The organism is Actinomyces sp. 565, assembly GCF_010365615.1.
Taxonomy (GTDB): Bacteria; Actinomycetota; Actinomycetes; order Actinomycetales; family Actinomycetaceae; genus Actinomyces.
The window spans coordinates 64,337-118,990 of sequence record NZ_PIZD01000048.1 but is presented as its reverse complement, the minus strand read 5'-3'; the positions used below and the strand labels follow the sequence as shown (position 1 = coordinate 118,990).

Genomic DNA, 54,654 nt, shown 5'->3' with positions numbered 1-54,654 from the left:
GGCCCGGCGGCGTTGAAACGCCGCCGGGCCCCTCGGCAGTGGTCGCCTCATCTTCCACCCGTCCTCCGCGCACCACGGTCAGCACAGGTTGAGTCCCAGGTCCTCGGGCAGCTCCAGTCCCGAGACGAGCAATCGCGCCTGGAGGACATCGCATTCGGTCATCCGGCCGGATGGCCCGGCGCGTCTCACACTCCAGCAAGGCATGGACCTTAGGCCCTGTTTCATGCGGATCAAGGGCCTTTTCGACTACGTCGCCGTTAAGTCCCACACCGTTGTGAGCAAGAAAGCTGGCGCGTGACCTTGTAGAGACGGGTATGGTCCCGGTGCATGCATGCGTGCGGTCCCCGCCCCAATAGCGAACCAACGCAATGTACACTCTTTCAGCCGTTGCAGGTGCTTCTTGCAACGGCGGTCTCCGTAGTCTGACAAGGGAAGAAGAATGACGCAGAACCTGGTCCAGACCGTGCCCTCCCAGGTCAGGTCCGCCTCCGGTCGCCCCGCCGGCGCCTCCACGCAGATGGAGGTGTGGCAGGGACTTTCCGCCGCCGTCGTCGACGCCATCGCAGACGACTGGTACGCCACCGAGCAGAAGTACCGCGCTGGCCGGATGGAGCACTACTTCTCCGCCGAGTTCCTTGAGGGACGCGCCCTGCTGAACAACCTGACCAACCTCGGGCTGGTTGAGGAGGCCACCCAGGCCGTCAACGCCTTCGGCCAGAACCTGACCGACATCCTCGAGCAGGAACCCGACGCCGCTCTGGGCAACGGTGGGCTCGGCCGCCTGGCCGCGTGTTTCCTGGATTCCTGCGCCACCCTGGACCTGCCGGTGGCCGGCTACGGCATCCTGTACCGCTACGGGCTGTTCAAGCAGCTGTTCGAAGACGGCTTCCAGACCGAGCACCCCGATCCGTGGATGGAGGAGGGCTACCCCTTCGTGGTGCGCCGCGAGGAGGCGCAGCGAATCGTCCGCTACAACGACCTGACCGTGCGCGCTGTCCCCTACGACATGCCGATCACCGGCTACGGCACCAAGAACGTGGTCACGCTGCGGCTGTGGCGGGCTGAGCCCATGGAGGAGTTCGACTACGACGCCTTCAACTCCCAGCGCTTCACCGACGCCATCGTTGAGCGCGAGCGCACCGCCGACATCTCCCGCGTGCTCTACCCCAATGACACCACCTACGAGGGCAAGGTGCTGCGGGTGCGCCAGCAGTACTTCTTCTGCTCCGCCTCCCTGCAGGAGATCGTCGACAACTACGTCACCCACCATGGTGAGGACCTGAGCGGCTTCGCGGACTTCAACTCCGTCCAGCTCAACGACACCCACCCGGTGCTGGCTATTCCCGAGCTCATGCGCCTGCTCATGGACGAGCACCACTTGGGCTGGGACCAGGCCTGGAAGATCGTCACCAAGACCTTCGCCTACACCAACCACACGGTGCTGGCCGAGGCCCTGGAGACCTGGGAGATGTCCATCTTCGACCGCCTGTTCCCCCGCATCGCCGAGATTGTCCGCGAGATCGACCGCCGCTTCCGCCAGGACATGGCCGAGCGCGGTCTGGACCAGATGCGGATCGACTACATGGCTCCGCTGTCCGGCGACAAGGTGCGCATGGCGTGGATCGCCTGCTACGCCTCCTACTCCATCAACGGCGTGGCCGCGCTGCACACCGAGATCATCAAGCGCGACACTCTCAAGGAGTGGCACGACATCTGGCCCGAGCGCTTCAACAACAAGACTAACGGCGTGACCCCGCGCCGTTGGCTGCGCCAGTGCAACCCCCGGCTGTCCGCGCTGCTGGATGAGGCGACCGGTTCGGATGCCTGGGTCAAGGACCTGTCCCTGCTCGGTGCGCACACCGACGCCGTCGACGACGCGCTGCTGGACCGGCTCGCCGAGATCAAGCACGCCAACAAGGTGGACTTCGCCGCCTGGGTGGCCGAGCGCGAGGGGATCGAGATCGACCCGGACGCGATCTTTGACGTGCAGATCAAGCGCCTGCACGAGTACAAGCGCCAGCTCCTGAACGCCATCTACATCCTGGACCTGTACTTCCGTATGAAGGAGGACCCGTCGCTGCAGGTGCCGCCGCGCGTGTTCATCTTCGGCGCCAAGGCGGCTCCGGGATACATCCGCGCCAAGGCCATCATCAAGCTGATCAACGCGATCGCGGACCTGGTCAACAACGACCCGGTGGTCTCCCAGACCCTGAAGGTGGTCTTCATCCACAACTACAACGTCTCCCCCGCTGAGCACATCATCCCGGCCGCGGATGTCTCCGAGCAGATCTCCATGGCCGGCAAGGAGGCCTCCGGGACCTCCAACATGAAGTTCATGATGAACGGAGCCCTGACCCTGGGTACGCTCGACGGCGCCAACGTGGAGATCCTCGACGCCGTTGGGGATGACAACGCATACATCTTCGGAGCTACCGAGGACGAGCTGCCCGCCCTGCGCGCCTCCTACAACCCGCACGCTACCTACGAGTCCGTCCCCGGGCTCAAGCGGGTGCTGGACGCCTTCACCGACGGCACGCTGGATGACAACGGCTCCGGCTGGTTCGCGGACCTGCGCCGCAGCCTGCTGGAGGGTGCCGACGCGGACGTCTACTACGTGCTGGGCGACTTCGCCGCCTACCGCGAGGCCAAGGACGCCATGGCCGCCGACTACGCCGATCAGCGTGCCTGGCAGCGCAAGGCCTGGGTGAACATCACCCGCTCCGGCCGCTTCTCCTCCGACCGCACCATCAGCGACTACGCCGAGGTGTGGGGTATCGAGCCGCAGCCGATCGCCTGACGGCCACCGACTCGGACTCCGGACTAGCGTGACGGCGCCCGCCCCCTGCTATGGGGCGGGCGCCGTCGTCTGTCTGCGCGTTGCCTGCGTCACGATCCGCGCCCACGGCACCTGACCGATGCGGGCACCACTTACGCAGTCAGTCAGCCGCATAACATCATGAACATGCGGGTCGCGGCGACCTCAGTACAGGATGGTGGCGAGCTGGCGGCGGGCCCGGGCGACCTCGGGGGCGGTGGTCCCGATGACCTCGAACAGCTCCAGCAGGCGCACTCGGGCCTGCTCACGGTCCTCGCCGCTGTGACTGCGCACGGCTTCCAGCGCCCGCCCCAGGCAGGCGTTGACATCTCCCAGAGCGAGAGCGGCATCCGCGCCGGCGAGCTGGGCGTCCAGGCCCGCGCCGGGGGCATCTGCCGCCGCCAGCAGCTCGGCTGGGTCCTGGCCGTCCATACGGGCGAGCATGCGGACCTGGTTACGAGCCGCCTTCAGCTCGTCGTCGGCGGGCGCATTGGCGATTGCGTGATCGTAGACCGCCTCTGCCGCAGCCCAGTCGCCGCGCTCGATGGCCTCGCGGGCCTCTCGCTCCACCTCCGTCTCCTCCGGCTCGGTGGGAACGGCGGCCTGCGCCGAGGCATCGACGGCGACCTGGCCATCGACGCCGTTGCGTGCGGCCACCTCCAGCAGCTGGTCGAGTACGGCGCGCAACTGCTCCTCGGGGACACTGCCCTGGAACATTGGCACCGGCTGGCCGGCGATCAGCGCTATTACCGTGGGCACGGCCGTGGCCTGCAGCGCCTGCGCCACTTCAGGCGCGGCGTCCACGTCCACGCGGGCCAGCTGGAAACGGCCCGCATACTCTCCGGCCAGTCGCTCCAGCAGCGCCGCCAGGTCGGTTGAGGCCTGTGAACGGGGCGTGTGCAGCACTACGACTACCGGGACACGCGCTGAGCCCTCGACGATGTCACGCAGATTGGATGCGTCCACGTCCACGACCAGGTCTCCCGCGCCGCCTGAGTCGAGGACGGCACCGCCCTGTGCGCCACTGACCGGCGCCGTAGTCGGTGAGGCCCCTTGCTTGGGGGCCAGGGCGGACAGGTCGACGGCACCGAACATGCTCATGGTGTGCCTTTCTCGGGCAGGGCCCGCAGTCTGTCAGTACAGCTTGTTCCGTTACGCCTGGGAGCGTAGTCCCACCCGAAGTGCGGATCGGTGCTCGTTCGCCCCGGGCGTCAGTCGGTGGCTTCGGCGTCCTCTGCGGGCGCCTGGGAGTCGTCGCGCGAGACCGAGGCGAGTACCAGGTCCATTCCCAGGGCGGAGGCATTGGCCTCGGCATCGGCGGCGGGGATGAGGAAGGCGATCATGACGTCGTAATTCGCTGTGGCGGCACCAACGACCTCCCGGTCCTCGCCCATCAGCGCCCCCACGTTGCCGTCAAGCGCGAGGTTCGCCCCAGCGACGGTCTTCTTGTACTCCGTTGCGAAGCTCAGGGTAGTCATGGTGATGACGCCGCCATCGGCCGTGCGCAGGCTCTTGAACCCGTCGGTGCCCACCTTGGCGCTGACACTGACCTCGCCTACCTCTGAGAGGTCGGCACTGCGTTCCGCGGCGATGCGCTGGCGCAGGATGTCGTCGGCGAAGAGCTTGCCATTGTCGCCGTCAGGGTTGTTGAGAGCATCTACGTAGGCGTCCAGAACCTCCTGCGGGCTGGCCTTCAGGCCGGTGGAATCGTCTGCCGCAACCTGCTCGGTGCCTACGGCCGGGGCGTAGGTGGAGGGGATCTCGACGCCCGCAAAGAGCTGGGTCCAGCCCCACAGCTGATAGTTCTCCCTGGCTGAGTCCTGCGTGAGGGCAAGGAGGTAACCCTGCTCATCCTCGGCGAAATCGGTGATGGTCAGCACCGTGCGGGGGAAATCGGTGGCCAGCGCCACCGTCCCCGCCTGGCTGTCGGTGGTGAAGGTGTGTACCACTGAGTCGTCCGAGGCGGCCGCTGCGAGCTTGTACTCCTCGCCGCGGATGCGGGCCGCGGGACCGGTTAGGTATCCCTTCAGGGCCTCCGCATTCTTGTCCGCGTCCGCTGCGTCCATCCCTGTCTGAATGCGCTTGAGGATGGTGGTCAGCCGCTCGGAGTCGAGCACCGGCTGCGGCGTCGGACTGAAGGCGTCGGCAGCGTTCTTAGGCACGTCCTGCGAGCACGCGGCAAGTGCAACGGCTGTCACTGCGGTTGTCGCAGAGGTAATGAAGGCGCGGCGGCTGGTGATCATGCGTGGTGCTCCTCGTCGGACTGTTCATTGCGGGGATCGGCAGTACCGTCTTCACCGTCGTCGGCGCGGTCGTCTTCGGCGGGGTCCTCGCCGCCTGCCTCGGCACCGGAGGGGGCTTGCGCGGACTGGCTGTCCGCATCCGCCTGCTCAGCCTCCGCGGTGTTCTCGTACTCGGCCAGTGCGTCCGGCTCCAGCACGTCGAGCTCGGCCGTTTGGGCAGCGTCGGGGCCGTCTGCGGCGACGTCTCCGGCCGACTGCGCAGGGGCGTCCGCGTCGGTCGTCCCCTCCGCCGTAGCCAGTGCCAGCGGAACGTCGTCGGCGAGCTCACGGCCGGCTCTGTAAGCGGCGGTGGCCTCGGCATCGAGCCCCGGGACGACGGCGCTGCCACGGGCCGCACCGGAGGCCCCGACGGCGTCGATCCCCGCCGCGAGGTCCTCCGGCTCGGGGGCGGGTGCCTGAGGAACGGAAGGCGCTTCCACCCCGCCGAGGTACACGGCCCCGGTGCGCGGGTCTACCCACTCCTCACCGGCTTGCTCGGCACGTTCCTTGTCTCGCTGCTCGCGGCGGGTCAGTGGTCGGTCCGGATCACCGATCTGCGGGATGCCCACAGTAGCCACCGAATCCGCCTGCGCCATGCGTGCGGCTCGCTGTGCGGCACGGGCGCGTCGCTGCTCGTCCGCGTGCCGCATCTGGATGTCGATCAGGAACAGGAAGACGCCCACCAGCAGCAGCATGCCGCCCAGCACCAGGCCGGGGATGAGCCAGGGAGTGGACACGTGCCGCGGCCAGGACAGCGACAGCTGAGGGGCGTTGGAGGCGCCGTCGGTGGCTACCAGCACCACCAGGTCAGATCCGGAGGTGTCCAGCTCGAGCGTGGCCGAGCCGGTGCCCGTCTTGGAGGTGATCCACAGGTCCGAGTCAGCGGGATCGGCATCGCTGTTCTCCAGGTCGGTGCATCCCTCGGATCCCTCTGTCACCGCGGACTCCGCGGCGGTAGCCGCGGCGGTCGCGTCCTCGGAGGACGCGGAGGCCGCGGATGTGGGGACCGCCGCGTCTTCGGGACAGCGTGTAGTTACCGCCTCGGAGGCGAGCGTGTTCCAGTCCAGCAGGCCGGTCACGGAGATGAAGGGGTCCGCGGCAAGCCAGGCGTCGACATCCTGCGCATGCCCGACCGCGATGAAGACCTGCTGATCGGCTGATGCGGCGGTGGCGGTGACCTTCACGTCGGACTCGACGAGGCTCAGTACGCCCGGCTCGGTGACGACGTAGTGCTGGTCGGGGTTCTGGGCGAGGCTCGCCTGTGCAGTCGAGCTGGGGCGCCACACGGTGGCGGAGCAGACTGCCAGGGCAATGGCGACCAGGCCGAGAACGGCAATGATCACGCTCAGGATCCGTCGATTCACGACGCGCTTCTCCTCGGACTCGTGGACATGGACCCGCCTAGCCGACGGGCAGGCGTGCACGACTCGCATCGACGCCGCGGTAACGGCGAAGGACGCGGCCGTGCGCCAGAATCCCATGAGCGCCGCCGGCTCGCACCGCTACCGGCGAAGATCACAGGCTGCTGCGCCATAAGCTGAAGCCTAGGTCAAAGTCCGGCTCCGCGCTGATCACAGGGCCGGGACGCGCCGAGTCGTCGCGGTCATCGCGGCACCGCCGAGCCTACTGACAAGTCGAATCCGTGGATTTACGGCGGTGGCCGCGAGGCTCCCCGGACAACCGCAGTATTTACCGATTCCGCGCGGATTGTGCAGGGGCTACGCTGTGTTGGTGGGGCCGTCCCAACCCGGCCCAGGAGGAGAGTTGACGTGGCCGAGGACACCGAAGAGTTCGCCATCACCATGCGTGGATACGATCGTGCGCAGGTCGACCAGCGGCTGGAGGCACTCAATCGCCAGCTGCGGGATGCCCGCCGCGAGGTCGCCAGCCTCGACCAGCGGGCGATGACCCTGGCCGGTGAGCTCGCGGAGGCCCAGCGGCGCTTGCGTGAGTCCGACAAACCGACCTATGCGGGGCTGGGGTCACGTATCGAGCAATTGCTGCGCAGCGCCGAGGAGCAGAGTGCCTCCGTCCTGTCTAAGGCGAACGCGGAGGCGAATGCGCTGCTGACCCGCACGCGCGCCAATGCGGCGAACCTGTCCGAGCGCAGCTCTTCCGAAGCGGCCTCTCTCCTGTCCGACGCCCGTCGCGACGCCGCTGAGCTGCGCGCCCGCAGCAAGAGCGAGGCGGACACCACGCTGGCTAACGCCCAGGCCCGGGCGGACGAGCTTGTCGGCACGGCTGAGCGCCGGGCAGCCCAGATTTCCGCTGACGCCGAGTCCGCCGCCACCGAGCTCCGTGCCACTGCGGAGCGTGAGGCCCAGGTCGTACGTGCCCAGGCGCAGAAGGCTGCGGCGCAGCTGGCCGTGACCTCCGAGCGTGAGGCCACCGAGCGGCGTGATTCCGCGACGCAGGAGGCCGAGGAGCTGCGGCGCTCCACTTCCGAGCAGACGGAGTCGGCACTTAACGCAGCAAGGGAGGAGGCCCGGCTCACCGTTGAGAAGGCCCGCGCCGAGGCGGAGGAGCTGCTGAGCTCGGCACGCCGCGAGTCCGATGAGCTGCGCCGTTCGGCCCAGGCTGATGCAGAGGCCGCTCGCGCGCAGGCCGCAGAGCTGCGTCAGCAGGCCACTTTGGAAGTTGCGGCCGCGCACGAGGCCGCCGCCCAGGAGGATGCGGCCGCGCACGAGGCCACGCGCAGCCGTATCGCACAGATGCATGAGCAGGCACAGGCGCAGGCGGCCGATGCCGAGGCTCGACTGGAAGAAGCACTCAAGCGGGCCGAGGCCGTGCGCGCCGAGACCGATGAGTCCGCCCAGGCTCGCCTTGAGGAGTCGACCCGGCAGGCGGAGGAGATTGTGCAGCAGGCCCGCGAGCAGGCCAAGCAGCTGATCGAGGACGCCCGGGCCGACGCCGACGCCGAGAAGTCCGCGGCAGCGCGGGATGTGGAGGAGCTGGAGCGCCAGCGGGACTCCGTTGCCGGCTACCTGGAGGAGATGCGAGGCGTCCTCGGCAACGCGGTGCCTCCGGTTCCGGTCTTCTCGGATGTGATCACCGAGGCGCTGGGAGCCGAGGCCGACGGCGCTCCGGCGCAAGAATCCGATGCAGAGGCCGCAGCCGACGTCGAGGCGGACGAGGCTGAGGATACTGCGGATCTGCAGGCTGAGGGTGATCCGGGCGAGCACCCGCGGTCCACGGCCAGCACCCGGTGAATGCGCGGGGCGGCTCTGCAGCGTAAGCCACCGGGCCGGGCGGGCCGCCGGTCAGGGCCAGGCGCGGCGCACCTGTTCCAGCGCGTCCTCCAGCGGCACTCCCAAGGAGCGCATGGTGGTAACGAAGCGCATGACTTCGCGATCCCCGGCAGCCCCCGACGGGTCGCGCACGAAGGTACCGCGGCGCCCGCGGCCCTCTATATAGCCCTGCGCCTCGAGCTCACGGTATGCCTTCGCCACCGTGTTTATGGCGATGCTCAGCTGGGCCGCGAGAGCACGTGTAGGGGGCAGGCGACTGCCTGCAGGTAGTCGACCGTCCGCGATATCAGCCTTCACCGCCGCACATATCTGCGAGAACACCGGCTCGGTGGAGGTCGGATCAAGGTTGATGTGAAGCCGCGCGGTGCGCCCGTCCCGGGGCTGCGCTGCAAAAGACTCTGGAGGGCGCTGCTGAGGTGGGCTTGGTGACTGCATAGCTCTAGTGTGCGACAAGCGCGCCACAGACACCATGGCACATCGTCGTAGTCTGGTGCTATGGACAGCAAGGACGCCGATTCCTCCCCCGCTCGAGCCGACTCCGCCGACGCCCCGCAAGCACAGCGGTCACCTGCCACCCCGCGTGATTCCGAGCCCGGAGACTGGGCGCAACGCCGTCGGGAGGCCGCGGCCGAGCGCGCCCGGATGCTCGCGGCTAGGCAGAATGCCGAGCATCAGCGAGCCGCACGGATCGTCTCCCTGTTCCTCGCCGTCGCCAAGGCAGAGGGCCTGGCAGCGCAGCCGCTGCGGGTCAAGGGATACGGGGGCGGATCGGCGCGCACCTCGCTGACCGGCTGGTACCTGCGTCAGGATCAGTCGGTGGGTATCGATACCTCTGGGCGCTTCTACATCCTGACCCGGGCACTGGGACTGCGCGATCATCTGTTCGGCGTAGACCCAGCGGAGGAACCGGTCCCCATGACCATTGGTGAGGGCGGTCGCGACGGCGATATCGTGCCGTTGCGCACCGCTCTGGATCGGCTATTACCAGGCTGGGAGGAGCGCTCTCCGGAGCCGCTGGCCTAACCGGTTCGTGCGGCTGCTCCGGGATTGGAAAGCTCTTCTCACCACAGGCGCCGCTCCCAGCACGAGGTATGCCAGTGACGCCGCTCCTCCAAGCCGCGCTCCGGGCCAAACAACGATTCGTTGCTCCATGCCACTACATGCGGGGTGCCGGCTGGGATCGTCCGGTTGCAGCCGGGGCAGAGATAATCCTTGTTCCCGCCACGAACGCGCCGCACCGTGAACTCCGCTCCTCCGGGGCCGACCTGGGTACGCGGCACGGAGGCCAGGCGGTCCATGTCCAGGGGCCTGTGGCCCGCCGCGTAGGGACGCTTGGAGCTGCGGGAGCCTCGATGTGCCATGTGGATGACTGTAGCGCGCTCGCCAATTCGACCGACCTCGGCACGTAACGTCTACCGACCTCGGCGAGGGTGCGGGGTGGGGCGGGGCAAGCCGGGGTGGGGCTGAACGTGTCACCCCTTCACGGAGCCGGCCATCAGGCCGCCAACGAAGTACTTGCCCAGGAAGATGTACACCAGCAGCGTCGGGACGGAGGCGATCAGCGCGCCGGACATCGAGGCGCCGTAGTCGGCCATGATCGAACCGTGCGCCAGGTTGTTCAGTGCCAGCGTCACCGGGCCCGACTGCGCCCCGCCGCCGAAGAACAGGGCGAACAGGAAGTCGTTCCAGGCGCTGGTGAACTGCCAAATGATGACCACCACGAAGCTGGGGATGGATATGGGCAGCACCACCGAGAAGTAGGTGCGCAGCATCCCGGCGCCGTCGACCTCGGCGGCCTCGATCAGCTCGTCGGGAATCGACTCGTAGTAGTTGCGGAAGATCAGTGTGCAGATCGGAATGCCGTAGACCACGTGCATGAGGATCAGCGTCGGGATGCCGAATCCCAGCCCAACCCCGGTGACCATGCGCATCAGCGGAATCATTACTGCCTGGTAGGGGATGAACATGCCGAACAGGATCAGGGTGAACACCACGTTCGCCCCGGGGAAGCGCCACTTGGACAGCACGAAGCCGTTGGCGGATCCCAGCATCGCAGAGATGAGGGAGGAAGGGATCACCAGCATCAGGGAGCGGACCAGGCCGCCCTTGAGCTCGTTCCACGCATTGGTCCAGTTGGTGGTGTCCCAGCTGTCCGGCAGGTACCAGGTGGTAGCCGGAGAGGCCTCCGCCCCGTTCTTGAAGGAGGTGACGAACAGGACGTAGACGGGGATGAGCACAAAGACGAGCGAGGCCAGCAGCAGGACGTAACGAAGCACCTGTCCCCAGGCGATACCCCTGGTCCGGGTAACGGTCCGCTTGGCGGTCAGAGCGGCGGCGTCAACGGCCATGTCAGGACCTGCCCTTCGCGTCGTGGATGAGGTACGGGATGACGGCGATGGCGACGATGACGAGGAGGATCGTGCCGACTGCCGCGGCGTTGGAGTAGTCGTTGTCGGTCATGAAGTTGAACATGTCAATGGCGGGCACCTTCGTGGAGTAGGTGCGCTGGTCCGTGATGGACATGATCAGGTCGAATGACTTCAGCGACATGTGTCCGATGATGATGACGGCGCTCAGGGCGATAGGTGTCAGCTGGGGAAAGATGATCGACTTGTACAGCTGCCACTCGTTGGCGCCGTCCACGCGCGCCGCCTCGCGCAGATCCTCGTTGATTCCCCGGAAGCCTGCGAGGAACAGGGCCATCACATAACCGGCCAGCTGCCAGACCGCGGGGATGGCGATGGCGAGAATGCCGAAGGTAGTGTGCTGCGTCCAGCTGTTCTCCAAGAACCGCAGGCCCGTCATTTCGAACAGGCGGTTGAGGCCGGAGGCCTGTGCCCCCTGGGCGGAATTCAGCAGCCACCGCCACACCACGCCGGAGGCCACGAAGGACACGGCCATGGGGAACAGGAACACCGCCCGGAACAGCCCCTCACCCTTGATCGGCTTATCCAGCAGCCACGCCCACAGGAAGCCGAGGACCAGGGTTCCGGCCAGGAAGGCCACGGTGAACAGAATCAGGTTGAGGAAGGAGTGCTGGAAGTTCGGATTCTTGAACAGGTTGACGAAGTTCTCCAGGCCGACGACGTGCGAGGACCGCCTGCCCGACACCTGCGCCGCAGTGTGAGTGTCCAGCAGGGAGGTGTTGATGTTCACGCCGATCATGCCGTACACGAATATGCCAACGAGGACCAGGGACGGCGAGATCAGCAGCAGCCCCGGCCCCCACTTCCGCCAGTTCGCCTTCCTCCGCCGGGGACGCGACGTCGTTCTAGTGCTCACGATGCTCCTTGAAGTTTGTCGGCTGGCGTCGCCTCGGCCGGGGCGGCAGCACTCGTCTCCCCGCACCCGCGCTGCGTGGGGTGAGACAATATCCAGTGGCGTTCGCCACCGGCATTTGGCAGTGCATTTGCCAGTGCGATTGACAGTGGCGCTGCGCTCGGGGCGGGGCAAGTAGTCGCGCCGCCCCGAGCACGCGGGTCAGGCCACCGAGGCGTATGCCGCGGCAAGCTCGGACTGCAGGGTGGCGACGTCTGAGGCGCCCTGGGCGAACTTGGTCAGGGCGTCATTCATCGCGTCCGACGCCTTGGTCGGCAGGGCGGCGCCGTGGGCGATGGAGGAGACGATCGTGTCCTGGCTGAAGGAGTCCATCGCGGAGCGCTGGTACTCGGAGAACTGCGCCTTCTCTTCCTCGGTCAGGTCTGAGCGGGAGGGGATGGAGCCCTTAACGGTGTTAAAGGCGATCTGCCCCTCCTTGGTGGAGATGCACTGCAGCCAGTTCTTGCCGCCACCCGGGTGCGGGCCGCCATCGGTGAGGGCGAAGGCATCGGCGAGGAAGTCGAACACGCCGTCGGTGCCGGGCACCGGGAAGTAGGTGTAGTCGGTACCCGCGGTCAGGCCCGCGGTGTCGAAGCCGGCCACCGCCCAGTCGCCCATGACGTTGAAGGCGGCCTGGTTCTCGAAGATCGGCCGCATGGCCGGCTCCCAGTCCTCGGTGTACAGGGACTTATCGGTGAAGCCCACGATGGTCTCGTAGTGCTTGAGCGCGGCCGCCACCTCATCGCCCGCCCAGTCGGTACTCCCGTCGAACAGCCCTGAGTAGGAGTCGGCACCGAGGTCGGCGATGAGCACGGACTCCAGCAGTCCGAGCTGGGTCCAGGCCATGCCCATGGTGATGGGGGTGTAACCGGCCGCCTTAACCTTCTCCATGTCCGCGATCCAGCCTTCGATGTCCGTTGCCGGGCTGTCCGGGTCCAGTCCCGAGGCCTTCAGCACCTCGATGGAGGCCCACACCACGTTATTGCGGTGCACGTTTGAGGGGATGGAGTAGATGGCGCCCTCGGAGTCCCTCAGCCGGTCTATGAGGGTCTCGGGGAAGGCGTCGTTGAGACCGAACTCGTCGTACAGGGAGGAGATGTCCAGCAGGTAGCCGGCCTCGATGTCCGCCTGGATCTCGGCGCCGGCGTGGGCCTGGTAGGTGTCGGGCGGGTTGCCGGCGGCCAAGTCCGCGGCGAGCTTCTGCTTGGCCTGGGAACCACCACCGCCGGACACGGCCTTGTTCTCAAACTTGGTTTGCGGGAACTGTTCCTCGAACACCTTCACGAGGGCGGCCAGTCCCTCCTTCTCGGATCCTGCCGACCACCAGGTGACTACGTCGACCTGGCTGTCATCACCCTCACCGACGACCACCGAGTCGGAGCGGGATCCGGATCCGGCACCGGACTCCTCGGTGCCGGTGGTACCACAGGCGGCAAGCGTGGCCAGGACGGCGGTGGTGGACAGGCCCACCATAGCCTGCCGCCGGGACAGAACGGGATTACGCATGGTGTTCTCCTCGAAACGACGCTGTTTCTATGGGAGGGTCGGGGCGGAGTCACCGCCTGGCTGACCACGTCGTCAGCCCAGACCCGGGTGCATTAAGCATAAAGAGTATAAAACGAATAGCTCGCTCACGAAGCCTTTGGTTGCTTGCATCCCGGTAACCCGAACGGCATGGGCCCCGCCTCCAGTGTGGAGGCGGGGCCCATCACTACGGTTGGCAGATCTCAGATCAGGCCCATGCCGGCGACGGCGTTCTTCTCCTCGACGAGCTCCGCGGCGGAAGCGTCGATCTTGGCGCGGGAGAAGTCGTCGATCTCCAGGCCCTGGACGATCTTCCACTCCCCGTCCTCGGCGGTGCAGGGGAAGGAGGAGATGACGCCCTCGGGCACCCCGTAGGAGCCATCGGACATGACCGCGGCGGAGGTCCATGCGGAGGTGGTGCCCAGGCACCAGTCACGGACGTGGTCGATGGCGGCGGAGGCCGCTGAGGCGGCCGAGGAGGCACCGCGCGCCTCAATGATGGCGGCGCCGCGCTTGGCCACGGTGGGGATGAAGTCGTCCTCGACCCAGGCGCGGTCGGCCAGGATGTCGGTGACCGGCTCGCCCTTGATCGTGGCGTGGGTCAGGTCGGGGTACTGGGTGGTGGAGTGGTTGCCCCAGATGGTGACCTTGTCGATGTCGGAGACGTGGCAGCCGGCCTTGGCGGCCAGCTGGGCCAGGGCCCGGTTGTGGTCCAGGCGGGTCATGGCGGTGAAGCGGGAGGCCGGGATGTCGCCGGCGTGGGAGGCTGCGATGAGCGCATTGGTGTTGGCGGGGTTGCCAACCACGAGGACCTTGATGTCGTCGGCGGCGCCGGCGCCCAGCGCCTCCCCCTGGGGACCGAAGATGCCGCCGTTGGCGGACAGCAGGTCGGAGCGCTCCATGCCGGCCTTGCGGGGCATGGAGCCGACCAGGAAGGCAATGTTGGCGCCCTCGAAGGCCTGCTTGGGGTCGTCGAAGATATCAACGGAGCCGAGGGTGGAGAAGGCCGAGTCGAACAGCTCCATGGCAGTGCCCTCGGCGGCCTTGACGGCCTGCGGGATCTCAAGCAGACGCAGGTTGACGCGCTGGTCGGGGCCGAGCAGGGCACCGGAGGCGATACGGAAAAGCAGCGCGTAGCCGATGTTGCCGGCAGCGCCGGTGACAGTGATGTTGACGGGGGCGTTGGCCATGAAGGACTCCTTCGAGACAAGAGACAGTCAGTTGGGGCCCCTGAGGGCCGGTACACCAAGCCTATGCCGTGACCAGGTCGAGCGGCTGGGACGATAGCCGGAGCGGCCGCCGCGCATGGGGAGATCTGGGCTACACCACGGGATGAGCGCGGCGGCGAGAACCTCCGCGCATACACTCGAGTCATGGAGACGCTCACGGACATAGTCGCTCGTATCGCCCGCCGCGATCCTGTTCGCGCCGAGGCTACGCTGCAGGCGGATATCCGCTCCTTCATACTGTCCGCTGAGCTCAACCTGGACGATGAGCAGGTCTACGACGTCCCCATGGAGTCTCAGCTCGGAGACGGAACGCGAAGGCGCATTGACATTGAGACCGGCTCAACTGTCATTGAGGTCAAAAAAGACCTCACCAGACGCCCAGTGCTGCACGACGCAGTCGAGCAGCTCGGCAGGTACGTGCGTCACCGTTGTGATGAGACCGGGACGCGGTTCCTCGGGATTCTTACCGACGGTGCCCACTGGTATCTGTACGTACCTGACCCGAGGCATGGGGACAAGCCCGACGGCGACGACGCCAGACATGGCATCATCGAGGCGGATCACCTACTGATCTCCTCCGGGGAGGATGCGGAGGAACTGCGTTACTGGCTCGGTACCGTGCTCGCCACCAGGGAGAATCTTCCGCCCACGGGAGAGGCGATCATCCGCGAGCTGGGGTCCAACTCCCCCGCGCACGCTGCCGACCACACAACCCTGCGCGCGCTCTATGCGCAAAGCCGCCGGCAGCCCGAGGTCGCGCTGAAGCACGAATTGTGGGGCAAGATGCTCCGCACCGCATTCGGCTCCGGCTTCAAGGACGATGAGTCTCTCTTCATCGATCACACCCTCCTCGTGCTCACCGCAGAGATCATCGCTCACGCCGCCCTGGGCCTGGACATCGCCGCCATTGCGCGGCAGTCCCCCGCGAGCCTGGCCACCGGCACGGCTTTCGCTGAAGCTCGGATACGCGGCGTCGTGGAGTCCGACTTCTTTGACTGGCCTACCGAGGTTCCGGACGGTCTCAGCTTCATCCGCTCATTGACCACCCGCATCTCCCGCTTTGACTGGAGCCACCCCGATCACGACGTCCTCAAGCACCTCTACGAAGCCGTCATCTCCCCAGAGACCCGCCAGGCCCTGGGCGAGTATTACACCCCGGACTGGCTCGCCGAGGCGATGGTTGAGGACACAGTCACGGACCCACTCAGCCAGCGCGTCCTGGACCCGTCCTGCGGATCCGGAACCTTCCTCTTCCACGCGGTGCGCGCCTACCTCGCCGCGGCGCAGGCGGCCGGAATCCAGACCGGTGAAGCGCTCACCTCCCTGACCAGCCATGTCTATGGCATGGACCTGCACCCCGTGGCGGTCACGCTGGCACGAGTCACCTACCTGCTGGCGATCGGCACCGATCGGCTCCAGCAACGCAAGGGAGCACTGTCCGTCCCGGTCTTCCTGGGCGACTCGCTCCAGTGGGAGGAGCGCGCCGACCTGCTGACCGATGACGACGCCGTCACCATCAGCACCGCGGGCTCAGACCTGGCCCAGGGCCAGGAGGCCTTTGCGCTGGAGTCCCCGCTCTTCGACGACGACTTGGTCTTCCCGCGCTCGATCATTGCCAACGCCGAGCGCTTCGACGAACTGCTCAGCGAAATGGCCCGCCTTGCCCTGGACTCCTCCAAGAAGAAACCGGACAACAAACTGATCGACCCGGTCCTGGACCGGCTTCAAATCGCGGATGGCGCCGCGCGGGACACTGTGAGGCGGACTTTCTCCAAGATGCGTGACCTCCAGCGGCGCGGACGCGACCACATCTGGGGCTACTACGTCCGCAACCTTATCCGCCCGCTCTGGCTGGCATTGCCCGATAACCGGGTTGACGTGCTCGTCGGCAATCCGCCGTGGCTGCGCTACAACAAGATGAGCGGGGCGATGCAGGACCGCTACCGCCTGATGGCGCAGGCCAAGGGGCTGCTTTCCGGCCCCAAGGGGGCCTCAAGCAGGGATCTTTCCACGCTGTTCGTCGTGCGCGCGCTGGACCGGTACGGTACACCTGACGCTCGCTTCGCCTTTGTCATGCCTCACGGGACTATCACCCGCTACCCGCACGAGGGCTTCCGCTCCGGCCAGTGGGGACCCGCCCAGGAGGCCGTCTTCGCAACGTCCTGGGACCTGCAGCCTCTCAGCCGGGCGACGGGATTCCCGATGACATCCTGCGTCGTGCGGGGTTGGGCGTCTACGCGCGCCGGAGCGATGTCACCGGTGACGCGGGAGTGGACCGGCAAGCGGGTGTCGACGCGCACCCCGTGGTCGGAGGCGAGCACACGAATTACGCGGGCCAAGGGCAGAGTCCACGTGCAGCAGCGGGACGATGCCGAGGTCTCCCCGTATGACAAGAGATTCCGCCAGGGGGCGATCATTGTTCCACGCGTATTGTTCTTCATTGAAAAGCAGGACGCCGGCCCCCTCGGCCTGGGTGCCGGACGCGTCAAGGTCCTCTCCCGGCGTTCCTCCCTGGAGAAAGCACCGTGGAAACAGGTCGAGAGCCTGACGGGCACCGTCGAGGAGGACTTCCTCCACCCGGTTCACCTCGGGGAGACGCTTCTGCCTTACCGAATGGCGGAGCCGCTCACAGCAGTCATCCCGATCAGCCTGTCCGACCCCCGTTCGATCGCCGACGCGGAGGAGATCGAACGGTACGCGGACCTGGACGCGTGGTGGGAGCACGTGGAGTACGTGTGGAGGGAGCACCGCGTCGCCAGAGAGCGGAAGCCACTCCTGGAACGGATGGACTACGCGTCCCAGCTCTCGGCTCAGTTGCCACTCTCACACGTGCAACGAGTGGTTTACTCCAAGGCGGGGAATCAGCTAACAGCTTCCCGAGTTAGTAATCCGTCAGTTCTCATCGATCACAAGCTCTACTGGGCACCTGTGCGCTCGGAGGACGAGGGACGCTATCTCGTCGGCATTCTCAACTCCCGCGTACTCCTCGAGCGGATCCAGCCGATGCAGGCCGTAGGCCTGTTCGGACCACGCGACTTCGACAAGAACGTCTTCAAGGTCCCCTTCGGCGGCTACGACGCCGCGGACCCCCGCCACCAAACGCTAGTCAAACTCGTCGAGCGGGCCGAGGAGCTCGCCGCGTCCACGGACGTCACAGGCGCAAAAGACTTCAAGGCGGCGCGCAAGACGATCCGCGACGCTCTGGATGCCTCGGGCCTTTCCGAACAGATCGAGCCCGCCGTTGATGCCGTCCTCCCCCACGTGGACCTGTAACCGTATCAACCGCCTGGTCGCTCCTGGCCAGCAGCGGCGATGCGATTGTCAGCCTCCGGGCCGGATATCAGCTACCTTCGCGCGAGCGCGCAGCGCGTCAGCCGAACCAGACGCTCCGCACGCCCGCCTGGGCGGCACAGTGGCTCCAATGATGCCCTCGCGCCCGTGGTCGGAGTCGTTTACCCCGCCGGTTAGTGCTCTACTACGCCACTTCGACTTCTGTTGAAGGGCTCTGAGCCCTTCAACACACACCTAACAGGCGTAGTAGAGACCAAAGGGGAGTATCCAACGTAATCCCTCTGTCCAGCCACAATACCCGTGTGATTCCGCGGGTCCGGGCGCGCGTCAGCGGCTGACGGCGTTGGGGCCCGCGGCGGCGGCGGAGGCCTCCAGCTCCTCGGCGCTGACCACGCCCTCCACGCTGACCCGGTCCAGGTACTTCATGCCGTCGAAGGCCAGCTCGCGGGTGTTCTCCGGCTCCCCCTCGGGCCCTATGCGGCCGTGGGCAAGCCGGTCCACAACGATGGCGATAGCGCCGTCACCGGTGACATTGGTGGCGGTGCCGAAGGCGTCCAGGGCAATGTAGGTGGCGATCATGAGCGCCACCTGGGCGTCGTCGAAGCCGAGCATGCTGGACAGCAGGCCGGTAGCAGCCATGATGGCTCCGCCGGGAACTCCTGGAGCGGCGACCATCGTGATGCCGAGCATGAAGATGAAGCCGATCCACTGCGCGGCGGAAACCGTGATGCCCTGGGTCAGGGCAATAGCAAATGCGAAGGCAAAGATCTTTGAGGTGGAGCCGGCCAGGTGGATGGTGGCGCACAGCGGCACGGTGAAGGAGGCGACGGCGTCGGCCACGCCGTTCTTGCGGGCCTGCCGCAGGGTCACCGGGATGGTGGCCGCCGAGGAGGAGGTACCCAGGGCAGTGAGGTAGGCAGGCAGCATGGTCACCAGCGCCCTCACGGGGTTCTTGCGGCCGACGGCCCCCGCAACCAGGTACTGGACACCCAGGATGAGCACCTCCAGGACCAGCACGACCACGACGACCCGCAGCAGGGTGCGCATAATCGCCCAGGCCTCACCGGTGTAGGTGAGGTTCAGGAAGATGCCGAAGATATGCAGTGGCAGCAGCGGAATGATGATCCGCTCGATCAGGGAGGTGATGATGGCACGGAACTCGATGAATCCCTTGCGCATGACCCCGCGCGGCACCATCGACAGCCCGATGCCGAGCACGAAGCTGAGCAGTAGGGCCGTCATCACTCCCACCGGGGCGGGCATCTCCACGCTGAAGTAGGTGTCCAGGGCACTGCCGGGCTCCTCCACGTCCGCCAGAGTCGTACCGCCCAGGACGCGGGGAAGTGTGGCCGCGCACACCAGGTAGGTGACGAAGCCCGCGAACAGCGTCGAGCTGTAAGCGATGGCGGCGGTGATGGCGAGCCAGCGGCCTGCGCCACGTCCGAGGTCCGCGATGGCGGGCGTGACCAGGCCGATGATGATCAGCGGGATCGAGAAGGACAGGAACTGGCTGAACAGGTTGGAGAAGGTGGAGAAGATTCGACCAACCGGAACCGGTACCAGGTGACTGCCACCGATCTGGATGGAGCCGAGTAGCAGGGCCAGGATGATAGCGGCGAGTACCCACACGAGGATGCCGCCTCGGGCCAGGAACCTGCGCACTGGCCCCGGGGCAGGCTGCCCGGAGGTACCGTCGGGACGCGGGGATGGGTTGCTCATGTACTGCCTTCCGGCTGGATTCGGGCGGTCCGGGACCGCATACTGGGCGGCAGGATGCCACACTCACCGCCACCTGCGCCCCGTCGGACCGTACAGTGGGCCTCCATCTGGGCCTCCACCTGGCCATCCGCCTGGGACCCGGCGCAGCACCGACCAAGCCACCGGCCCCGGGCCTGCCACTGCGCTGTACGCGCGTGGGCAGCACGGTGAACGCGCGGGAGGGCAGCGCCGAACGGGCCAGTGCACCCACGGTCAGTGCACCCGCGGCAGGCCTGCGTAATAGGACAGGGCGAACAGGCCAACCGCGAGCAGCAGCCCGAACACGACGTCAAATCCCCGGCTGCGCGCCGCGATCCAGGTTCCGTCGGGTCGCTGCACCCGGATCACCGCCAGGGCCAGCACCTCCAGCGCCAACCAGATCACCGCCAGACGCCGGTAGCCGAGTAAGGAGAGCACCGGAACGGCCGCTAGCCAGGCCGCCACGGCGACCACCGCGAGCGTGCGGTAGGGCTGCTGCCGCTCGGGGCAGCTGTCCGCTTTGGATCCCCCGTCGTGGCCCACGCCCGAGGCACCCGCCCGTTCGCCTTCCGACGGCGATCCGCCGTCTGCACCGTTCTGGTCGGTCACGGCAGCTACCTTAGTCCCTCAACGGTCGCCCGCGCCGTAGGCGACCGGGGCATTGGGCCCCACCGGGTCAGTGCGCGAAGTGACGGGTGCCGGTGAAGTACATGGTAATGCCCGCGGCCCGGGCGGCGGCGATGACCTCCTCGTCGCGGATGGAGCCTCCCGGCTGAACCACGGCGCGCACGCCGGCGTCGATAAGCACCTGCAGGCCGTCGGCGAAGGGGAAGAAGGCATCCGATGCGGCCACCGACCCCCGAGCGCGCTCGGGGGCCGAGACCCCGGTGCCCGCAGCGTCCACGGCGTCGCCCGCCGCGTCCCCGGTCATGCGGGTACCAAGTGTGTTGGCCCGCTCAACCGCCAGCCTGCAGGAGTCCACCCGGTTGACCTGCCCCATACCAACGCCGACAGTCGCCCCGTCCTGGGCCAGCAGGATGGCGTTGGAGCGCACGGAGCGTATGGCACGCCAGGCGAATGCCAGATCCGCCAGGGTGGCGGCGTCGGCTGCCTCACCCGCCACGAGCTCCCAGCCTGCGAGGGCGTCGCCGGGAGCGTCGACGGCGTCGCGTTCCTGAATCACGGCGCCGCCGGAGATCTGCTTGACCTCCCAGCCACCGCGCTCCGGCGGGTTGACAACGAGGATGCGTAGGTTCTTCTTGGTCGACAGGATCTGCACGGCCTCGTCGTCGTAGGCGGGCGCGGCGATCACCTCGGTGAAGATCGGCTTGATCTGGCGGGCCATGGCGGCCGTGACGGTGGCATTGGTGGCGATGACGCCGCCGTAGGCGGACACGGGGTCGCAGGCGTGGGCCTTGCGGTGCGCCTCCGCCACGTCGCCGGTGGCGGACACGGCCACGCCACAGGGGTTGGCGTGCTTGATGATCGCCACGCAGGTGGCCTCGCCGTGGTCATAGGCAGCGCGGACGGCGGCGTCGGTGTCGGTGTAGTTGTTGTAGCTCATGGCCTTGCCTGACAGCTGCCGGGCGCCGGCCACGCCCGCCCCCGGCGCGGCGTCGGCGGCGGTGTACACGGCGGCCCGCTGGTGGGGGTTCTCACCGTAGCGCAGCGGGTTCAGGCGCGTGTAGGCGTCCCCCACGTAGGCGGGCATGGCGGGCGCGGCGTCGACCGCGTCAGCCTCGAGCCGGTGCGCGAACCAGGAGGCGACGGCGGCGTCATAGGCCGCGGTGTGGGCGTAGGCGGCCGCAGCCAGGGCACGGCGCTGGGCGAGGTCGAAGCCCCCGGCGGCCACGGCGTCGGCCACCTCCTCGTAGCGGGCGGGGTCCACCACCACCGCGACCGACGGGTGGTTCTTCGCGGCGGCGCGCACCATGGAGGGACCGCCGATGTCGATCTGCTCCACGCAGGCGTCGAAACCCGCGCCCGCGGCGACCGTCTGGGTGAAGGGGTAGAGGTTGACCACGACCAGGTCGATCGGGGCTACCTCGAGTTCGGCGAGCTGCGCCTGGTGCTCGGGCTTGCGGCGGTCCGCGAGGATGCCGGCGTGGATGCGCGGGTGCAGGGTCTTGACGCGCCCGTCCAGGCACTCGGGGAACCCGGTGACCTCCTCCACCGCGGTCACGGGCAGGCCGGCCTCGGCGATGGTCGCGGCGGTGGAGCCGGTGGAGATAATCTCGACGCCGTGGCCGACCAGGGTGGCGGCCAGCTCGGTCAGGCCGGTCTTGTCATAGACCGAGACCAGGGCCCGGCGGATCGGAATACGCTCGGAACCGGACTGCACGGCAGAGTTGCCAGCAGAGTCGGCGGCGGGGTTGGCGGACGAGGGCGACGGGGTCTGGGCGGTCACGAATGCTCCTTGTGCCGGTGTGGCGGGACGCCCAGGCGGGCGACGCCCCGTTGAGGGTAACCGGTGTCCGGTCGGCCGCTTCCCGGTGGTGCCCCACCCGCGCCAGTTACGGCCAGGGTCAGCCTACCGCCTCCCCGCATGCCCCCTCAGTCGCTCCCGGGCATTGTCTGCGGCAGCGCTCGTTGCCACCGTGGTTGCCCGCACCCCACGACCGGTGAGCGCGCGGGTACGCGGGTGTGGCAGTATCGCCACCACTCCCACTCCGACGAGCACCATGAGCAGCACAATCGCAGCGACATATCCGCTGCGCGGGCCCACTTCGGTCATGCGCCCAGGACCGACCTGACCGGACGCGGCCAGGCACGCCAGCAGCACGCCGGCACCGAGTACCAGGGCCACGCTCAAAGTCGTCAGTGCCGCCTGCCGCAGGGGCAGTTCCCGGAGCGTCTGCCGGTGCCGCCATGCCGCCATTGCGGCGGCCGCCGCAATGAGGAACGGCAGGAGCGCTCCGCCTGCGCCCAGTGCCCCGGTGGGCAGTCCCCCCAGCAGCGGCAGCGCGGGTACGGCTCCGGCCAGCACGCGGGTGGGCGAGAAGACAGAGCCTGTGCCCACTACGAAGCCCGGGCCAGCCACCCATGACAGTGCCCATACCAAACCGGTGGGCAGCCAGCCCAGCTGCAGCAGCGCTAGCCCGGCCGTTCCCGCGAGGTCCCCGCCTACGAGGGCGTCATGCAGACGCGACACCCGGCCCGCTCCTGCGATCAGCCCCACCAGCGCTACCGCGCCTGCCAGGACGGCCAGTGCCAGCGCCGTCTCCCGGCACAGTCGCACGGCCATGACGCTCCACTGTGGTCGCTGCGCCCACCGGTCAGCGGCATTCCGCCAACCCCGGCCGGCGCGCTGCAGGTGCGCGGCGGTGACCGCCGCGGTGAGCACCGTTATGCCAATGACGGCGGCCCCGGTGCGTGAGGCGGCCGGATGGGTTGCAGCCACGATGGCCAGCGCCGTCAGCGCGGCGACACAAACGGTCACCGCCCCCGCGCGCGGGCCGCTGGGCCGGGCGCGGCGCACGCACGCGCGCGTGATCCACGCCTGCAGCAGCGTCAGCCCCAGCAGCGGCAGGCTCAGCGTGCCGTACTCGGCCGCTCCGGCCCCGAGCGAGCCGCCGAATCCGAGGCTCCACAAGCCGGTGCCGGTGCGCAGCACGCCGCCCAGGGAGAGGGCCGCCGCGGCGTCGCGTGAGGATGACAGCAGGTAGAGGACGAGGGTCGGCAGTGCTACAAGCCCCCAGCCGAGCACCACGGACTCCGCCCCGGCGCGCGCGGCCAGCGGCCAGTCATCTGGCAGGCCGCGTCGCAGCGGAGAGCCGCCCGGGCCCCGCGAACTCCGCCGGCCGAGCCGTTGCCCAAGATTCATGCCCGCTTCTCCATCCTGTTGGTGCTGCGCCCCGCGATGTCGGTCCCGACGGCGCCGGAACGATCACCGCCGACCTTAACGCGGCTTAGCGAGCGGACCGAGGTCAGACACGGGGCGCCACCGGAGCCTGCCGGACGCCGCCCGCCCAGCGCTCCCGGCGCTCCTGCACGCGCACGTGCGGCACCGGCGGGAGGAGGCCGGTGAACAGGCCGTGAACGACTTGGGCCAAGACCACCGCTGCGGCGGGGGCCACACTAGAATCAGGTCCAGAGCCAGGCAGCGGACGTCCACGGAAGGATTCACCATGTCTAGTGAAACGCAGCGCGATACCTCGCCCGGACCGGCGGTTGACGCGGATACCGGTGCCTCTTCGCCCGGTGAGCCCGTGCGGATCGGGGTGCTGACCTCCGGTGGCGACGCGCAGGGTATGAACGCCGCAGTACGTGCGGTGGTGCGGACCGCCTTGCGCATGGGCGCCCAGCCGTATGCGGTGATGGAGGGCTGGGCGGGGGCCGTGGCCGGCGGTGAGGGCGTGCGCAAGCTGGAGTGGGACTCGGTGGGCTCCATCCTGCACCGTGGCGGCACCATCATCGGCACCGCCCGCTCGGCGGAGTTCCGCGAACGCGAGGGCCAGTTGGCGGCCTGCCGCAACCTGCTGGAGCACGGTATTGATCGCCTGGTCGTGATCGGCGGCGACGGCTCCCTGACCGGCACCAACGAGTTCCGGAACAACTGGCCCTCCCTGGTGGCCGAGCTCGTTGAGCGTGGCGACATCTCCGCGCAGACGGCGGCGGCCCACCCGGTGCTGATGGTTACCGGCATCGTGGGTTCGATCGACAATGACTTGGTGGGTGCGGACATGACCATTGGCACCGATTCCGCCCTGCACCGCATCCTCGAGGCGATCGACGACATCTCCTCCACCGCAGCCTCCCACCAGCGCACCTTCATCGTTGAGGTCATGGGTCGGCACTGCGGCTACCTGGCGCTCATGGCGGCAGTGGCCGGCGGCTGCGACTACGTGCTCGTGCCCGAGCTCCCGCCGGATGACGGCTGGGAGGAGGACATGTGCCGCAAGCTGTCCAAGGGCCGCGAGGCCGGGCGGCGGGAGTCGATGGTAATCGTGGCCGAGGGCGCCACCGACCGGTCCGGGAACCCCATCACCGCCGACGACGTCAAGCGGGTCCTGGCCGAGCGTCTCGGCGAGGAGGCCCGTGTGACGATCCTCGGTCACGTCCAGCGCGGTGGCAAGCCGAGTGCCTATGACCGCTGGATGTCCACGCTGCTGGGGTGCACCGCGGCCCGCGAGGTGGTTCTGGCCACGCCCGAGAGCGAGCCGGTGATCATTGCCGAACGGCGCAACCGTATCCGGCGCCTGCCCATGATGGAGCAGGTTCGCGCCACCCGCGCCGTCAAGGACCTGGTAGCAGCCGGCGACTACCAGGGCGCTGTAGCAGCGCGCGGCTCGAGTTTTGAGCAGATGCTCGGCATCTTCGAGACCATGTCCACCCCGCCGGCCCTGGATCCGGCGGCCGGGGGCGCCCTGAACCCGCAGGCGGGACGCTCCCGGCGAGTCGCAGTAGTGCATGCGGGTGGGCTGGCGCCGGGCATGAACACGGCGGCACGCGCCGCTGTGCGCCTGGGCCTGGACCACGGCTTCACAATGCTCGGGGTACACGGCGGCTTCCCGGGCCTGCTGGATGGGGATGTGCGCGAGCTGTCCTGGGACGACGTCGAGGGCTGGGTCGGCGACGGCGGCGCCGAGCTCGGTACCCGGCGCGACATCCCCACCATCGAGCAGCTGTATTCCTTGGGGCGGGCCATCGAGTCCCACCAGATCGACGCCATGCTCATCATCGGCGGGTTCAACGCCTACCTGGCAGCGCACAAGCTGGTCACAGAGCGCGGCCGCTACCCGGCCTTCAAGATCCCCATGATCTGCGTGCCCGCGTCTATCGACAACAACCTGCCCGGCTCGGAGCTGTCCATCGGCGCCGATACCGCCCTGAACAGTGCGGTGGAGGCGCTGGACGCTATCAAGCAGTCTGCGGCCGCCTCGCGCCGCTGCTTCGTGGCCGAGGCGATGGGGCGCCGCTGCGGCTACCTGACCCTGATGAGCGGTATCGCCACCGGCGCGGAACGGGTGTACCTCAACGAGGAGGGGCTGACGCTGAAGAAGCTGGCCCAGGACTCGGCTCGCATGGTGGAGTCCTTCCGCTCGGGCCGCAAGCTCTACCTGGTGATCCGCAACGAGCGGGCCAGCGAGAACTACACCCTGGACGTACTGGCGAAGATCTTCTCCGAGGAGAGCGAGGGCCTGTACGACGTGCGCCAGGCGCAGATCGGTCACCTGCAGCAGGGCGGGGACCCGACTGCCTTCGACCGGATCATGGCCACCAAGCTGGTGGCGCACGCCCTGGAGCTGCTTTCCGACCAATTGGACGCCGGCACCTACCACTCCAGTTACGTGGGCCTGGTAGAAGGACGCATCACGCATCATCGCCTGGAACACATGGATGAGGAACTCGACCTGACGGCGCGTCGCCCCCTGCACCAGTGGTGGATGGGGCTGCGCGGCGCCATCGGCCTGGTCAACAAGGACCTGGGAGTCATGGCGCCGGCGGACGTCCCCGACTTCGGCGAGACGGTGTCGCGGGCAGCCTCCGCCGAGGACAGGGACTGACCGCGCTGCGCGGGGGCAATACCTGGATCCACGGCTGCTCGGCTGCCGGTAGGGTCGCACAGTGACTCCACGCCGATCCGCATCCTCATCCAACTCGCGCACCGGCGCTGCGCGCCTGCCAGTAGCCGCACTGTTGGCGGGCGTAGCCGCGGGCCTGATCGGCATCGCCATGGCCTTCCTGCTGGAGGGCTTCGAGTGGCTGTTTTACGGGGTCGGCGAGGGCGCGCTCCCCCAGCGCGTGCAGGCAGCCGCCGCCTGGCGGAGAGTGCTGGCCCCGGCCGTCGGCGGCCTGGCGGCCGGCGGCCTGTGGTGGTGGGAGCGGTCCACCGGCGGCGTATTAGGCGTTGAGGCGGCGGTTGGGGACGTCTCCGGCCGGGCGAGCCGTCGCATGGGCCTGCTGCGCCCCTTCGCCGACGGCGTGCTGCAGGTGCTCACCGTCGGCGCCGGCAACTCGGTCGGACGTGAGGGCGCGCCCCGGCTCATGGCCGGCGCGGTCGCCGCTCGAGTCGCCTCCCGCCTCGGCCTGGGACCGCATCCGGCCCGCACCCTGGTGGCCGCGGCGGCCGGCGCGGGGCTGGCGGCCATGTACAACGCGCCCCTGGGCGGGGCTGCCTTCGCCGTCGAGATCACTATGCCAGCGGGTATGCGCCGACGAGGCGTGTGGCTGGCCATACCGGTGAGCCTGCTGGCCACGGTGGTCTCCTGGCTGCATTCGGGCGGGCGGCCCACCTTTGCGGTGAGTATCGACGGGCCTGACTCCGCCACCCTAATGGCAGCCCTGCCGGTGGCGGGGCTAGCGGCACTGCTGGGTGCGGGCGCACGGTCGCTGTGGGTCCGGTTCAAGGATCACCGGCTGCCGGACACCTGGGCGCTCCCCCTGGGCATCGGGGCTGCCGGCCTGCTGACGGGTACAGCCTCCCTGTGGTTGCCGGTGCTGCCCGGAAACGGCCGTGACGCCCTGGAGGCGGCACTCGTCTCCCCCACGACCAGCGCCGCGCTGGTGGGGCTGGCAGGTGTCGTCATCCTTAAGCCGCTGCTGACCGGGATCACGCTGGGGGCGGGCGCCACCGGCGGGCTGCTGGCGCCGTCCTTCGCCCTGGGCGGCAGTGCAGGCGCGGCGGTGGCGGTGGCCGCGAACCTGGCCGGCTGGCAGGTGAGCGTTCCGGTGCTGGCGCTCGTCGGCGCCGGCGCGGTGCTGTCAATCACGCAGCGGGCACCCGTGTTCGGCACGGTGTTCGTGTGGGAGCTAGCCCGCGGCCCCCTGTGGGTGCTGGCCCTGATGGCGGTGGTCTCCGTATGCTGCTGGTGGCTGACGTCCCGGCCCAGCCGCATGCGCGGCTCGAGTGCCTAAAGCCGACGGCGCAGAATCACGGAGTCCCAGCCCGCCAGGCGCGCGGGCATCCCCGTGCCGGAGGCGGCCGCCTCCTCCACCGGCAAGGAGGCCATAAGCACGCGCTCGGAATCGTTCCACTCCCCCAGGTCCAGTCCCTCGGCCGCCAGTCGACCACGCAGGGCGGAACCGGGCCCGGTCTCCAGTCCGGCGCGCGTACACGAGGCGACCAGCAAGACCTGCTCGCGCTCACCATCTGCTCCCACATACTCGCGCAGCAGCGTCCAGGAGTCGGCGGCGTCAGCATCCAGGAGCCGGAAGGTGCCCAAGGCGACGGCGTCGTCGTGGTGGCGCAGCGCGATCAGCGCCCGGTAGTGCTCGAAGACGCTGCCGGGCACGCCCACCTGGGCGGCGGCGTTGATCTCCCTGAAGTTGGGAGCGACATCGATCCAGGGGGTGCCCGTGGTGAAGCCGGCGTGGGCGGTCGCGTCCCACTGCACGGGGGTGCGGGCGTTGTCGCGTGAGTTGACGGCCAGGCCGGCCAGCAGGGCGGCCGGGTCGTCGCCGACGCCGGTGCGCTCACTGAAGTAGTTGATTGACTCCAGGTCCCGGTAGGAGTCGATGCCGGCGAAGACAGTGTTGGTCTGGCCGAGCTCCTCCCCCTGGTAGACGTAGGGGGTGCCGCGGTGCAGGTGCAGGATCGAGGCGATGGTCTTCGCGCTCATCTCCCGCCAGGCGGGGTCGCTGTCGCCGAAGCGGGAGACGGCGCGCGGCTGGTCGTGGTTGTCCCAGTAGTTGGAGTTCCAGCCCCGTTCGCCGGTGACGCGGCCGGCGGCGTCGACCTCGGGGGCCAGGGCGGCCTGCCATCCAGCCAGGTTGCGCTTAAGGGCGACGCGGTCCAGTGGCTGCGGGTCGAACTTGCCGCCGGGCCCGTCGGTCAGGCCCACGTGCTCGAACTGGAAGACCATGTCCACCTCGCCACGGGCCGGGTCGGTGTAGCGGGAGGCCTCGGTGGTGTTCACGCCGGGGGTCTCGCCGACGGTGATGATGTGTCGGCTGCGCGGGGCGAAGACCGCCTGGTTCATCTCGTGCAGGAACTCGTGCACGCGCGGCCCGTTGGCAACCAGGGCCGCGCCGTCGCCGTACAGGGCGCCGTCCGGGCGGGGGCCGTCGGCGAGTGGATAGGTTTTGGAGATCAGGTTAATGACGTCCATGCGGAAGCCGTCCACTCCGCGGTCGAGCCAGCGGCCCATCATGTCGTATACGGCGTGGCGCACCTGGGGGTTCTCCCAGTTCAGATCGGGCTGCTTGACGGAGAACAGGTGCAGGTAGAACTCCTGCGTGCCCTCATCCCACTGCCAGGCGGGCCCGGAGAAGAAGGAGCCCCAGTTGGTGGGCTCGGTGCCGGGTTCCCCCGGCTTCAGGCCGGGGAACGCGCGGGCGGGACGCCAGCTGTACCAGTCCCGCTTGGGACTGTCCTTGGAGCTGCGGGATTCAGCGAACCAGGGGTGCTCGTCGGAGGTGTGGTTGACCACCAGATCCATCACCAGGCGCATGCCGCGCGAGTGCAGGCCCGCGATCAGGGCGTCCAGGTCCGCCAGCGAGCCGAACAGCGGGTCGATGTCCTCGTAGTCGGAGATGTCGTAGCCGTTGTCATCCTGCGGAGAGCGGTACACCGGGCTGAGCCAGACGACGTCGACGCCGAGGCGGTCCAGGTGGTCCAGGCGGGCGGTGATGCCGGGGATATCGCCGTAGCCGTCGCCGTCAGTGTCCTGGAAGGAGCGCGGGTAGATCTGGTAGACGACGGCACGGCGCCACCAGTCGGCGTCGTCTCCGACGTGGCGGGAGCTGACGATGAATGGCGGATAGCTCATGGCAGTGGCCTTCCAGATTGGGTGGTGGAGCTGCGGTTCCTCCCCGGGGCGCGGGACGACGGCATGCCGCGCCCCGGGGAGGAACCGTTGAAACCGTTCCCGGCACGTCATTAGTGCCGGTCTGGGTGTGTTACAAGTGCCGATCTCGGCGTGTCACTAGTGCCGGTCTCGGCGGGGTTGGGAAGAGCCTATGTCCTCTCCCCTACTTCTGGCTGCCGCGCATGACTCCGGAGATGACCCAGCGCTGCGCCACCACGTACACCAGGAACATCGGGGCGATCGCCATCAGGTAGGAGGCGAAGGACACCGGGTAGTTCGTGTTGAACTGTCCCTGGAAGACGTACTGCGCTAGCGGCAGGGTCGCCTTGGACTGGTCGGTCAGGATCACCAGCGGGAGCAGGAAGTCGTTCCAGGCCCACAGGCAGGTCAGGATCCCGACGGTCGCGTTCATGGGCGACAACAGCGGGAAGATGATCCGCCAGAAGATCGTCCAGCGGCTGGCGCCGTCCATGGCGGCCGCCTCCTCCAGCTCCTCCGGGATGGACTTGATGAAGGAGGTGTACATCAGGATGTTGAAGGCCAGGCCGTAGACCACGTACAGCAGGATCAGGCCGGCCTCGTTGTCCAGGTGTAGCAGGGCGGTCTCCTTGACCACCGGCAGCATGATGATCGGGAACGGCACGAACAGGGCTGCCACGAAGTAGTAGTACAGGCGACGAAACCACGGGCGGTGCATGTTGCGACCCAGCGCGTAGGCGACCATGGAATTGGACAGCAGGGTGAACACGGTCGCGCCGACGGTGATGATGGCGGAGGTCAGCACCCGCCTGGGGTAGGAGGTCATCTCCCATGCCGTAGCGAAGTTGTCCAGGCTCCAGGATCGGGGCAGCGCCCAGCCGGAGGTGGCCAGCTCCTCGGGGGTCTTGAACGCGGTGACCACGGTGAAGTACAGCGGCACCAGCACGGTCAGGCTGAGCACGATCGCCAGCAGGGTGGTCCACCAGTTGGTGCGGCCGAATACGCCTCTGGAGGCGCAGCGCACCCGATACACCTCGGGATCGGCCGCGCCCAGGCGGCTTTCGGAGGGGCGGGGACTGTCTAGGTTGGCTGTTGTGGCGGTCATGGCGGATCAGACCCTTTCCTGGCTCTGGGTGAAGCGGAGCTGGGCGAAGGACAGCGCCACCACAATGAGGAAGTAGATGACGCCGTTCGCCGTCTGGTAGGCGTACTCGCCGCCCTGGAAGCCGTTCTTGAAGATCAGGTAGGAGATGGACTGGGTGGCGGTGCCCGGACCGCCGGAGGTCAGGGCCACGATCTGGTCGAAGACTCCGAGGAAACCCTTGAATGACAGCACCATGTTGATGCCGAGGTAGGGGATTATCAGCGGCAGGGTCATGGACCACAGCCGCCGCACCGGGCCGGCGCCGTCGATGGCGGAGGCCTCGTAGATCTCCTCGGGCACGGTCTGCAATCCGGCCAGGTAAATGATTGTGTTGTAGGCGACCGACTGCCACACGCCGACGACGACGATGGCCAGCCACGCCAGGTCCTCATTGGCCAGCAGCGAGGTGCTCAGCCACTCCCATCCCAGCGCCTGCCCGATCTGGGGCAGGTTGTTGGTGAACAGGTAGCTGAAGATGTAGGAGACGACCAGCACCGGCAGGATGTAGGGCACGAAGAACACGCCGCGAAAGAAGGTGCGCGCCTTCATCTTTGAGTTGAGGATGAGGGCCAGGCCCAGGGCGATGATGTTGGTCAGGACGGAGGCGACGATCGCGTACTTGAAGGTGAACAGGTACGAGCCCCAGATAATGTCATCGGAGAACAGGTTCCTGTAGTTCGTCAGGCCGACGAAGTGCCAGTCGCCGTAGCCCTTGAAGTTGGTGAAGGTGTAGAAGACACCCGTCAGCAGCGGGATCGTCAGCAGCAGGGTGAAGACGAGAGCTGCCGGGACGAGCATCCAGATGAAGGCCGGGTCGACCTTCTTGGCCTGGTTGTCCCGGATCTTGCCCGGTGCCGCCTGCGGGTCGCCGACCCGCGGCGCGGTGGCGGTTTGCGTGGTCATGGTGATTCGGTCCTCCTGCCTCAGGCTGTCTCGTTGATGCGACGGACAACCTTGTTCCACTGGGCGTCCAGGGTGGTGATGAGCTGGTCCAGGTCGCCGTTGAACAGGTATTGCTGCATATAGGCGTTCAGGGTGATAGCCGGCGGGAAGTTGTGGTCGGAGTAGGTGGCCACGCGCCCGGCGTCGAAGTAGGGCTGGAGCCCCTCCAGGGCGGGGTCCTGGGCGGATAGTGCCGTCAGGGTCGGGTAGGCGACCTGCTCGTCGCAGTAGGCGGTCATATTCGCCTCGTCCATCAGGTACTTGAAGAAGCGCAGGTTCTCCTCCAGGTGAGCGGGGTTCTCCCCCATGGTCAGGGCCACGTCGACGCCGGAGACGACCTTGGTGTCGGCAGCGTTGTCGGCGGGGGTGGCGAAGGTACCCAGGTTGATGTCCGGGTTGTAGGAACGGATGGCGGGAATGGCATAGGTGCCGTGCCAGTACATGGCCGCCTTGCCCTGAGCGAAGCCCTGATTGCCGTCGTTGTAGCCCAGGGCGGCCTTGTCGGCGTTGCCGTACTGGACCGCCTGGTGCATCTTCTCGAACACCGGACTGAGCTCGGCGAAGGAGGTGCCCGAGTCCAGGTCGCGGCGCTTGTCGTACCACGCGGCGACGCCGTCGGTTAGGTAGGAGCCGGACAGGGAGGAGAAGGCGGGCGCCCCGGTCCAGTTGTCCTTGATGGCCCAGTAGAAGGGATCAATGCCCTGGGCGGTGAGCTCGTCGCAGATTTCGATGAGCTCATCCCAGGTGGTCGGCGGCTCGACGCCGGCGGAGTCGAAGACGTCCTTGTTGTAGATGATGCCCGAGCCGTTGTCGGCGAAGGCCACGCCGTTGGTCTGACCCTCGCCACCGGTGCCGAGCGTGTCCAGGATGGAGGCGATGGACGGGTTCACGCCGTCGAGGAGGTCGGTGCGGTTGAAGTCGTAGAAGATGCCGGTGTCCGCCAGCGCCCCGTAGTTGTAGTCGCCGTTGATGGTGATCAAGTCCGGGGTGTCGCCCTTGACCAGGCGAGCACGCAATGAAGTGATGTTGTCGGCCTGGAAGTTCTGGGTGACGACAATGTCCGGGTTGGCGGCATTGAAGTCCTCGCAGATCTGGTCGAACAGTGTGATGGCCTCGCTCTTGAACTGGAACAGCTCCAGGTGGACCTTGCCGTCTCCGGACGAGCAGCCGGCGAGGGTGCCGCCCGTGGCCGCGAGCGCCGCCGCCGTCGCCGTACCGGCGAGGAAGGAGCGCCTGCTCAGTGCTCTCATGGCTACCTCCGTGCATCCTTGCTGAGGTTAGGTGGGGGTGGGAGTGCCACCGGTCGGCGGCAACACAGATTATTCTGCACCAGAAGAAACCTGTGCGCAAGCCCACCGGCCACGAGCATCACCCCCGAGTCGGGCATGATGGGGTCATGGCCGATTCAAGCGCCCCGGCCGGGACCGAATCACCCACATCGCCCTGGACCGCTCTCAGCGACACCCAGCGCGAGATCGTGCTCGCCCTGCTGCGTTACGGACGATTGCTGCGCCCCGAGATCATGCGCATAGTTGGCATCTCCCCCGGCTCGGTCACCCGTCTGACGACGCCGTTGGTGGATGCCGGACTGCTCACCACGCACACGCTGCAGGTGGCCGACACCGGTCGGCCGCAGTCTCCGCTGGAGGTACGCGCCGACGCCGAGTCCGTGGTGGGAGTTGGCCTGTCAACGAACCTGCTGACGGCCGTCCTGACAGACCTGCGCCTGGGCGTTCTCGCCACCGTGCGCCGCCCGCTTACGGGCCACTCCCCCGCAGAAATCATCACCGAGCTGGCCGCCGCGCTCACCGATCTCGCCGGCGCTTCCGCGGACGCTCCGCCGCCCTCCTGCTTGGGGATCAGCCTGGGCGGCACCGCGCGCGACGGGCGCACGGTCGATGAGGCCGTGTTCTACGGCTGGCACCGAGTGCCTCTGGCCGATTTCGTTGAGGCCCGGCTGGGCGTGCCGACCATTATCGGCAACGACCTGACCGCACTGACGCTGCGGGAAGCCTGGTTCGGAGTGGGACGGGTACACGGCCGCTTCAGCCTGCTCACGGTGGGTGCGGGCGTCGGCCATGGACTGGTAGTAGACGGCCAGGTCGTGACCAACGCCGACGCCGAGATGGGTCTGCTGGGCACGGTGCCGGTACCCGACGGCGCTCGGCCGGCCAGCGCCGCAGCGGCGATGGACTGCCTGACCAATGAAGCAATCGAACACACCTGGGTGCAGCGCGGCCACGACTGGCTGCCAGCGGCGGACATCGTCGAGCTGGCGACCGCGGGGGACGGCGACGCCGTGTCTCTATGCGCTTCCTACGCGCGCAGGCTCGGGCGCTTGCTGGGCATGGCTGCGGCGTTCACCCTGCCCGAGGTCGTGGTGGTCGCGGGCGAGCGCGCCGGCATCGCCACGCTCTTCGAGGACGAGGTGCAGCAGGGGATTGCCGCGGTACGCCGTGCCAGCGCGACTCCGCTCGATGTGGTCGTGCGCGAGCACGACCGGGCAGAATGGGCCACCGGCGCTGCCACCCTGGCCCTGCGCGCCCACATCCTCGGTGAACTATGATTCATGTCATACCAACGTGGTCGTGACAGCATCGCGGCCCGCGAGAGAAGAACTCATCATGTCCAGGTCACAAGGCTGCACCGGAGGCGGTTCCAAGCGCAGCGGGTCAAAACGCTCCGAGCCGCATTTTGCACGGCATGTCCTGGCAACTTTCATCGTTGCCGTTGTGGTTTGCGCCGTCTTCGCGGCTCTGGGACGTGCCGACAACATCCCCCTTGTCCTCCTTGTCGCCCCCATCATCGGCATCCTCGACGCTGGCGCCATGAAGCTGAAGCACGACGATGTCGAAGGCAAGCGACGCGAGTGAGGCAGCCCCTCGGGTTCTATCGGCACCTTCCGGTATCAGCTCGGCGCCGGCCCCAGTGTCCTGCCCTCCTGCCAGGCGACCGGTAGCACGGTTTGCCGCGGGGCGCCATCACCGTCGCCCAGCTCATCCAGCAGAAAGGCGACGGCGGTAGTGGCCTTGTCCCTTATCGGCTGACGGGTGGTCAGCGGCGGGTCGGCGTAGCGGGCCAGGTCCAGCCCGTCGAAGCCGACCACGGAGACGTCCTCGGGCACCCGCTGACCCGCCCGTAAAACAGGGCGAGGATTCGCGAGGACGAGCCCGCCAGCGAGCGGGCCGCGGCGGTGCACTAACCTAACGTTTATCGCAAAACTTGCTGGCGGACTGGCCGCCTTCCGGACTCGAAATACGCTTTGAAAGGCCACCCATGACCTCTCCCCTCTCCTCCGGTTCGGACCGTCCCCGCCCCGCCCCCGCCCGCCCCGGCGCGGTCGTCGCCGGCCCCGACTGGCGCTTCACGGTGCTGACCTCGCGGCTGATCCGCATGGAGTACTCCCACAACGGCAACTTCGTGGACGCCGCCACCCAGCTGGTGGTCTCCCGCGATCTGGGCCCAGTGCCGCAGTTTGAAGTCCGCCGCAGCGAGGACCGCGTCGAGATCATCACCGAGCACCTGCATCTGACCTACCTGCCGGCGCGCGGCTTTTCCGACTCCGGTCTCAGTGTCACCCTGCGCACCGCCGTCATCGGCGTGCATGGCGGCACCTGGCGCCACGGCGACCGGTGGGACCCGGATGAGCTCTACCGCACCAACCTGGGGGGCACCGTGCGCACGCTCGACACTGTGGATGGTGCTACCGCAGTTCAGCCCGGTCTGCTGTCAATCACCGGGCACTCGGTCATCGACGACTCCGGCTCGCTGCTCATTCAGGAGGACGAGTGGGTGCGCCCGCGTCCGCACTCCGACGCCGCCTCCGGCCGGGCACCGGACCAGGATCTTTACTTCTTCGGCTACGGGCAGGACTATCGGGCGGCCCTGCGCGACTTCTTCGCGCTGACCGGCCCCACCCCGCTGATCCCGCGGGCACTACTGGGCAACTGGTGGAGTCGCTACCACAAGTACTCCGAGGAGTCCTACCTGGCGCTAATGGACCGCTTCGCCGCCGAGCAGCTGCCCTTCTCCGTGGCCGTGGTCGACATGGACTGGCACCTGGTGGACATCGACCCGGCAATCGGCAATGGCTGGACCGGATACACCTGGAACCGGGCGCTGTTCCCGGACCCTGAGTGCTTCCTGGCGGCCCTGCACGAGCGAGGCATGCAGGTGACACTCAACCTGCACCCCGCCGCCGGCATACGCCGTCACGAGGACGCCTACGCGCCCACGGCCCGCGCCCTGGGTATGGATCCCGCAACGGGTGCGGATATCCCCTTCAACATCGGCGACAAGGCCTTCACCGCCGCATACCTGGAGCACGCCCACCACACCCTGGAGGCGCAGGGCGTCGACTTCTGGTGGCTGGACTGGCAGCAGGGAGGCGCTACCGACATTCCGGGGCTGGACCCGCTGTGGATGCTCAACCACGTCCACTACCTCGACTCCGGGCGCGAGCGCAGCGGCCCCGGCCAGACCAGCTATCGGCGTCGTCCGATCACCTTCTCCCGGTTCGCCGACGCCTCCAGCCACCGCACCCCGATCGGCTTCTCCGGGGACACGGTAACCTCCTGGGAGTCGCTGCGCTTCCAGCCGGAGTTCACCGCCACCTCCGCCAACATCGGCTACTACTGGTGGTCCAATGACATCGGCGGGCACATGCTCGGGGCCAAGGATGATGAGATGGCAGCCCGCTGGGTGCAGCTGGGCTGCTTCTCCCCTATCAACCGCATGCACTCCACCACTTCTGTGTTCAACTCCAAGGAGCCGTGGCGCTACTCCCGCGACGCCCGGGAGACCATGAACGCATACCTGCGGCTGCGGCACCGGCTCGTGCCCTACCTGTACACGTGGGCCCGGCTGGCACACACCGACGGCACCGGCCCGGTGCGGCCGCTTTACCACGACTACCCGACGCGCATGGGCTCCTACGACAACCGCAATGAGTTCCTCTTCGGGGACCTGCTGGTCATGCCTGTCACGCGCCCCGCCGACCCGGCCGCGCGCCTGGCCCAGGAGGAGGCCTGGCTGCCCCAGGGCACCTGGTTCGACCTGCCCACCGGACGTCGTTACGACGCCGCTGCCGCCGATGGCCGCGTGCTCACCTTCTCCCGTCCCCTAGAGCAGGTGCCCGTCCTGGCACGCGCCGGGTCCGTAGTCGTCGGCGCCGAGGACCTCACCGAGGCGGCCGGCGACAACCCGCGTCACCTCTCCGTGCTCGTGGTGCCGGGGGCCGACGGCGAGTTCGTGCTCGAGGAGGACGACGGCTCTCCCGAGCCCGGTCCCGACGCCGTGGTGCGCACCCGCTTCACACTGGCCTGGGACGAGGCGGCCGGCTCGGCCCGCCTGGAGATCACCCAGGACGGTCCGGAGAGCACCGTGCCAGGCGAGCGGGAGATCACCGTGCACCTGCTGTCCACCGGCGGACGGGCCACGGCCCGTGTGAACGGCGCCGAGGTCCCCCTCAAGGAACGCCCTGCCGATGGCTTCACGCTTGGTGCTGGCCTGGATGTCTCCCTGGGCGCGGTGCGTCCGGCCGACGGCGTCGTGCTCGAGCTTTCGGGCGTGAGCACCAGGCCGCCGTCGCTGGCAGACGAGGTATTCCGGATCCTTGAACCAGCTCAGATGTCCTACCCGGCCAAGGACCGGGCCTGGGGCGTGGTCTCCTCCGGTGCGACCGGAGGTGCGCTCATTGGCGGCCTGCGCGCGGCCGGCCTGCCTGAGCAGCTGCTGGCCGCCATCAGCGAGGTGGCTTAGCCGTTTGGAGTGCTCGCGTCAGTTTGCAGCGCTCACGCCGGTTTGGACTGCCCCGGTTGCACACCGGGGCAGTCCAAACCGGGGAACCGCATCCCGAATGAGAGCGGGCAGGCCGAATACGAGGCTTATCGAGCGCTACTCCGGATTAACCGGGGCACCTGTGGCGTGGCCTGACGGACCGTTCGTCAGCGCGGAGGCCGCTCAGGCAGCCAGCCACAGGGCCGCGTTAGCGGGAACGGTTATGGCGTCGAGGCGCCCGCCCGTCTGCCCGTTCCAAGACTGCACCAGTACGGTGCCCGCCCGCGGCAATCGGACTTCTTCATCTCCCATGTTGATCGCAACTATGACCTCGCCGTTGCGGAATGCGAGCACCTGCTCGGGCAGACCCGCCACCCATTCGACCCCGCCTCTCCCCAGCTGCCATTCACGCCTGGCGGCGATGGCACGCCGGTACATGGCCAGGGTGGAGTCGGGATCAGCCGCCTGTACGGCCGGGGCGTAGGCACCCCAGCCCTCAGGCTGCGGGAGCCAGGTCCGTCCGGTGGCGTTGAAGCCGCAGGCGGGTCCATCGGCGGCCCAGGGCAGCGGCACACGACAGCCGTCGCGCCCACGCGTGCGCTTGCCGGTGCGCAGCCAGGCCGGGTCCTGGCGGCAGGCATCTTCCATGGTGGTGTGCTCGGGCAGGCCCAGCTCCTCCCCCTGGAACATGTACATGCTTCCGGGCAGACCGAGGGCGAACAGCGTGGCGGCGCGGGCCTTGCGCAGCCCCAGGGCGATGTCCGGCTGCGGATCCTCGGCGCCGATACCGTCGTCCGGCTCCCTCCCCGGGGGAAATCCGAAGCGGGTGGCGTGGCGGACGACGTCGTGATTGGACAGTACCCAGGTGGTTGGCGCGCCCACGGCGGCGTTGGCGGCCATTGAGGCGTCGATGACGCGGCGCAGGTCAGCGGCACGCCAGGGGGACTTGAGGTGGTTGAAGTTGAAGGCCTGACTCATCTCGTCCTCGCGGACGTACTTGGCCATCTGCTCGGGCGGATCCACCCAGGCCTCTGCCACCAGCAGAATGTCCGGGCGTATGCCGCTGAGCACGCTGCGCCAGTCACGGTAGATGTCGTGTACGCCGGGCTGGTCGAACATGGGACCGTTGTCAGCGGTCTTAGGCCGCTCATCGCCGACGGGGGCACCGCGCCAGCGGTCCTCCCCCAGAGCGTCGTCGGGCAGGCCGGGAGCCTTGACCAGGCCGTGGGCGACATCCACGCGGAAGCCATCCACCCCGCGCCCAGCCCAGAAACGCAGGAATTCACGGAACATCCCGCGTACATCGGGATGGTCCCAGTTAAAGTCGGGCTGCTCGGCGGCGAACAGGTGCAGGTACCACCAGCCGCGGTCCTCCCTCCGGCCGGTAAGCGGCTCGACCCGAGACCATGCCGGGCCGCCAAACAGGCTGCCCCAGTTATTCGGCGGCCCGTCCGGGTTGTGGCGGAAGATATAACGCTCGCGCTCCGGCGAGCCGGGGCCCGCCTGCAGCGCGGCACGGAACCAGGCGTGCTGGTCAGAGGAGTGGTTGGGCACCAGGTCGATGACAACCCTGATGCCGACGGCGCTAGCAGCGGCCACCATATCGTCGAAGTCATCCAGCGTCCCGTACTCGGGGGCCACGCCGAAGTAGTCGGCCACGTCGTAGCCGGCGTCAACCTGCGGAGATGGGTAGAAGGGCGACAGCCAGATTGCATCCACCCCCAGCGCGGCCAGGTGGTCCATATGCGAGGTGACGCCGGGCAGGTCACCGAGGCCGTCGCCGTCGGAGTCGGCGAAGGAGCGCGGATAGATCTGGTAGATGACGGCGTCGCGCCACCAGGCGTCCTGGTCAGTGCGCACAGTCACGAGCGGAGCAAGAAAGGTCATGAGGTCTTCTGGTCGTGGAACGGGGCTAGTCCGGGAGCAACCGTTCCCGGGGGCGCAGGTGGATGGTACATAGTCCGATCACCAGCTCCGCGCTTGGCGGCGCCGGTGCACTTGGGGTGCCCAATACCTCTCCGCGGGCATTTCCCAGCGATCCCGTCCGTTTGGCAAAATTTGTTGCGCGACGCGCCGTTCCCGGCTCCGGACCGCTCCCCACTTGGCGCGCCGTGAGGAGAGACGCGAGGTTATGAGCAATACCCCCACGCAAGACGCACATGTGAGCCCGCAGCCGGGCTCGCAGGGGATCTCCGGCACCGTCGCGGGCATGACCTTCCGCCCCGACCGGCGATTCTGGGTCGTGTACATCTGCCTAATGATGGTTCAGTTCCTCACCGCGATGTACCACACGGTGATCGCCACAGCGCTGCCAACCGTCATCGGCGACCTGGGCGGCGTGGCGCACATGTCCTGGGCCATCACCGCCTACACGCTCGGACAGACGCTGGCCATGCCGATCAACGGCAAGCTCGGCGACCTGGTGGGTCGCAAGCAGCTCTACCTGCTGGCCATCGCACTGTTCGTCGGCGGCTCGGCCCTGTGCGGCCTGGCGGCCGACATGTTCTCCTTTACTATCTTCCGCTTCGTGCAGGGGCTGGGAGGTGGCGGCCTGATGATCTGCTCCCAGGCCATCACCGGCGACATCATCCCGCCGCGTGTACGCGGCACCTACATGGCACCCATGGGCGCCATGTTCGGCATTGCCGCCATCCTGGGCCCGCTTCTGGGGGGATGGCTCTCGGACTGGCTGGGCTGGCGCTGGATCTTCTGGTTCTTCCTGCCCTTTGGTCTGTTCGCCTGGGTGGCGGTGGCCATCGCGCTGCGCATGCCGCGGCGCGTCGGCAGCTTCAGCGTCGACTGGGCCGGGCTGACACTGACCAGCATCGGCGCCGCGGGGATCGTGCTCATCGCCACCTGGGGCGGGACCACGTACGCCTGGAACAACCCGGTGATGGTCGGGCTGATCTGCGTCACCGTGGCTGCCTGGGCCGCCGCCGTCCCGGTGGAGAGACGAGCCACCGACCCGATCCTGCCGCTGCAGGTGCTGACCAATCACACCTTCGTCATCGCCACCGTCGTCTCGGTGCTCATGGCCGCCTGCATGTTCGGCATGAACGGTTACCTGCCAACCTACCTGCAGATGGTCCACGGAGTCTCTGCCACCGTGTCTGGCCTGCTGCTTGTGCCGGGCAGCATCGGAATGTTCACCGGATCGCTGTTGTCGGGCACGCTGGTTACCCGCACCGGGCGCTACAAGCCCTTCCCGATCGTGGGCTCGCTGGTGGCCGCGGCCGGAATGGCCATGCTGGGTCTGCTACCCGCCGACGCCCACGTGGCCTGGACCGGCGTGGCGGTGTTCATACTGGAAATCGGCATCGGGATGTTCCTGCAGCTCAGCGTCCTCGTCATCCAGAATGCGCTGCCCGCCAGCATGCTCGGCACCGCCACCTCCACCAACAACTTCTTCCGGGAGATCGGGGTCTCGATCGGCAACACGGTGGTTGGGGTGCTGTTCACCAGCCGACTGACCGCCTCCCTGCTCTCCCTCGGCCTCGACTCGCAGGCAGCCGCCTCAATCACTCCGGCGATTGCCCGGAACCTGAACGCCGCCACGGGCGCCGCAGTGGTGGACGCCTACCATCACGCGCTGGCTCCCGTGCTGCTGGCGCTGGCCCCGATGCTGCTGCTAGCGGCTGCAGTCGCCGCCCTGTTCAGGCCGATCCCGCTGTCGACCAAGACCGGTCTGGAGCAGCTCGAGGAGGAGCTCGCCGCAGACGGTACCGATAATGCCCGACACACCGACGGCGCGAACGGCTAGGCTTGACCTGACACCGCTGTCCCACACGACCTGCATGTACTTTTACGGAGACGATCAGCCATGACCACCAACACCACCAGCGAGGTCGCCCAGAACCTGAACACCTCCGCTGCCGCCGACCACGACTCCGACCGCTACTATGACCCCCGCCTGGCCGAGCTGGCCCGCAGGGCCGCCGCCGAGGGCACCGTCCTGCTCACCAACGACGGCGTGCTGCCCCTGTCCCCTGCCGAGCCGGTAGCGGTTTTCGGGCGTGTGCAAATCGACTGGTTCGCCGTCGGCTATGGCTCCGGCGGTGACGTCAACCCCGTATACACCACCAATCTGCTCGGCAGCCTGGTTGAGCGCGGAGTCAGCGTCGACGCGGAGCTGGCCTCCACCTACCGGCAGTGGTGCAACGCGCAGGAGCCGCCCACCGAGGAGTGGGGCAATTGGCCGCGCTTCTACCCGGAGATGGAGGCGGGCCAGGAGCTGGTCGCTGCGGCCGCCTCCCGGGCCCGCACCGCCGTCGTCGTGATCGGCAGGGCCGCGGGTGAGGACCGGGAGAATGTGCTAGAGCCGGGCGGCTACTACCTCACTGACACCGAACGCACCCTGCTGGAGCGCGTCACCGGGCACTTCGAGAGCACGGTGGTGATTGTCAACTCCGGCAATGTCATGGACCTGTCCTGGGCCGAGGAACTGGGTGTGTCCGCCCTGCTGCTGGCCTGGCCCGGCGGTATGGAGGGCGGCCGTGCGGTCGCCGACGTGCTCACCGGGGCCACGGAGCCGGGCGGGCGCCTGACCGACACCATCGCCCGCACCTACACGGACTATCCGTCGGCTGCGAACTTCGGGAATGAGGAGTTCAACAACTACGCCGAGGACGTGTTCGTCGGCTACCGCTACTTCGAGACCTTCGCCCCCGAGAAGGTGCTGTTCCCCTTCGGGCACGGCCTGGGCTACACCTCTTTCGCACTGTCCGGAGCCCGCCTGGAGGATGCCTCCCCCACCCGCGATGGCGACGTCACCGTACGCGTGCAGGTGCAAAATAGCGGTCCGCGCCCCGGGTCGACCGTAATTCAGGCGTACCGGGGCGCGCCCGCCGAGGCGGCGCTGCCGCGCCCGTCCCGGGAACTGGTCGCCTTCACCCGCACCGGCATGATTGCCCCGGGCGAGGCCCAGGAGGTGACGCTCTCCTTCCCGCGCGAGCGCCTGGCCGCTTTCGACGACGACGGCCGGACCGGTCACGCCCACGCCTGGGTGGTGGAGGCGGGCACCTACCCGGTGCACGTGGGCACCTCGGTGCGGCAGACCATCGAGGTCGGCGCCGTAGTCGTGGAGGAGACCGAGGTGGTCGAGCAGCTACAGGATGCGCTCGCCCCCTCCCCCGACGCTCCCTTCGACCGCATGACTGTGACACGCGACGCGGACGGCCGGGCGCAGGTCGGCTGGGAGGCCGTACCCACGTCCACCGTCGATCTGCGCGAGCGCATCCTGGCGCGCCTGCCACAGGCCATTGCGCCCACGGGCGACGTCGGCATCCGGTTCGCGGACGTGGTAGCCGGGCGCGCCACCATGGAGGACTTCGTGGCTCAGCTGGGTGTGGAGGACCTGGCGCAGCTGGCCTACGGGGATGTGGAGATGAACTCCCCGCTGGGCGCACCCGGCAATGCCGGCGCCTTCGGCGGGTTGACCGAGCACCTGCGAGAACTCGGTATTCCCCCGGTAATCACCACCGACGGCCCCTCCGGGATCCGCGTGTCCGCCTACGCCAGCCTGCTGCCCTGCGGCACCGCCCTGGCCTCCACCTGGGACACGCCGCTGCTGGAGGAGCTGGCCGCCCTGCACGGGCAGGAGATGCTCCGCAAGGGCTCGGACGTGCTGCTGGCGCCGGGCATGAATATCCACCGCGACCCGCTGTGCGGACGCAACTTCGAGTACTACTCGGAGGACCCGCTGCTGACCGGGCTTGCCGCCGCAGCCGTGGTGCGCGGCATCCAGTCGCAGGGGGTATCGGCCTGCCCCAAGCACTTCGCGGCCAACAACCAGGAGACCAACCGCATCTACAACGACTCGCGCGTGTCCGTGCGGGCGCTGCGGGAGATCTACCTGCGCGGCTTCCGCATCTGTGTGCAGGAGTCGGACCCGCTCAACATCATGACCTCTTACAACAAGGTCAATGGCCAGTGGGCCCACTACAACTACGACCTGGTCACCACCATCCTGCGCGGCGAGTGGGACTACCAGGGCAATGTGATGACCGACTGGTGGATGCGCTACGCGCCGGACCCGCTCTTCCCGCAGCTGAAGGACTCCGCCACCCGGGTGCGCGCGGGCGTGGACGTGCTCATGCCCGGCGGCGTCACCTGGTCATCCACCCGTGCGGACGGCCATGACGACGCCGTACTGGCTGGATACTCCCCGGACGACGCCAGCGGCGAGCACCTCACTCTTGGTGAACTGCAGCAAACGGCGCTGCACGTGCTGCGCATGGCGGCCACCACGCCCGCCGCGCGGGCGGCTGCCGAAGCCTGAGCCGGGCTGAGGTGTCCAAATCGATGACAAACGGGGTTGGAGGCAACAGCAGCCGCTAACAAAACGTTGGAATCGTGCGGGCGCTGCATCGGCTCTCACGGGTTATGGACGGTGCTTGTCATCGATTTGGACACTCCGTCTCAACAGGCACCGGGACCGGCATGCCAGCCGCCCCTCCTCAGCCCGACACCCACCGGCCGGAAAAGCCGCTAACCCCTCTGCGCTACGGCGCTGAGTCTTTGCGCCTGCGCGCGGGCGGCGCAGCAGCCCACGGCGGCGCGTGACCAGGTAGCAGGCGCCCAGCAGGATGCCCACCTCTAGCATGATCGCCACGGCGCCGAAAGCACTCGCCTCCGGGTTGGTGATATGCGCCGCTCCGAAAAATACCGCGGTCAGTGCCAGTGCCCGCCCCGTACCAAGCCATTGCTCATGCCTGTTCACCAACCCGCAGCACCTGCCCGTCGGGGGCGGTCACCACGGCTCCCGGAGTTGGTTCCAGGCGCAGCTCGACGGCGAGGCGCTGCCCGCCGGGGCCCACCGTCTCGTAGCTGTAGGCGCGGTTGTCGAGGTGACGGGTCACGGTGGTGGCCGTGGTCAGCCACGGGTTACGACGGCGCAGCGCAATCAGGTCCTGGTGCAGGCACAGCATCGGCGCGCCCAGGGCTGAGAGCTGTTCAGGGCCGGAGGGGAAGGCCGGACGCACCTCGTCGTCGCCGCCGAGGCGCTCGGTTTTCTCGCCACGGAAGGCCTGCTCATCCCCGTAGTAGATCGATGGGATGCCGCCGACTGTCAACAGCAGCACCACCGCCAGGGCGGCCTTGGCGTCACCGATCTTGCTGGCGATGCGGGTGACGTCGTGGTTGCCGACGAAGGTCAGGGGCGTGAAGGCGGCAAGCAGCTCGTTGTGGCGTTTAAGGCACCAGTCGAGCTCGAAGAAGTTCTCATCCAGCAGTGAGCTCCAGATCGCCTTCCACAGCTCGTATTGGGTCACCGAGTCCATGCCGGAGCGGGCCACGATCTCGGCATAGTCGCCGTGGATCACCTCGCCCATGAACCAGGCCTCGGGGAATTCCTCGCGCACGCGCGGCAGCACCCGGGCCCAGAACTCCGGCGGCACGGCGTAGGCGGCGTCCAGCCGCCAGGCCATGGCCCCGCGGCGCAGCCAGTGGCGCATCACGTCGGCCACCAGCTCGACGACGGCGTCGGAGTCGTGGTTGAGGGCGGCCAGGCCGCGGTGCCCCTCGAAATCCTGGTGGGTTACGCCGGCGTCGGTGTGCTCCAGGAGGAACAGTTCCTGGGACGCCGCGTCCTCGGCCAGGGCGGCACGGAAGCGGGGGTGGCCGGTGCCGACGTGGTTGAACACGCCGTCGAGCATGACGTTGATGCCGCGCCGCCGGCAGGCGGCGATCAGCCGGTCGAAGGCGGCGTCATCCCCTAGGCGCGGGTCGATGGAGTAGAAGTCGACCGTGTCATAGCCGTGGGTCTCGGAGGTGAAGATCGGCCCCAGGGCCAGGCCGTTGGCTCCCAGCTCGATCAGGTAGTCCAGCCACGGCTCCAGGGCGTCCAGACGCGGGGTGAGTGCGCGCTCGGCCTGCGTGGGCCGGATCGGCGCGCCGGTGAAGCCCAGCGGGTAGACGTGCCACCAGATGCAGGAATCACTCCATGAGGCCACAGATACTCCTAAGTGGGGCTCCAGCTCGGATCTGTCTCAGCACCGAATCCGCCGGGGAGTTCTCGCCACGGCCGTGCTCCGGGTGAACCTGATCACCCTAGCATCACGGCCCTGCGCCAGAGGTTCCGCCGGGCGGCATGTCACCGGACGGGAGGACCGCCGCTTAGACCTTTTCGACGGGTGCCAGGCGCAGCACTAGGCGCTTGGTCGCCCGGGCCCCGTCGATCATGAACTCCACGCGGGCGACCGTGGAGCGGCCTGTGCCCTCGATAGCGATGACGCTGCCCTCCCCGTAGGTCTTGTGACGTACCCGGTCCCCGGCCCGCAACCCGGCCACGGCCGCGGGCAGGGCGGCCTCCGCGGACTCCGCCCCGGACTGGGACGTGCCCAGGCGCACCGGCTTGCCGCGCGCCGCCAGGCGCTTGGCACGTCGGGCCTCTGCCCGGTCCTTGGGGGTCTCCACCCGCCCCAGCTTGCCGGTGCGGGTGCGGCGGCCGGAGCCAATGGCGGGGGCGAAGTCGCCGTCGTCGTCGGGGCTCTCCTCGCTGCCGCGCCCGTTACCGCGGCGCGTACCGAAGCCGCCCTCGTCCCAGGAGGCGCCCCAGCCGGTGCCGCCGCCGCGCAGGGCATCCATGGAGGAGGCGATGCGCTTCCACTCGATCGTGTCTTCGGGGACGTCGTCGAGGAAGCGGGAGGGGGGCATGGCGGTGGCACTGCCCCAGGCGGAGCGCACTGCGGCACGGGTCAGGTACAGGCGCTCACGGGCGCGGGTAACGGCCACGTAGGCCAGGCGCCGCTCCTCAGCCAGCTCAGTCTCCTCCGCCAGTGAGCGCGAGTGCGGGAAGGTGCCGTCCTCCAGTCCGGTTACGAATACGACCGGGAACTCCAGCCCCTTGGCGGTGTGCACTGTCATCAAGGTGACCTGCCCCTGCTCGCGGGCCTGGGCCTCGGCCTGGTCGGCGGCATCGGCGCTCGGGGGCAGCTGGTCGGAGTCGGCCACCAGCGACACCCGCTCGAGGAAGTCGGCAAGCGTGCCGTCGGGGTTTGCGGCCTGGAAGTCGGAGGCGACGGCGTGCAGCTCGGCCAGGTTCTCCACGCGGCTGGCGTCCTGCGGGTCGTCGCTGGCGCGCAGCTCCGCCAGGTAGCCGGAGGCGTCCAGGGCGGCGTCGAGGATGTCGGCCACGCCGTCGCCAGCGTCGCGGCCGTGCCGCAGGGAGGTGAGCAGCTCGTGGAAGCCCGTCACCTGCCGGGCGGCGCGCGTGGTCAGCCCGACGACGGCGGGCGGCTCCGCGCCCTCGCCCTCCCCCGGGCGGGGGGCGCTGGCGGCGTCGGCCACGGCGGTACCGAAGGAGACGGCGTAGCGGGCGGCATGCTCGGCCAGGGCGGCCTCCGCCTTGTCTCCCAGGCCGCGCTTGGGGACGTTCAGGACGCGGCGGATGGAGACGTCGTCGTCGGGGTTGTCGACGGCGCGCAGGTAGGCGATGGCGTCCTTGATCTCGCGCCGCTCGTAGAAGCGGGTGCCGCCGACCACCTTGTAGGGGTGGCCGGAGCGGACGAAGGCCTCCTCCAGAGCCCGGGACTGGGCGTTGGTGCGGTAGAAGATGGCGACGTCACGGGGGCGGATACCGCACTCGTCAGCCAGGCGGTCGATTTCGGAGCTGATCCAGCGCGCCTCGTCGTGCTCAGAGTCGGCCACGTAGCCGATGATCTTGGGGCCGTCGCCGGAGGCGGTCCACAGGTTCTTCTCCCGCCGCCCGGTGTTGCGGGCGATCACGGAGTTGGCGGCGGACAGGATGTTCTGGGTGGAGCGGTAGTTCTGCTCCAGCAGGATCGTGCGCGCACTGGGGTAGTCCTGCTCGAACTCCTCGATGTTGCGGATGGTGGCGCCGCGGAAGGCGTAGATGGACTGGTCGGAGTCGCCGACCACGGTCAGCTCACCCGGCGGGAAGGGCGAGCCGGCGCCGGAGGTGCCGGGCCCGCCCACAAGCTCGCGCACCAGCACGTACTGGGCGTGGTTGGTGTCCTGGTACTCGTCGACTAGCACGTGGCGGAAGCGGCGCCGGTACATCTCCGCCACCGCCGGCTTGGCCTGCAGCAGCTGGACCGTGCGCATGATCAGGTCGTCGAAGTCCAGTGCGTTGGCGGCCCGCAGGCGCCGCGCGTAGGCGCTGTAGACCTCGGTCAGGTGCCGTTCGAAGGGGTTGGAGGTCACGGCGCGCTCGGCGAACTCCGCCGGGGTGATCAGCTCGTTCTTCAGATCCGAGATGCGGGCGGCGAAGGTCTTGGGGGTGAAGCGCTTGGGGTCGATGCCGAGCTCGCGCACGATCAGGGTGATCAGGCGGGTGGAGTCGGCGGCGTCGTAGATGGAGAACGTGGAACGCAGCCCGGCGGCCTCGTGCTCGCGGCGCAGGATGCGCACGCAGGCGGAGTGGAAGGTGGACACCCACATGCGCTCCCCCGCCGGCCCGACCAGGCCGGCGACGCGCTCGCGCATTTCTGCGGCGGCCTTGTTGGTGAAGGTGATGGCGAGGATCTCGCCGGGGCGGGCCCGGCCGGTGGCCAGCAGGTAGGCGATGCGGTGGGTCAGTACCCGGGTCTTGCCACTGCCGGCGCCGGCGATGATCAGCAACGGGGAGCCGGCGTGCGTGACTGCCTGCTCCTGGGCAGGGTTGAGGCCGGTGAGCAGGCCCGCCGGGTCGGTGGTGATGCCGTAGCCGCGCAGGGCGCCGGGGCCGACCGTCCGGTTCGCTGCGCCCTCGGCGTCGACGCCGGCGCGAGTCCGGGCGGCCACGGCGTTGGCCTGAGCGCGGGCGACAAGAGCCGAGACCTCCGCCTGGCGCTCCTCCCAGGTGGGGGCGACGGCGGCCGCGCCGGCGGCGGACGGGACGGAGGTCTCCTCCGCGGGGTCGTAGGCGGCCAGGTCCTCCTCGTCCGGAGGCTCGACGGCGGCCCAGCTCTCGTCATCCCAGCCGGCGCCGGCCGGGTCGAGCGAGGGCAGGGCGGCCTCCGGCGGAGGCGTGGTCTCCGAGCCGGAACCGGGCATGGGCAGTGCACCGAAGAGGGAGTTCATCGCGTCGTTCATCTCGGGGCCAAGCCTAGACGGTCGACTCGAGACGGCGCGCACCGCGGCGGCTCCCAGCCTCCGCTTCCCGCCCAACGCGGCTCTTCCGGTTCATGGGTGTGGTGGTTGAGTCGGGCTGAAGCGTCTGTTGCGCCGGTTGGGCGTTAACAACGCTACTTAACGGTCTACTGTATGCCCCACAGCCCTTCAGCAGACCGTTAACAGGCGTTGTTAACCCCGAAGTGGCGTTGCAGATGAACCCACCTCCGGACGCCGGGGCTGCCGACAGACGAGTGCGGCGTGGTGAACCGGCAGGCTCACCGGATCCCTCACCCCGCAACACGCCAGCCGCCACACCCACAAGCACGAAGAGCCAGCCCGGATCGCCTGGTCGGTTGTTCCAGGACGCGGGTTGTCCGCGTCCTGGAGGTGTATCCCGCGTCGGCGACGACCGCCCCGCCAACGGCGAGAGCGCCCCCGCCCGACTAACGACGTCCCCGCCCACCCGACAACGACCTGCGCCGGTCGAGCACGACCTCGTCAGCCTGAACATGTCCATATCAGCCCGAAACCTACCTCATCACCCCCACGCCGCAGCCCCCGGCCGGAACCACCACACCCTCAAACCGGAAGAGCCCGGAGCGTCTCGGGCAGGTCCTAGAGCCAATGCTTGAAGGCATGCTTGGACCGGCCCTCGACCATAACCACACGAACGACCACCGAAACACACGAATCATCATCCCACGCCCGGTCCACCACATGCAGATCGCCGGGTGCGCCGTGACCGATTCTCGAAATCGATGACGAACGAACGGACCGACCGACATTAAAATTGCGAGCCGTTAAAGTGACGACGTTTCACAACACGCCGCTCGCCGCGAGATCAATATTTGCCACCGATCCACACCCCCCGCTGGAGCTGAGATAGACAGAATTAGCAACACGGGCACGCACACCTACAACCAAAGCCCCCTATGGCGCTTCAAGCGGGACTTGCTGCACCCGTACCGGCCCACTCAAGCGCACAGCGATTTCACGACTATGACCGCTGTCACCAGGCGAGACCAAAGACATAAAGGTAAATACTGGCGACCCGATAACAGTCATCAACCCAATTACAGTAATTGCAAAATGAGACTCATCGCGCGTCAAACGCGAATACAGCCAAGTAATAATTACCCGAGCAGCAACAACGACAACCGCAGGCCAAGGCGCGCCTGCAGCCTGCCACAACAGCAGCGTGGCACAGCTAAGAATTACCAGAAGCCTTTCCGTGGAAACACCCTCAACCGACCAAAGTAACGCAACGAGTACCAAAACAACAAACGCCAGAGCGCCGAGAACATAAGCTCGCCCAGCAACCCAACTCGCAACTTCCGAAACACGCAACGCAGAAAATCCGGCCCACTCCAACACATCAGACGCAATAGTCAACACAGGACGCTGGACACAAAAACACGCCACAACCAACAAATGCGGCAATTGCCACAACAACCGCCTTCCAATATTGCTCTCTAACACCTGCTTAAGCAGCGAAGACACCGTAACTGCCCCCACAATACATCACACCTTTGGTGCACATCTGACTACATTCAGCAATCAGTTAAACAAAAATGCACCCTTAAGTCAAGACTATCGTTATGTTATTCGCACGACAACGCTAGGCACAGGTGGTGAGTCTCGTTGTGTGGTGGCAATTCGCGCGGGGGTCCCTCCAGCGGCGTCGTAGGCGCTGCGGGTGGGGCATCGTGGGAGCCCAGATTCTCGACCAAGATTCACTAGGAAGATCCACCCACGACGCCCCACCAGCAAGCCTGCCGTATCCATGCTGATCGCGGAAGTCCTTGCGGACCCCGACCTGGCCACGATGATGTGTTCCGCCGTCTGCTTCAGGTCGGCCTGCAAGAGCTGTGGACGCCGAGGCAGCCACTTCGACGATTTCTTTGGCCTGTAGGAGGCCTTGGAGCGGGCGACGGGCCGCTCCGTAGACCTAGTGACCACAGATTCTCTTCGTAACCCCTACTTCCGGGAGTCGGTTCTGGCCACGGCAGAGGACCTATATGTGCGGTGACAACGCGGCTTACCTATGGGATGCGGCCGAGGCCGCTACGCAGAAGGCGCCGACGCTGCTACCACAGAATGAGGCGTTATTACCCTCTGATGGAGCCATCGACTGAGATTGGCTACGAGGAGCGGCTCGGGCTTTGGAGAATACCTAACTTCCGCCTGGGGAGACTACGCCACTCCCCGTAACTGTCCGAGATCGGCATAAACGCCGCCGCTCGGCGGCATCGCAGCCGACGAAAGCGCGGAATATCAACGATCTGCCAGGTAACACTCGCCGTCTCAGAGTCCTTTATGCCGATCTCGGACATTTCCCACCGCCGTCCGTAGCCGGGTCAGTTCACCGCGCCGGGGTTGACTGCCTGTGCCTTCCAAGGGCCGACGGTGGGGCCATCTGCTACGCCATTTCGGGGTTAACAACGCCTGTTAACGGTCTGCTGAAGGGCTCTGAGGTATACAGCTAAACGTTAAGTAGCGTTGTTAACGCCCAACCGGCGTAGCTGACAGCCTCTTCCTGTTTTCGGGTGCGGAGGGATGGCGGGACAACATGTGGGTAGGATGCCGGGCTGTCTGCAGGCGTGCTGGAAACAACCGGCTTGCCATCGGCCCGCAAATCGCTGTGGATTGTGACGGAGAGTGTCACCAGTCGGGACAAACGAGCCTTAACACCCGCCGAGCGTGGTTCGGCGCCCGCATGATTCCAACGTTTCGCTCGCGGCCGCCGGCGCCGCCGAACCCGTTTGTCCCGAATCATGACAATCACCCCTTGGTGGCTCTCGGGCTTGGTCAAGTTTCTTGGCGTGTTTCGGTGACGGATAGTCAGGCAGTATCTCGCCCCACCGCGCACACCCCCACACCGGAAGAACCGGTAACCCCGCCCTAGCGCAGCCCACCAAGCGAGCAGTCTTGAATTGAAGGAGCGCGCACCACCGTCTTTTAGCCAAAGCTACGGTTGAGCCCGCCCCCGCAATCGGGAGGCGGGCTCAGCCGTCAACGCATCAAGGAGTGCGCGTCAGTAGTCGCGCGTCTCGGAGATCACGAAGTGCTGCTCGCGGCGGCTGATACGCCAGTTGCCGTCACGCAGGACCAGGGTGTCGATGTAGCGGATGGAGTGGGACAGGAGCACGTCCCTGCCGTCCTGCTCCTGGACGAGCAGGGCCTGGCCGTAGTGGACGTCGGTGGCGGTGTCGCCGTCGAGCGTGATGACCTGCTGGCCGTTGATGTGGAAGGAGGTCTTGACGCCGGCCATGGCGGCTCCGAAGAGCTCGACGAGCTGGTCGGCGCCATCGAATTCCATCATCTTCAAGCCATCGGCGGTGTAGACCACGACGTGCGTGTCCGGGGTGAACAGCTTGGACTGCTCCGCGACGTCTACCTCCAGGTTGGAGAAGCGGTCGATGACCTCGCGGATGGCGTCCTTGTGCTCGAGTTCGGTAGGCATCAGTGTTCTCACTTTCTCAGGGTGGTTCGGATTGAGTCCGTGCGTCTGTGCCGTCCGGCAGTGCGGCTACTTCTCGCGGATTACTCGCGCCGGTACGCCTGCGACGATGCTGCGGGGCGGAACCGCTTTGATGAGTGCCTCTCTTAGCCCCATCACTTGCCAAGTCGGGCGAGGTCGTCCTGGACGCGCTGCGGCTCGCTGGCCAGCGGCACGTTGTTAGTGTCGAGCACGCCGTCGATCACACCTTCCTCATCCGCACGCGTCGCGGCGAACAGGGCCTCGAAGTCGGTGACGGGGGTACCGGCTTTGCTGAATACCTCCACGGTGCGGCGCGCGCCGGAGGGGTTGAGGGCGCCCTCCAGGAGTACCTGGGCGATGTGGCGCCGGTCGACTCCGGGCTGCCCGGTGACCAGGTCGCCCTGCTTGAGGTCGATCTGGCGGTCGGCGGGGCCCTGGTGGTCGAACCAGCCGGGGCGCACGATGGTGTAGGGGTGGCCGGAGGCGCGCACGAGCCGCTCGGCACGGCGCTTCCACTCCACGAACCCTTAGCTGCTGGCTCCGGCGCGGGCGGAGTGGGAGGCGTTCATGGTGGTCATCAGGCTGATGTGGGTTGGGCCGTCCCCCAGGGCGTCGATGACGGCGCGAACCACGTCGTAGAAGGTAGCGCCGCCCTTACCGTCGTTGTCGGTACCGTGTGTGAGTACGACGGCGTCGACATCCTGCAGCAGTGGGCGCAGCGCCTCCGTGTCGGTGGCGGCCGCCTCGACGATCTCGGCGCCGTCGGCCAGGGAGCGGCGGGCGCGGGCGGCGTTACGGGTGAGGGCCCGGACCCCCACGCCGCGCTGCAACGCCTCGTCGACGACGACGCGTCCGACCTGTCCGGTGGCTCCAATGGCGAGGATGGTGGTCATAAGGGGTGCTCTTTCCTGCACTTGTGGTTCGGGCCGGGTGAGCCCCGGCCGCGTGGTGTTACCGGCTCGGGTGACCGTGGCGAAGACGGTTCTGCCTGCCGGCACGCAGAATCGTGCCGTAAGCCGAGCGGCGGTTCCAGGACCCACGAGACGGGGTCTGGCAGGTCTCCCCCTGAGCCGAGCCGCAACGCTTGCGACCGGTCGACCTACCGTACTGCCCGCAGGAAGCGTTCCCGCCCGGTCAGGTCTACTCCGGTGGTAGCCACGGCGAATCCGGTCTCTCGGGCGGCGGCCCGCAGCGGCGCGGACTGCCCGGGGTCGTGCTCCATGATCAGTACCCCGCCCGGACGCAGCAGGGCAGCGGCCCGGGCGACGACGGCGACCGGAGTCTCCAGGCCGTCCTCTCCCCCGCCGTAAAGGGCGACGTGGGGATCGTATTCAGCCGTCTCGGTGTCCTCCACCGCCCCGGCGGGCACGTACGGCGGGTTGGAGACGACCACATCGACTCTCCCGTCCAATTCGTCGAGCACGGCCGGGTCGATGGCATCGCCGTGGATCACCTTCACCCGACCCGGCGCCAGGCGCTCGCAGTTCTCCCGCGCTAAGGCAACGGCGTCGGGGGCTGCTTCAACCGCCCACACGCGAGCTGTGAGCACCTCCCGGGCCACAGCGGCGGCAATGGCACCCGACCCGGTGCACAGGTCGACGACGCCGGCCTCCTCCCCCGGAGCGATCGCCCTTGCGGCATCAATGGCGGCCCCGGCAACCACCTCCGTCTCGGGGCGGACGATGAACACACCGGGCCGGCAGGCCAACTCCAGTCCCCGGAACCACATCACGCCCAAGATGTGCTGCAGTGGCTCGCGGGCGGCGCGTCGCTCCACGAGCTGCGCGTACGCGGCGGCGAAGTCCTCCGGGGCGCCGTCGGCGAGCAGCACCGGCCCGCCCAGCAGGTGCTCGGCCAGCAGCCGGGCGTCAACCTCCGGCGAGGCCACCCCGGCGCGGACCAGGGCCAGTCCTGCCTCGCGCACCGTACGCCGCAGCGCGTAGCGGTCGAGTGCACTCACGGCTGCTCGCCGGCGGCGGCCAGGCGCTCGGCCTCATCCATGGCGATGGCCGAGTCGATGACCGGACCCAGGTCGCCGTCGAGCACGGCATCGAGGTTGTAGGCCTTATAGCCGGTGCGGTGGTCGGCGATGCGGTTCTCGGGGAAGTTGTAGGTGCGGATGCGCTCGGAGCGGTCGACCGTGCGGACCTGGGAGCGGCGGGTGGCAGCGGCCTCGGCGGCCTGCGCGGCGGCACGCTCGGCAAGCAGCCGCGCCCGCAGCACCCGCAGGGCCGCCTCCTTGTTCTGCAACTGGGACTTCTCGTTCTGCATGGACACGACGATCCCGGTGGGCAGGTGGGTGATGCGCACGGCGGAGTCGGTGGTGTTGACGGACTGCCCGCCGGGCCCGGAGGAGCGGAACACGTCGATACGCAGGTCGGCGGCGTCGATCTCCAGTTCCCCGGGGTCGTCAGCCTCCGGCATCACCAGTACGCCGACGGCGGAGGTGTGGATGCGGCCCTGGCTCTCCGTGACGGGTACGCGCTGTACCCGGTGCACGCCCGCCTCGTACTTCAGGTGCGCCCACACGCCGTCGGCCGGCTCGACGGCGCTCTTCGCCTTGATAGCCAGGCGCACATCCTTGTAGCCGCCGAGCTCGGAGTCGGTGGCGTCCATAACCTCCACCGCCCAACCCATGCGCTCAGCGTAGCGGGTGTACATGCGGGCCAGGTCGGAGGCGAACAGAGCGGACTCCTCCCCGCCCTCGCCGGCCTTGACCTCGATGATGACGTCACGGGCGTCGTCTGGGTCGTGCGGGGCGAGCACCTCCCGCAGGCGCGCGGCGGCGTCCCGCTCGGCCTGGCGCAGTGCAGGCAGCTCGGCAGCGAAGTCCGCGTCATCGCGAGCCAGCTCGACGGCGTCGGCCAAGTCCGCGGCAGCGGCACTCCAGGCGCGGTACGCCTCTACTATGCGGCCCAGCTCGGCATAGCGGCGACCCAGGCGGCGCATGGCTCCGGGGTCGGAGGCGGTGGCGGGGTCGGCCATGTCCTGCTCGATCGCGGTGTGCTCCTCCAGCAGAGGCTGAACGGCGGAGAAGTCCTCGACGCTCACAACTCACCTTTCTCCGGCCCGGAGGGGATATGCG

General features: G+C 67.9%; 37 protein-coding genes and 1 pseudogene. 11 read left to right on the top strand and 27 right to left on the bottom strand.

Annotation, left to right across the window (positions count from 1 at the left end):
• Nucleotides 1-439: 439 nt before the first annotated feature.
• Entirely contained in the window at nucleotides 440-2,797 is a 2,358-nt protein-coding gene (locus GZ997_RS07525; RefSeq protein WP_162679451.1) for a glycogen/starch/alpha-glucan phosphorylase, read from the top strand.
• A gap of 183 nt (nucleotides 2,798-2,980) precedes the next feature.
• On the opposite strand, the gene GZ997_RS07520 is transcribed toward GZ997_RS07525, so the two are convergent.
• From GZ997_RS07520 to GZ997_RS07510, 3 genes are all read right to left on the bottom strand, one after another.
• Nucleotides 2,981-3,916 (bottom strand): tetratricopeptide repeat protein, encoded by a 936-nt coding sequence (locus GZ997_RS07520; protein WP_162679450.1) that lies wholly within the window; start codon nucleotides 3,914-3,916, stop codon nucleotides 2,981-2,983.
• Nucleotides 3,917-4,026: 110 nt separating this feature from the next.
• Nucleotides 4,027-5,058, bottom strand: coding sequence for a hypothetical protein (locus GZ997_RS07515; RefSeq protein WP_161923862.1), 1,032 nt, complete (start codon nucleotides 5,056-5,058; stop codon nucleotides 4,027-4,029).
• Complete coding sequence (locus tag GZ997_RS07510) at nucleotides 5,055-6,461, bottom strand: hypothetical protein (RefSeq protein ID WP_162679449.1); 1,407 nt, start codon at nucleotides 6,459-6,461, stop codon at nucleotides 5,055-5,057. Before GZ997_RS07510 ends, GZ997_RS07515 begins: the two co-directional genes overlap by 4 nt.
• A gap of 405 nt (nucleotides 6,462-6,866) precedes the next feature.
• Between GZ997_RS07510 and GZ997_RS07505 the strand changes: the two genes are divergently transcribed.
• A complete protein-coding gene (locus GZ997_RS07505) occupies nucleotides 6,867-8,306 on the top strand; it encodes a hypothetical protein (RefSeq protein ID WP_162679448.1) in 1,440 nt (479 codons plus the stop codon).
• A gap of 51 nt (nucleotides 8,307-8,357) precedes the next feature.
• On the opposite strand, the gene GZ997_RS12765 is transcribed toward GZ997_RS07505, so the two are convergent.
• Complete coding sequence (locus GZ997_RS12765) at nucleotides 8,358-8,780, bottom strand: GntR family transcriptional regulator (protein ID WP_162679447.1); 423 nt, start codon at nucleotides 8,778-8,780, stop codon at nucleotides 8,358-8,360.
• Nucleotides 8,781-8,840: 60 nt separating this feature from the next.
• Here GZ997_RS12765 and GZ997_RS07495 point away from each other — a divergent pair, with 60 nt between their 5' ends.
• Nucleotides 8,841-9,368: a hypothetical protein gene (locus GZ997_RS07495; protein ID WP_162679446.1), complete on the top strand. Its 528-nt coding sequence runs from the start codon at nucleotides 8,841-8,843 to the stop codon at nucleotides 9,366-9,368.
• A gap of 38 nt (nucleotides 9,369-9,406) precedes the next feature.
• On the opposite strand, the gene GZ997_RS12760 is transcribed toward GZ997_RS07495, so the two are convergent.
• From GZ997_RS12760 to GZ997_RS07470, 5 genes are all read right to left on the bottom strand, one after another.
• Nucleotides 9,407-9,643 (bottom strand): hypothetical protein, encoded by a 237-nt coding sequence (locus GZ997_RS12760; protein ID WP_161925296.1) that lies wholly within the window; start codon nucleotides 9,641-9,643, stop codon nucleotides 9,407-9,409.
• A gap of 174 nt (nucleotides 9,644-9,817) precedes the next feature.
• Nucleotides 9,818-10,693, bottom strand: coding sequence for a carbohydrate ABC transporter permease (locus GZ997_RS07485; RefSeq protein WP_162679445.1), 876 nt, complete (start codon nucleotides 10,691-10,693; stop codon nucleotides 9,818-9,820).
• Between the two features lies 1 nt (nucleotide 10,694).
• Entirely contained in the window at nucleotides 10,695-11,627 is a 933-nt protein-coding gene (locus GZ997_RS07480; protein WP_162679444.1) for a sugar ABC transporter permease, read from the bottom strand.
• Between the two features lie 198 nt (nucleotides 11,628-11,825).
• Complete coding sequence (locus tag GZ997_RS07475) at nucleotides 11,826-13,169, bottom strand: ABC transporter substrate-binding protein (RefSeq protein ID WP_162679443.1); 1,344 nt, start codon at nucleotides 13,167-13,169, stop codon at nucleotides 11,826-11,828.
• A gap of 221 nt (nucleotides 13,170-13,390) precedes the next feature.
• Nucleotides 13,391-14,377 (bottom strand): malate dehydrogenase, encoded by a 987-nt coding sequence (locus GZ997_RS07470; protein WP_162679442.1) that lies wholly within the window; start codon nucleotides 14,375-14,377, stop codon nucleotides 13,391-13,393.
• A gap of 183 nt (nucleotides 14,378-14,560) precedes the next feature.
• On the opposite strand from GZ997_RS07470, the gene GZ997_RS07465 reads away from it, so the two are divergent.
• Nucleotides 14,561-17,689 carry an N-6 DNA methylase gene (locus GZ997_RS07465; RefSeq protein ID WP_162679441.1) on the top strand — a complete coding sequence of 1,043 codons (3,129 nt, stop codon included), beginning with the start codon at nucleotides 14,561-14,563 and terminating at the stop codon, nucleotides 17,687-17,689.
• 345 nt (nucleotides 17,690-18,034) lie between these two features.
• On the opposite strand, the gene GZ997_RS07460 is transcribed toward GZ997_RS07465, so the two are convergent.
• From GZ997_RS07460 to GZ997_RS07445, 4 genes are all read right to left on the bottom strand, one after another.
• A complete protein-coding gene (locus GZ997_RS07460; protein WP_162679472.1) occupies nucleotides 18,035-19,369 on the bottom strand; it encodes a dicarboxylate/amino acid:cation symporter in 1,335 nt (444 codons plus the stop codon).
• 309 nt (nucleotides 19,370-19,678) lie between these two features.
• Nucleotides 19,679-20,053: a hypothetical protein gene (locus tag GZ997_RS07455; protein ID WP_306823055.1), complete on the bottom strand. Its 375-nt coding sequence runs from the start codon at nucleotides 20,051-20,053 to the stop codon at nucleotides 19,679-19,681.
• A gap of 67 nt (nucleotides 20,054-20,120) precedes the next feature.
• Nucleotides 20,121-21,785: a bifunctional phosphoribosylaminoimidazolecarboxamide formyltransferase/IMP cyclohydrolase gene (purH, locus tag GZ997_RS07450; RefSeq protein WP_343212299.1), complete on the bottom strand. Its 1,665-nt coding sequence runs from the start codon at nucleotides 21,783-21,785 to the stop codon at nucleotides 20,121-20,123.
• 189 nt (nucleotides 21,786-21,974) lie between these two features.
• Nucleotides 21,975-23,267, bottom strand: coding sequence for a DUF6350 family protein (locus GZ997_RS07445; protein WP_162679439.1), 1,293 nt, complete (start codon nucleotides 23,265-23,267; stop codon nucleotides 21,975-21,977).
• A gap of 304 nt (nucleotides 23,268-23,571) precedes the next feature.
• Between GZ997_RS07445 and GZ997_RS07440 the strand changes: the two genes are divergently transcribed.
• The gene (locus tag GZ997_RS07440; protein ID WP_162679438.1) at nucleotides 23,572-25,950 is read left to right on the top strand and encodes a 6-phosphofructokinase; all 2,379 of its coding nucleotides are present in this window, start codon (nucleotides 23,572-23,574) and stop codon (nucleotides 25,948-25,950) included.
• Between the two features lie 169 nt (nucleotides 25,951-26,119).
• Nucleotides 26,120-27,301, top strand: coding sequence for a chloride channel protein (locus GZ997_RS07435; protein ID WP_162679471.1), 1,182 nt, complete (start codon nucleotides 26,120-26,122; stop codon nucleotides 27,299-27,301).
• Here the strand turns inward: GZ997_RS07435 and GZ997_RS07430 are convergent.
• The 4 genes from GZ997_RS07430 to GZ997_RS07415 form a co-directional block, all read right to left on the bottom strand.
• Entirely contained in the window at nucleotides 27,298-29,154 is a 1,857-nt protein-coding gene (locus GZ997_RS07430; RefSeq protein ID WP_162679437.1) for an alpha-glucosidase, read from the bottom strand. The two genes, GZ997_RS07435 and GZ997_RS07430, sit on opposite strands and share 4 nt — an antisense overlap.
• A gap of 202 nt (nucleotides 29,155-29,356) precedes the next feature.
• On the bottom strand, nucleotides 29,357-30,277 hold the full coding sequence (locus tag GZ997_RS07425) for a carbohydrate ABC transporter permease (RefSeq protein ID WP_238994337.1): 921 nt from the start codon (nucleotides 30,275-30,277) through the stop codon (nucleotides 29,357-29,359).
• 6 nt (nucleotides 30,278-30,283) lie between these two features.
• On the bottom strand, nucleotides 30,284-31,219 hold the full coding sequence (locus GZ997_RS07420; protein WP_237564308.1) for a sugar ABC transporter permease: 936 nt from the start codon (nucleotides 31,217-31,219) through the stop codon (nucleotides 30,284-30,286).
• Nucleotides 31,220-31,239: 20 nt separating this feature from the next.
• On the bottom strand, nucleotides 31,240-32,508 hold the full coding sequence (locus GZ997_RS07415) for an extracellular solute-binding protein (RefSeq protein WP_162679436.1): 1,269 nt from the start codon (nucleotides 32,506-32,508) through the stop codon (nucleotides 31,240-31,242).
• Nucleotides 32,509-32,654: 146 nt separating this feature from the next.
• Here GZ997_RS07415 and GZ997_RS07410 point away from each other — a divergent pair, with 146 nt between their 5' ends.
• Together GZ997_RS07410 and GZ997_RS07405 are read left to right on the top strand one after the other, a co-directional pair.
• A complete protein-coding gene (locus GZ997_RS07410; RefSeq protein ID WP_162679435.1) occupies nucleotides 32,655-33,824 on the top strand; it encodes an ROK family transcriptional regulator in 1,170 nt (389 codons plus the stop codon).
• A gap of 22 nt (nucleotides 33,825-33,846) precedes the next feature.
• Nucleotides 33,847-34,131 (top strand): hypothetical protein, encoded by a 285-nt coding sequence (locus tag GZ997_RS07405; protein WP_161923848.1) that lies wholly within the window; start codon nucleotides 33,847-33,849, stop codon nucleotides 34,129-34,131.
• A gap of 35 nt (nucleotides 34,132-34,166) precedes the next feature.
• On the opposite strand, the gene GZ997_RS12450 is transcribed toward GZ997_RS07405, so the two are convergent.
• A complete protein-coding gene (locus GZ997_RS12450; RefSeq protein ID WP_272927768.1) occupies nucleotides 34,167-34,457 on the bottom strand; it encodes a substrate-binding domain-containing protein in 291 nt (96 codons plus the stop codon).
• Nucleotides 34,458-34,534: 77 nt separating this feature from the next.
• Between GZ997_RS12450 and GZ997_RS07395 the strand changes: the two genes are divergently transcribed.
• Complete coding sequence (locus GZ997_RS07395; protein WP_162679434.1) at nucleotides 34,535-37,018, top strand: TIM-barrel domain-containing protein; 2,484 nt, start codon at nucleotides 34,535-34,537, stop codon at nucleotides 37,016-37,018.
• Between the two features lie 201 nt (nucleotides 37,019-37,219).
• Here GZ997_RS07395 and GZ997_RS07390 read toward each other — a convergent pair whose 3' ends face one another.
• Entirely contained in the window at nucleotides 37,220-38,923 is a 1,704-nt protein-coding gene (locus GZ997_RS07390) for a glycoside hydrolase family 13 protein (protein WP_162679433.1), read from the bottom strand.
• A gap of 244 nt (nucleotides 38,924-39,167) precedes the next feature.
• Here GZ997_RS07390 and GZ997_RS07385 point away from each other — a divergent pair, with 244 nt between their 5' ends.
• Nucleotides 39,168-40,796, top strand: coding sequence for an MDR family MFS transporter (locus GZ997_RS07385; RefSeq protein ID WP_237564307.1), 1,629 nt, complete (start codon nucleotides 39,168-39,170; stop codon nucleotides 40,794-40,796).
• A gap of 60 nt (nucleotides 40,797-40,856) precedes the next feature.
• Nucleotides 40,857-43,313, top strand: a complete 2,457-nt coding sequence (locus GZ997_RS07380) for a glycoside hydrolase family 3 protein (RefSeq protein WP_162679432.1) — start codon at nucleotides 40,857-40,859, stop codon at nucleotides 43,311-43,313.
• A gap of 102 nt (nucleotides 43,314-43,415) precedes the next feature.
• Here the strand turns inward: GZ997_RS07380 and GZ997_RS13060 are convergent, their stop codons facing one another.
• The 8 genes and pseudogenes from GZ997_RS13060 to prfA form a co-directional block, all read right to left on the bottom strand.
• Nucleotides 43,416-43,754: a CPBP family intramembrane glutamic endopeptidase gene (locus GZ997_RS13060; protein ID WP_343212298.1), complete on the bottom strand. Its 339-nt coding sequence runs from the start codon at nucleotides 43,752-43,754 to the stop codon at nucleotides 43,416-43,418.
• Nucleotides 43,741-44,985 (bottom strand): alpha-amylase family protein, encoded by a 1,245-nt coding sequence (locus tag GZ997_RS07375; protein WP_162679431.1) that lies wholly within the window; start codon nucleotides 44,983-44,985, stop codon nucleotides 43,741-43,743. Before GZ997_RS07375 ends, GZ997_RS13060 begins: the two co-directional genes overlap by 14 nt.
• A gap of 163 nt (nucleotides 44,986-45,148) precedes the next feature.
• Complete coding sequence (locus GZ997_RS07370) at nucleotides 45,149-48,067, bottom strand: UvrD-helicase domain-containing protein (protein WP_162679430.1); 2,919 nt, start codon at nucleotides 48,065-48,067, stop codon at nucleotides 45,149-45,151.
• 951 nt (nucleotides 48,068-49,018) lie between these two features.
• Nucleotides 49,019-49,588 (bottom strand): hypothetical protein, encoded by a 570-nt coding sequence (locus GZ997_RS07365; protein WP_162679429.1) that lies wholly within the window; start codon nucleotides 49,586-49,588, stop codon nucleotides 49,019-49,021.
• 1,534 nt (nucleotides 49,589-51,122) lie between these two features.
• Nucleotides 51,123-51,551, bottom strand: coding sequence for a nuclear transport factor 2 family protein (locus GZ997_RS07360; protein ID WP_162679428.1), 429 nt, complete (start codon nucleotides 51,549-51,551; stop codon nucleotides 51,123-51,125).
• A gap of 152 nt (nucleotides 51,552-51,703) precedes the next feature.
• Nucleotides 51,704-52,462: pseudogene (locus tag GZ997_RS12750) on the bottom strand (NAD(P)H-binding protein).
• 206 nt (nucleotides 52,463-52,668) lie between these two features.
• Nucleotides 52,669-53,529, bottom strand: coding sequence for a peptide chain release factor N(5)-glutamine methyltransferase (gene prmC / locus GZ997_RS07345; protein ID WP_162679425.1), 861 nt, complete (start codon nucleotides 53,527-53,529; stop codon nucleotides 52,669-52,671).
• Nucleotides 53,526-54,620, bottom strand: coding sequence for a peptide chain release factor 1 (prfA, locus tag GZ997_RS07340; protein ID WP_162679424.1), 1,095 nt, complete (start codon nucleotides 54,618-54,620; stop codon nucleotides 53,526-53,528). The genes prmC and prfA overlap by 4 nt, the downstream gene beginning before the upstream one ends.
• Nucleotides 54,621-54,654 lie beyond the last annotated feature (34 nt).

Coding starts and splice junctions, on each gene's coding strand:
- GZ997_RS07525 (WP_162679451.1), top strand. CDS start 440: ATGACGCAGAACCTGGTCCAGACCGTGCCCTCCCAGGTCAGGTCCGCC.
- GZ997_RS07520 (WP_162679450.1), bottom strand. CDS start 3,916: ATGAGCATGTTCGGTGCCGTCGACCTGTCCGCCCTGGCCCCCAAGCAA.
- GZ997_RS07515 (WP_161923862.1), bottom strand. CDS start 5,058: ATGATCACCAGCCGCCGCGCCTTCATTACCTCTGCGACAACCGCAGTG.
- GZ997_RS12765 (WP_162679447.1), bottom strand. CDS start 8,780: ATGCAGTCACCAAGCCCACCTCAGCAGCGCCCTCCAGAGTCTTTTGCA.
- GZ997_RS07495 (WP_162679446.1), top strand. CDS start 8,841: ATGGACAGCAAGGACGCCGATTCCTCCCCCGCTCGAGCCGACTCCGCC.
- GZ997_RS12760 (WP_161925296.1), bottom strand. CDS start 9,643: ATGGACCGCCTGGCCTCCGTGCCGCGTACCCAGGTCGGCCCCGGAGGA.
- GZ997_RS07485 (WP_162679445.1), bottom strand. CDS start 10,693: ATGGCCGTTGACGCCGCCGCTCTGACCGCCAAGCGGACCGTTACCCGG.
- GZ997_RS07475 (WP_162679443.1), bottom strand. CDS start 13,169: ATGCGTAATCCCGTTCTGTCCCGGCGGCAGGCTATGGTGGGCCTGTCC.
- GZ997_RS07470 (WP_162679442.1), bottom strand. CDS start 14,377: ATGGCCAACGCCCCCGTCAACATCACTGTCACCGGCGCTGCCGGCAAC.
- GZ997_RS07465 (WP_162679441.1), top strand. CDS start 14,561: ATGGAGACGCTCACGGACATAGTCGCTCGTATCGCCCGCCGCGATCCT.
- GZ997_RS07445 (WP_162679439.1), bottom strand. CDS start 23,267: ATGAATCTTGGGCAACGGCTCGGCCGGCGGAGTTCGCGGGGCCCGGGC.
- GZ997_RS07440 (WP_162679438.1), top strand. CDS start 23,572: ATGTCTAGTGAAACGCAGCGCGATACCTCGCCCGGACCGGCGGTTGAC.
- GZ997_RS07435 (WP_162679471.1), top strand. CDS start 26,120: ATGGCCTTCCTGCTGGAGGGCTTCGAGTGGCTGTTTTACGGGGTCGGC.
- GZ997_RS07430 (WP_162679437.1), bottom strand. CDS start 29,154: ATGAGCTATCCGCCATTCATCGTCAGCTCCCGCCACGTCGGAGACGAC.
- GZ997_RS07425 (WP_238994337.1), bottom strand. CDS start 30,277: ATGACCGCCACAACAGCCAACCTAGACAGTCCCCGCCCCTCCGAAAGC.
- GZ997_RS07420 (WP_237564308.1), bottom strand. CDS start 31,219: ATGACCACGCAAACCGCCACCGCGCCGCGGGTCGGCGACCCGCAGGCG.
- GZ997_RS07415 (WP_162679436.1), bottom strand. CDS start 32,508: ATGAGAGCACTGAGCAGGCGCTCCTTCCTCGCCGGTACGGCGACGGCG.
- GZ997_RS07410 (WP_162679435.1), top strand. CDS start 32,655: ATGGCCGATTCAAGCGCCCCGGCCGGGACCGAATCACCCACATCGCCC.
- GZ997_RS07395 (WP_162679434.1), top strand. CDS start 34,535: ATGACCTCTCCCCTCTCCTCCGGTTCGGACCGTCCCCGCCCCGCCCCC.
- GZ997_RS07390 (WP_162679433.1), bottom strand. CDS start 38,923: ATGACCTTTCTTGCTCCGCTCGTGACTGTGCGCACTGACCAGGACGCC.
- GZ997_RS07385 (WP_237564307.1), top strand. CDS start 39,168: ATGAGCAATACCCCCACGCAAGACGCACATGTGAGCCCGCAGCCGGGC.
- GZ997_RS07380 (WP_162679432.1), top strand. CDS start 40,857: ATGACCACCAACACCACCAGCGAGGTCGCCCAGAACCTGAACACCTCC.
- GZ997_RS07370 (WP_162679430.1), bottom strand. CDS start 48,067: ATGAACGACGCGATGAACTCCCTCTTCGGTGCACTGCCCATGCCCGGT.
- GZ997_RS07360 (WP_162679428.1), bottom strand. CDS start 51,551: ATGCCTACCGAACTCGAGCACAAGGACGCCATCCGCGAGGTCATCGAC.